Source organism: Robinsoniella peoriensis, assembly GCF_000797495.1.
Taxonomy (GTDB): Bacteria; Bacillota; Clostridia; order Lachnospirales; family Lachnospiraceae; genus Robinsoniella; species Robinsoniella peoriensis.
In genome coordinates, this window is record NZ_JTGN01000003.1 from 519,044 (window position 1) to 576,714 (window position 57,671).

At 41.5% G+C, this 57,671-nt stretch carries 42 protein-coding genes and 1 pseudogene (2 of these 43 running past the window's edge); 34 read left to right on the top strand and 9 right to left on the bottom strand.

What is annotated here, in order from left to right; translation table 11 throughout:
• The 17 genes from QR40_RS08540 to QR40_RS08610 form a co-directional block, all read left to right on the top strand.
• Positions 1–1,363: the 3' portion of a response regulator gene (locus tag QR40_RS08540; RefSeq protein WP_044294341.1), read on the top strand. 179 nt of this gene lie to the left of the window's left edge; the window shows 1,363 of its 1,542 coding nt (coding positions 180–1,542); its start codon lies beyond the left edge, outside the window; it ends in the stop codon at positions 1,361–1,363.
• Positions 1,364–1,605: 242 nt separating this feature from the next.
• Positions 1,606–2,991, top strand: coding sequence for an ABC transporter substrate-binding protein (locus QR40_RS08545; protein ID WP_052377610.1), 1,386 nt, complete (start codon positions 1,606–1,608; stop codon positions 2,989–2,991).
• Positions 2,992–3,078: 87 nt separating this feature from the next.
• Positions 3,079–3,969, top strand: a complete 891-nt coding sequence (locus QR40_RS08550; RefSeq protein ID WP_044294343.1) for a carbohydrate ABC transporter permease — start codon at positions 3,079–3,081, stop codon at positions 3,967–3,969.
• On the top strand, positions 3,969–4,802 hold the full coding sequence (locus tag QR40_RS08555) for a carbohydrate ABC transporter permease (protein WP_027292113.1): 834 nt from the start codon (positions 3,969–3,971) through the stop codon (positions 4,800–4,802). The genes QR40_RS08550 and QR40_RS08555 overlap by 1 nt, the downstream gene beginning before the upstream one ends.
• A 754-nt stretch (positions 4,803–5,556) precedes the next feature.
• Positions 5,557–8,439 carry a glycosyl hydrolase family 95 catalytic domain-containing protein gene (locus QR40_RS08560; protein WP_044294344.1) on the top strand — a complete coding sequence of 961 codons (2,883 nt, stop codon included), beginning with the start codon at positions 5,557–5,559 and terminating at the stop codon, positions 8,437–8,439.
• 251 nt (positions 8,440–8,690) lie between these two features.
• Positions 8,691–9,764: a LacI family DNA-binding transcriptional regulator gene (locus QR40_RS08565; RefSeq protein ID WP_027295586.1), complete on the top strand. Its 1,074-nt coding sequence runs from the start codon at positions 8,691–8,693 to the stop codon at positions 9,762–9,764.
• Between the two features lie 363 nt (positions 9,765–10,127).
• Positions 10,128–11,372, top strand: coding sequence for a cupin domain-containing protein (locus QR40_RS08570; RefSeq protein WP_044289605.1), 1,245 nt, complete (start codon positions 10,128–10,130; stop codon positions 11,370–11,372).
• Positions 11,373–11,395: 23 nt separating this feature from the next.
• Positions 11,396–12,898: a sugar ABC transporter ATP-binding protein gene (locus QR40_RS08575; RefSeq protein WP_027295587.1), complete on the top strand. Its 1,503-nt coding sequence runs from the start codon at positions 11,396–11,398 to the stop codon at positions 12,896–12,898.
• A 34-nt stretch (positions 12,899–12,932) separates the two neighbouring features.
• Positions 12,933–13,103 (top strand): DUF6783 domain-containing protein, encoded by a 171-nt coding sequence (locus tag QR40_RS33065; RefSeq protein ID WP_334291681.1) that lies wholly within the window; start codon positions 12,933–12,935, stop codon positions 13,101–13,103.
• Positions 13,100–14,044: an ABC transporter permease gene (locus QR40_RS08580; protein ID WP_027295588.1), complete on the top strand. Its 945-nt coding sequence runs from the start codon at positions 13,100–13,102 to the stop codon at positions 14,042–14,044. Before QR40_RS33065 ends, QR40_RS08580 begins: the two co-directional genes overlap by 4 nt.
• Before the next feature lie 43 nt (positions 14,045–14,087).
• Positions 14,088–15,179, top strand: a complete 1,092-nt coding sequence (locus QR40_RS08585; RefSeq protein ID WP_052377930.1) for a substrate-binding domain-containing protein — start codon at positions 14,088–14,090, stop codon at positions 15,177–15,179.
• 65 nt (positions 15,180–15,244) lie between these two features.
• Positions 15,245–15,673, top strand: coding sequence for an RbsD/FucU family protein (locus tag QR40_RS08590; RefSeq protein ID WP_027295589.1), 429 nt, complete (start codon positions 15,245–15,247; stop codon positions 15,671–15,673).
• 30 nt (positions 15,674–15,703) lie between these two features.
• Complete coding sequence (locus QR40_RS31285) at positions 15,704–15,826, top strand: aldose epimerase family protein (protein ID WP_152614183.1); 123 nt, start codon at positions 15,704–15,706, stop codon at positions 15,824–15,826.
• Positions 15,827–15,877: 51 nt separating this feature from the next.
• A complete protein-coding gene (locus QR40_RS08595; protein WP_044294346.1) occupies positions 15,878–17,113 on the top strand; it encodes a hypothetical protein in 1,236 nt (411 codons plus the stop codon).
• Between the two features lie 106 nt (positions 17,114–17,219).
• On the top strand, positions 17,220–18,734 hold the full coding sequence (locus tag QR40_RS08600) for an FGGY-family carbohydrate kinase (RefSeq protein WP_044294349.1): 1,515 nt from the start codon (positions 17,220–17,222) through the stop codon (positions 18,732–18,734).
• An 18-nt stretch (positions 18,735–18,752) separates the two neighbouring features.
• Positions 18,753–19,598 carry an L-ribulose-5-phosphate 3-epimerase gene (locus QR40_RS08605; protein WP_044294351.1) on the top strand — a complete coding sequence of 282 codons (846 nt, stop codon included), beginning with the start codon at positions 18,753–18,755 and terminating at the stop codon, positions 19,596–19,598.
• 210 nt (positions 19,599–19,808) lie between these two features.
• The gene (locus QR40_RS08610; protein ID WP_044294454.1) at positions 19,809–20,780 is read left to right on the top strand and encodes a Gfo/Idh/MocA family protein; all 972 of its coding nucleotides are present in this window, start codon (positions 19,809–19,811) and stop codon (positions 20,778–20,780) included.
• 132 nt (positions 20,781–20,912) lie between these two features.
• Here the strand turns inward: QR40_RS08610 and QR40_RS08615 are convergent, their stop codons facing one another.
• The 3 genes from QR40_RS08615 to QR40_RS08625 form a co-directional block, all read right to left on the bottom strand.
• Positions 20,913–22,613, bottom strand: a complete 1,701-nt coding sequence (locus QR40_RS08615; protein ID WP_044294352.1) for a putative ABC transporter permease subunit — start codon at positions 22,611–22,613, stop codon at positions 20,913–20,915.
• Entirely contained in the window at positions 22,606–23,334 is a 729-nt protein-coding gene (locus QR40_RS08620; protein WP_027295597.1) for an ABC transporter ATP-binding protein, read from the bottom strand. Before QR40_RS08620 ends, QR40_RS08615 begins: the two co-directional genes overlap by 8 nt.
• Before the next feature lie 105 nt (positions 23,335–23,439).
• Complete coding sequence (locus QR40_RS08625; protein ID WP_044294355.1) at positions 23,440–26,058, bottom strand: cation-translocating P-type ATPase; 2,619 nt, start codon at positions 26,056–26,058, stop codon at positions 23,440–23,442.
• 469 nt (positions 26,059–26,527) lie between these two features.
• Between QR40_RS08625 and QR40_RS08630 the strand changes: the two genes are divergently transcribed.
• On the top strand, positions 26,528–27,298 hold the full coding sequence (locus QR40_RS08630) for a TatD family hydrolase (RefSeq protein WP_027295599.1): 771 nt from the start codon (positions 26,528–26,530) through the stop codon (positions 27,296–27,298).
• 16 nt (positions 27,299–27,314) lie between these two features.
• Entirely contained in the window at positions 27,315–28,181 is an 867-nt protein-coding gene (gene rsmA / locus QR40_RS08635; RefSeq protein ID WP_044294357.1) for a 16S rRNA (adenine(1518)-N(6)/adenine(1519)-N(6))-dimethyltransferase RsmA, read from the top strand.
• 73 nt (positions 28,182–28,254) lie between these two features.
• Here rsmA and QR40_RS08640 read toward each other — a convergent pair whose 3' ends face one another.
• A complete protein-coding gene (locus QR40_RS08640) occupies positions 28,255–29,403 on the bottom strand; it encodes an ROK family transcriptional regulator (protein ID WP_044294359.1) in 1,149 nt (382 codons plus the stop codon).
• A gap of 251 nt (positions 29,404–29,654) precedes the next feature.
• On the opposite strand from QR40_RS08640, the gene QR40_RS08645 reads away from it, so the two are divergent.
• The 3 genes from QR40_RS08645 to QR40_RS29660 all read left to right on the top strand — a co-directional run bounded on the left by QR40_RS08645 (position 29,655) and on the right by QR40_RS29660 (position 33,606).
• Complete coding sequence (locus tag QR40_RS08645) at positions 29,655–30,584, top strand: alpha/beta fold hydrolase (protein ID WP_044294362.1); 930 nt, start codon at positions 29,655–29,657, stop codon at positions 30,582–30,584.
• A gap of 72 nt (positions 30,585–30,656) precedes the next feature.
• A complete protein-coding gene (locus tag QR40_RS08650; protein ID WP_027295603.1) occupies positions 30,657–31,364 on the top strand; it encodes a response regulator transcription factor in 708 nt (235 codons plus the stop codon).
• Positions 31,354–33,606, top strand: a complete 2,253-nt coding sequence (locus tag QR40_RS29660; RefSeq protein WP_052430754.1) for a sensor histidine kinase — start codon at positions 31,354–31,356, stop codon at positions 33,604–33,606. Before QR40_RS08650 ends, QR40_RS29660 begins: the two co-directional genes overlap by 11 nt.
• Before the next feature lie 63 nt (positions 33,607–33,669).
• Here QR40_RS29660 and QR40_RS08660 read toward each other — a convergent pair whose 3' ends face one another.
• The gene (locus QR40_RS08660; protein WP_044289608.1) at positions 33,670–34,401 is read right to left on the bottom strand and encodes a YesL family protein; all 732 of its coding nucleotides are present in this window, start codon (positions 34,399–34,401) and stop codon (positions 33,670–33,672) included.
• A gap of 539 nt (positions 34,402–34,940) precedes the next feature.
• On the opposite strand from QR40_RS08660, the gene ileS reads away from it, so the two are divergent.
• The 6 genes and pseudogenes from ileS to QR40_RS08690 form a co-directional block, all read left to right on the top strand.
• Positions 34,941–38,060 carry an isoleucine--tRNA ligase gene (gene ileS, locus QR40_RS08665; RefSeq protein WP_044294364.1) on the top strand — a complete coding sequence of 1,040 codons (3,120 nt, stop codon included), beginning with the start codon at positions 34,941–34,943 and terminating at the stop codon, positions 38,058–38,060.
• A 26-nt stretch (positions 38,061–38,086) separates the two neighbouring features.
• On the top strand, positions 38,087–40,543 hold the full coding sequence (locus QR40_RS08670) for a glycogen/starch/alpha-glucan phosphorylase (protein WP_027295605.1): 2,457 nt from the start codon (positions 38,087–38,089) through the stop codon (positions 40,541–40,543).
• Positions 40,544–40,808: 265 nt separating this feature from the next.
• Positions 40,809–42,188, top strand: a complete 1,380-nt coding sequence (locus QR40_RS29665) for a SpoIID/LytB domain-containing protein (RefSeq protein WP_052430755.1) — start codon at positions 40,809–40,811, stop codon at positions 42,186–42,188.
• Between the two features lie 86 nt (positions 42,189–42,274).
• Positions 42,275–43,138 carry a M23 family metallopeptidase gene (locus QR40_RS08680; RefSeq protein WP_052430756.1) on the top strand — a complete coding sequence of 288 codons (864 nt, stop codon included), beginning with the start codon at positions 42,275–42,277 and terminating at the stop codon, positions 43,136–43,138.
• A gap of 381 nt (positions 43,139–43,519) precedes the next feature.
• Positions 43,520–43,792 carry a GIY-YIG nuclease family protein gene (locus tag QR40_RS08685; RefSeq protein ID WP_044290266.1) on the top strand — a complete coding sequence of 91 codons (273 nt, stop codon included), beginning with the start codon at positions 43,520–43,522 and terminating at the stop codon, positions 43,790–43,792.
• Positions 43,793–44,056: 264 nt separating this feature from the next.
• A pseudogene (locus QR40_RS08690) lies at positions 44,057–45,499 on the top strand (IS1182 family transposase); the annotation flags it as partial.
• Between the two features lie 119 nt (positions 45,500–45,618).
• On the opposite strand, the gene QR40_RS31700 reads toward QR40_RS08690, so the two are convergent.
• Positions 45,619–45,759 (bottom strand): hypothetical protein, encoded by a 141-nt coding sequence (locus tag QR40_RS31700; protein WP_160295788.1) that lies wholly within the window; start codon positions 45,757–45,759, stop codon positions 45,619–45,621.
• 309 nt (positions 45,760–46,068) lie between these two features.
• A complete protein-coding gene (gene rpsT / locus QR40_RS08695; RefSeq protein WP_027296967.1) occupies positions 46,069–46,332 on the bottom strand; it encodes a 30S ribosomal protein S20 in 264 nt (87 codons plus the stop codon).
• Positions 46,333–46,562: 230 nt separating this feature from the next.
• On the opposite strand from rpsT, the gene gpr reads away from it, so the two are divergent.
• From gpr to lepA, 3 genes are all read left to right on the top strand, one after another.
• Positions 46,563–47,516: a GPR endopeptidase gene (gene gpr / locus QR40_RS08700; protein ID WP_027296968.1), complete on the top strand. Its 954-nt coding sequence runs from the start codon at positions 46,563–46,565 to the stop codon at positions 47,514–47,516.
• Positions 47,517–47,559: 43 nt separating this feature from the next.
• A complete protein-coding gene (locus QR40_RS08705) occupies positions 47,560–48,861 on the top strand; it encodes a stage II sporulation protein P (protein WP_044294372.1) in 1,302 nt (433 codons plus the stop codon).
• A gap of 178 nt (positions 48,862–49,039) precedes the next feature.
• The gene (lepA, locus tag QR40_RS08710; RefSeq protein WP_027296970.1) at positions 49,040–50,854 is read left to right on the top strand and encodes a translation elongation factor 4; all 1,815 of its coding nucleotides are present in this window, start codon (positions 49,040–49,042) and stop codon (positions 50,852–50,854) included.
• Between the two features lie 100 nt (positions 50,855–50,954).
• Here the strand turns inward: lepA and QR40_RS08715 are convergent, their stop codons facing one another.
• Entirely contained in the window at positions 50,955–51,134 is a 180-nt protein-coding gene (locus QR40_RS08715; RefSeq protein ID WP_044289791.1) for a type II toxin-antitoxin system antitoxin, read from the bottom strand.
• 34 nt (positions 51,135–51,168) lie between these two features.
• Positions 51,169–52,149 carry an SPFH domain-containing protein gene (locus QR40_RS08720; protein ID WP_027296971.1) on the bottom strand — a complete coding sequence of 327 codons (981 nt, stop codon included), beginning with the start codon at positions 52,147–52,149 and terminating at the stop codon, positions 51,169–51,171.
• 267 nt (positions 52,150–52,416) lie between these two features.
• Between QR40_RS08720 and QR40_RS08725 the strand changes: the two genes are divergently transcribed.
• The 3 genes from QR40_RS08725 to QR40_RS08735 all read left to right on the top strand — a co-directional run.
• Entirely contained in the window at positions 52,417–55,425 is a 3,009-nt protein-coding gene (locus QR40_RS08725; protein ID WP_044294375.1) for a CotH kinase family protein, read from the top strand.
• Positions 55,426–55,499: 74 nt separating this feature from the next.
• On the top strand, positions 55,500–56,657 hold the full coding sequence (gene hemW, locus QR40_RS08730) for a radical SAM family heme chaperone HemW (protein WP_044294376.1): 1,158 nt from the start codon (positions 55,500–55,502) through the stop codon (positions 56,655–56,657).
• Between the two features lie 172 nt (positions 56,658–56,829).
• Positions 56,830–57,671 carry the 5' portion of a CHAP domain-containing protein gene (locus tag QR40_RS08735; protein WP_160295789.1) on the top strand. Its footprint extends 469 nt past the window's final position, so only the first 842 of its 1,311 coding nucleotides appear in the window; it begins with the start codon at positions 56,830–56,832; its stop codon lies beyond the right edge, outside the window.

The following is a 57,671-nucleotide window of genomic DNA, read 5'->3' on the forward strand; positions in this document are numbered from 1 at the left end:
TAAGATGCCGATGATGACAGGGATCCAGTTGATAGAGGAAGTCCGCAAAGAAAATAAAAACATCAAAATTGTTCTGTTGAGTGGTTTCAACGATTTTTCTTACGCACAGCAGGCTATCCATCAGGGTGTAGAGGAATATTTGTTGAAACCGTTGGAGTCAGAACAGTTGGAGGAAGTACTTGTACGAATCAAAAAATCCCTGACCGCGAAGCGCAGATCCAGCGCACGAGAGATATTATCATCAACGATCAGTGGGGTTAATTATGAGAAATCGCTGCCTTTTGATCATGAAGACCGATACTTTGCTCTGTTTTTAATCAATATTGGTAATCTTCCATGGAATATGATTTCTTTGAATCATATGGAATATATTCGGCAGTTGTGGAAAAAAATAAACTGGGAGGAAATTCTTCCAAATCTAACGGAAGAAGATGTTCCATTCTGGATTATCGATGAAAAGCATATTAACCAGAAGTTTTTCGTAGCAGGATATGGGAAGCAGTTAGATGATGTACGTGTGCGAAGAGAAGGTGATGTTCTGCTGAGGGAGATCCGGAAAAGAATACAGGAAATACCGGTGTACATTTGTATGGATGAAGCGGTAGTAGAATATCAGGAAATTCAATCTGTTTCCCACAAATTGCGTACCCGGATGGAAAAAAATCTTGTAATTGGAAGATATGCTGTGCCGGTGAGTATTCCGGATGCAGTCAATGTAAATGAATTATCTGCAAGTGCGGTACAGGAAAAACTTCTTATTTCCCTGAAAAAGGGAAGTATTGCAGCAATCGAAAAAGATATAATGGAATATATAGCTGACATGGACAAAGCCGGAGTAAGTCAGCGCCAGGTGGAAAAAAACATTCTGCAAATTCTGCGCTTTTTAATTGAAAGAGGGCAATTCAGATCCGTGCCGGATACGGTTCATCTGGAATACCAGCTCCAGGAAAAGTTGTTTCCGGTACATAAAATGGAGGAAATGAAAGAGCAGATCTGGGATATGCTGGAGGGATATATCAGTTTTGAATTTGAAGAGGAAAAGAGTGATACACTGGTGCAGTGGGTGGAATCATATATAGATAAACATTATGCTGAAGACATTACGGTTGAGGATTTGTCCAGGATCTTTCATTTTAATGGAACATATCTTACACGTGTATTTAAAAAGCATAAAGGCGAGTCTCCGGTCAAATATATCATAGGTGTGAGGATGAATAAGGCAATAGAGCTTATGAAGACTCAAAAAGATATGGATTTAAAACAGATTGCAGAATTGGTGGGATATGTGGATTCTCATTATTTCAGCCGTATCTTCAAAAATAGAACCGGAAAAACACCATCTGAGTATAGAAGTGAATTGTAAGAATGTGCTGATAAAGAAAAGAGAAAGTGTGGAAATATTGAAACAGGCAGCGTATGGGAAAACCTTTTACGTTAGCCTGTTTTTAGATTAGAGATAATTTAGCTGTGCAGAAATGTCTACCTCTAGTGGTTTGCTTCGTCTATTTAAAAAAAACTAAAGATCGGATATGATACAAACATAGCAAACAGCAGTAAATACAAAGCTGTCAAGCAAAAATATTAAAATAGAAGGAGAAAGAAATTATGAAGAATAAGATGGTGACAAAATGCCTAAGCGTAATATTAGCAGTGGCAATGACTGGAAGTATGGCAGGTTGTGGTAAAACAGATAAATCTGCAGAAGAAACAAAAGCACTGACAGAAGCAGCGGGAGAAGAGAAATCAGACACAGCAGAGGTAACAACTGGAACAGAGAAATCAGAAGAATCATCTGGATCGGATATCACAAATGAGGATATCACAATTACGGTAGCGGCTTCTGCAAGCTGGATTCGTGATATCGACAGAGAACTGGCAGACAAGTTTACCCAGGAGACAGGAATTAAAGTTGACTTACAGGCGAATCCGGATGACCAGTATGAAAATGTATTGATGACGAGACTGGCTTCAGGTGAAGGTCCTGATATTTACATGGGTGAGACCGGATTGGCTCTGCAGAGATTCCAGACTGACAAATATGCGCTTGATTTATCAGGTGAAGAGTGGGCAGCAAGATATCCGGAATGGATGACGGATCAGGCGAGTTACAATGGAAAATTAGTTGGATTTACTACCTGGGGTCGTGATTTCCGGGCTATGATTTATAACAGTGCGATTTTTGAAAAAAATAATATCGCAGTCCCAACAGACTATAAGACCTTTACGGAAGCCTGTGATGCTTTATTAGCAGCAGGGATCACACCGGTATATTTCCCTGGTAAAGAGGAATGGTACTGTGCACAGGCTTTTGACGGAGCAACAAACATTGAGACCAAAGCACCGGGCACATTTGAAAAGCTGAATAACAATGAGACAACCTTTGGGGAGTCAGAAGAGGCAGTAAAATACCTGACAAATTTAAAAGACAGTGCAGAAAAAGGATATTTTGGTGAAAATTACTTATCCAATACATTTGATCAGGGAGCGACTGTAATGGCAAATGGTGAATGTGCAATGTGGTTCGGATGGGCTACATATGTTAATGATATCGAAGCAGCGGGCGGTCCTTCGGCAGATACATATCTTGCATTCCCATGCCCATATGCAGATGATTTCAGCACAGTGGCGATGACAGGTGCAGGTATGACACGCATGATCAATAAAGATGGAAAAAATATTGAAGCTTGTAAAAAATATTTCAACTTCTTAGCGGAAGAAGGTAATTTACAGACATATTATGATGGACGTACAGACTTACTGGAGTCCACTTTAGAAGGCGCAACAGCAAAGGCTCCAAAGGATTTTACGGCTGTTATGGAAATGGTTGGTGACAAAACGCAGGCATCACCGGCTCAGGCAGTATTATATGCAAGTGCGGACGGAAGCTTTGGTAAAAACATTCAGAGCATGTTCTTTGGACAGATGACACCTGAACAGGTATTAGATTCCCTGGATGCAGCAAGACAGAAAATGTTTAAAACGGTTGAGTGATCGTGAAACAAATTAACAATCACAGAGTCTTGGGTTTTCATGGAAAAGAGAAAATCCCAGGACTCTCTTTATAAGAAGGATAAATATATGAAGAGAAAAAAATCATTACAGCGATCAATGTATCCGCGCAGTATGGTACTTCCGGCATTCGTATTATACACGGTACTTTTTATGATCCCAACCATTGTGGGTATCTACTTTGGATTCACAAACTGGAATGTCTATAGTTCTGATATTAAGTTCTGCGGGCTGGATAACTTTAAGTTTATTTTTTTGGATCAACCATTTAAATATGTAAGGCCCATTATGAATACCATCGTATTTGCTCTGGCTACCTCTGTTTTTGAGGTTGCGTTGGGACTGGGACTGGCGATGCTTCTGAACGGAAAAGTGTTCGGAAGAAATGTACTTCGTTCCGTATATTTCATACCGCAGGCAGTATCTACCATTGTAATTGGTATTATGTTTACTACAATTCTAAGTCCCACAGGTCTTCTGAATAATTTCCTGGATGTGATTGGACTTGATATGCTGCAGAGAAAATGGCTGATTACACTGCAGACTGCTATGCCATCTGTAATAGGTGTCGAAGTATGGCGTTACTTTGGACTTAATATGGTAATCTTTCTGGCTGGTTTGCAGGGAATAGATAAGACTTATTACGAAGCGGCCCGCATCGATGGTGCAAACAAATGGCAATTGTTTAAAAATATTACAATACCATATATCATGCCTGCTGTTACAATCAATCTGGTATTAAATGTAGTACATGGTTTCCGTGCATTTGATATCGTATATTCGCTGACAAATGGCGGACCGGGAAATGCAACAGAGGTTATTGCAACTATGGTATACCGGGAATACTCAGCAGGAGATTACGGTCTGTCTTCTGCAATGAACGTATTGTTATTAATTATGACAACAGTCATTTCCTATATCGTAAATAAACAATCAAGTAAGAGGGAGGTATCAGCATAATGAAAGCGAAAAAAATAAGCATGAGTATTTTGCAGATTGTCTGCTGGGGATTTTCCATTGTTGTGCTGGTTCCATTCGTACTGATTATTTTGAACTCCCTGAAACCGGCAGCGGAAGCGGCATTTTTTTCATTGGAACTGCCTAAGGAATTGAAACTGGATAACTATGTCAATGCCTTTGTAAAAGGTAATATGCTGCGTGGCTATGTGAACAGTTCGATTATCGCCATTGCTTCTACAATTATAAGTAATGTAACTGCAGCAATGGCAGCATTTATTCTTGTAAGATCTGTAAATCGTCTAAATAAAGCACTCTACAGTTACTTTTTCTTTGGTGTTGTAGCAACAACCAATATGGTAAGTACTATGCTGGTAATGAGCCGTCTGCATATGACAAACAGTATATTGGGAGCTACCTTACTGACAGCGACCCAGGGAATATCCTTTTCCATGCTTCTGTTTACAGGATTTATCAAAGGAATTCCAAGAGAACTGGATGAGGCAGCCGCTATGGATGGTGCCACAGGATGGAAGATGTTCTTTCGCACAATTTTCCCGTTGCTGAAACCAGTTACCATGACGGGAATTATATTGAATTTCATGGGTGCATGGAATGGATTCGAATCACAATTATACCTCCTGACGGATAGTAAGAAATGGGGCGTAATGCTTTCCATGTACGGTGTGTATGGAGAATTTTCTTCACCATGGTCTACAGACTGGGGATTAATATGCGCTTATATCGTACTGACTATGGCACCGGTAATCATAATATATTTAATCGGACAGAGATATATTATTGAAGGTATGACTGCTGGAGCAGTGAAAGGATAAGTGCGCCCAGGAAAGGGCGGATAGTTTAGCGGGTGGAACACCCGCATGGCAAGGCGTAGCGAGCCACCATTAGCGAGTCTTGGGTTCTGACTGGTAACAGTCAGGGCTAAGCGTAGACAGTTAGGGAGCAGGGTTGTAAWGCTATAGAGCTCCGAAATTTTACAAAGTCCCGAAGGCCGACGCAGTTTATCCATGCGGAAGGCAACATCATGGCAGACGTTAAGGATTCAGGAGCGAGTCTGTTGTGGCTTCGGCGGAGTCTGAGAGCCAATCATGTTTCACTATGGCTATCCAGTCAACTGGGGAGAGCCTGTGGTCTCTTGCGGGCAGACTGCAAGTATTGCGTACAACTATAAAACGGAAATGCCGATTCTAAATCTTAAATTGCTAGGGCACTACAGGTACTATGGTTTGACCTATAACATCCAGTCACTGGTAAAATATCACTACAACACAACACAGTTGCTATATCGTTGGATGAACCGCAGAAGTCAGAAGAGAAGCTACAACTGGGAGGGATTCAAGCAGATGTTGGCGTATTACCCACTAGCTTATCCCAAGAAATACTTCAAACTCTATGCGTAGCATGAAACTGTAAAGGTTATTATGAAGAGCCGTATGCGGGAAAGCCGCACGTACGGTTCCGGAAAGGACTTCATATCGTGAGATATGATTTTACTAAACATTTTAATGTGGACACAAAAAATGGAAAAGGGTATAAGAATGAAATCAGATACGACAGAGGAGGCAAAAAATGGGGAACTGGTTGTATGGACGAAAAGGAGCAAAAGGATTTGATTCAGATACATATCCTGCAATTGGTGTGGGAAAAAACGGAAAAGATAAATGGAGGGACGCCCTGGCAGCAGGGAATGGAGAAATCGGGATCTTAGAAAGTTTTTCACCGGAAGAAGATGTGATTGTTTATCAAAATACCAAGCTGATTCTGGATACAAATGAAATATTCCATGTGCCGTATTATGCGGATATATTGGATGAGCAGAGAAAAAATGCAGTAATTCGAAAAGATACAGGATGCTGGGTCAGAAAAGCAGCAGATTATAATGAACAAACTTATGGTGTAAAGGGATATGTATCATCTAATTCCAGAACTTTTCATCCTGCAGCTCAGCTTCGTATAAGAAATTTAAAGTGCAGAGAAGTGGTAGAATTTAACCGTTATACGAATTTTGAAACAGGTGAAATAGGGGGACAGTGGAAGGACAGGAAAAAATGCGAGTGGAATATAAGGTCTTTTGCTTCCAGAAAAGATAATGTAATTATAACAGAGATCACAGCACCTGAAAGTGAGCAGCTGGATACAAAAATATGGATTGACAATCTGCTTGAGATGTCCGTAGAAACAGATGCATTTATAGACCGGGGTGTGCCTGAAATTCCACAAACCTGCGAATTTGTTGAGGAAGATTGGGGAAAAGCAACGGATAATGGGGATAACTGTAATGAAAAAATAAGCAAAGTGTGGATGGGGCAAGTCGGGAAATATGGGACGTTTTATACAAGTGGAAGTCCAAAAAAATATTCTGAATATGCTTATGGAGGCTGGTCTGTTACAATCTGTATCCTTACAAATGGAAAAGTTGAAATAGAAGACCATATAAGAGATATTCAGGTGCAGCCAGAATTTTGCCGCAATAGAAAAGAAAAAATGATACCCGGGTTCCAATCGCAGAGGCTTCATATTCAAAATGCTGATAAAATTATTCTCTTGGCAGAGATTGATAAAAAAGAACATCGCATTCATTGTTTAGATGACGCAAAAAAAATGCTATTTAAAGAAAGTTCCAACAGACTTAACGGGCTTGCCCAAAAGTATAAAGTGCAGGGTGAATTCCAGTATGAACAAGCACTGTCGGAACACAAAAAACTTCATCAGAAGGCATTTTCCAGAATGGATCTGGAACTTTGTTTTTCTGCTGAAGATAAGGCGGATAGAGAGCTGACAAATGAGGCGCTGATCTATAAACAGCAGCACTCCGAGAAGATAAATAAAGCATATCTGGAAAGGCTTTTTCAAAATGGAAGGTACCTGCTTCTTTGCAGCAGCGGCTATCATGTACCGCGTATGAATGGTATCTGGACGGGGAGCTGGCTGCCCCTGTTTCAAGGGAATTTCATTACTGATGCAAATGTAAATCTTCAGATAGCATCTATGAATATAGGAAATATGGAAGAAGTGGCAGCGGGATATATAAACTTTATTTTAAGGCAGCTCCCTGATTGGGAAAAGAATGCAGGAAATATTTATGGAATGACAGGTGCACTGAAAGCACCTTCTCACACAGATGGCAGCGGAAACGGAGAACTTTATCATTCTCTGCCCGGATATCCTCACGGATATTGGAATGCATCTACAGACTGGATGATATATCCGATTTTTGAATATTATGAATGCTTTGGAAGGGTTAAGGTTCCTGTGGGAAAAGACGTAGATCTGCCACGGCTGAAGCGGGTATTGGAATTGGAAGATGATGATATTGCCAGAATTGTGTGTGATGGGTTCGATCTTTTGAAAGACTTATTGGTACCAGTGATAGCAAAGATTATGAAATTCTGGGTGCAATACACAGATAATAGATTTTATAGGGGTGGGGACGGAACGATTCATTTGGCAGACGGGACGACTATAGAGGAGGAAGAAAATACCCCGTCCGGTTTTAGCAGAGTAAGTTATATTCTGAGTCCGGGCTATTCTCCGGAAAATGCGCCCGGAGGGATTGGATATAATGGCATGGAGTCTGTGGCAGCAAATGTGACAATGGATATTTCAGCAATAAAGAATTCGCTGTATATGGCGAAAAAAATATATGCAGACAGTCGGGATATGAAGTTAGAGATTCAGAAGGTACAGTGGGAAGTATTAGAAAGACGCCTGCCTGAATATTTATATACAGAAGATGGAGCGCTAAAAGAGTGGGCACTGGATAGTTTAAAAGAAAATTATAATCATCGTCACATCAGTCACGCGTATGCAGCGTGGCCTTGTCATGAGGCTGAGGAAAATAGAGTGCTGCGACTAGGAATTTTTCGTGCCATACAAAAGCGTACCCTGTTCAATCAAGGGGATGATGCCATGTCGCATGGGCATCTGCATAAAGCCCTGGCATCAGCACGTATTAAAGACAAAAAAGAAGTTGCACGTTCATTATACATACTAATAAGTGAAGGATATCAATATACATCATTGCTTACCTCTCATGATAAAAATCATGAATCTGCTTTCTGCACAGATAATGCAATCACTTTACCGGGCATTGTATTGGAGGCTCTGCTGTATTCCAATGATCATATTATTGAAGCTCTGCCAGCATTGCCGGATGGCTTGCACCGGGGTAATATCAGGGGAATCAAAACCAGAACAAGTGCAGGGATAAACAGACTTACCTGGATGCTCACGGATGAAAAAGAAGAATCAAAATATATTGAAATGGAAATAGCAGCGGCAGATGGAGGGGAACAAAAGGAAATCCATGTAAAGGTAGGTGTGACATGGAAATGGGCAACTGTTGATGGTGTAGAAGCGGAAGTAAGGCAGGATAGTGCTTATGAGAGTGAGAAATACGTTAATTTACAGTTACAGCCAAAAAACATTTATATTATAAAGTTCTTTTTATAATTTGTTTCAGATATATTTCAGTACGGCATTGAGGTTCGGTATCTCACAAGATCCTCCAAAAGATTATCCCCAAAATGCGGTCAGTAAAAAATAATTTAAGCTGTTTGAATCTTCGGAATATTATGCTATTATAATAATAATACCTCCCATATAGTGATAATCGTATGGTTTTACATATTGCATTTATGAGATGATAGAATAAATGCAGCGAGGATATTCATAAACCCATGTAAGGTGAGAAAGGAGGAGCCATGGCAGGCATAAAAGACGTGGCAAAGCGCGCCGGAGTTTCCATATCCACGGTTTCAAATGTATTAAATAATTCCAAATTTGTCAGCCCTGATTTGCAGAGAAAAGTAGAAATAGCTGCAAAAGAGCTTTCTTACAAACCGAATCCGGTAGCGAGAAGCATGAAGAAGAAAAAGTCAGGAACCATAGGAGTTATCACAGCTGATATGTGCGGGCTTTTTTATCCATATATTGTGAAAGGAATCTATTCTGTAGCAAATGAAAAAGGATACCAGATTATGATCTGTGATACCCAGGGAGTTTATGGGGAAGCGGCGGCTATCGAACGGGAGCTGGAAAAGTTTAAAAGTTTGATTACGAATCGGGTAGATGGAATTATATTTGCTTCTGTAGTGCCCCAGAGTGGACAGGACAATTATCTGAAGAAGTTAAAAAATCTGGCGGAGCATGATAAGAAAATTCCGCTGGTCAGCATAGAGCGTGACTTTTCAGAATTTGGGATAGATTCTGTGTATTTCGATGGTGTAACGGGTGCAAAAATGGCAGTGAAACATTTGATAGATGAAGGATGTAAAAGGATTGGGCATATTTCCGGACCTTTTTTTATGAGCATCGCAACAGACCGTGCCCTTGGATACCGGAAGGCAATGGCAGAAGCAGGACTAAGCGTGGATGATTCTATGGTTGCAGAAGGGGATTATTCTCACCAGAGCGGCTATGCTGCGATGAAGGAACTGCTTAAATCCATGCCTGGCATTGACGGTGTATTCAGCGGCAATGACCAGATGGCAGTAGGCGCATTAAAAGCACTGCGGGAGCACCATAAAAAAGTTCCGGAAGAGATTAAGATTATCGGCTATGATGATGTATTTATTTCAAGCGTAGTGGAACCGGCTCTTTCGACCATTCATATACGCAAAAAACATGCAGGGATTGAAACGGCAAAAATTTTATTTGACAGAATTGAAAATGAAGAAAATAAAGAAGTAATCAGGATGAAGATGGAATCGCGTCTGGTTGTTCGTAAATCTACGGTGAAAGATGCACCGGAAGATTGGATATTGTCGGACTGGTAAGAATAAAGAGTAAGGGTACCTTTTAACAGGAGGAAGCCCTTATTTTTTTGTGGTAAAAGTAATTTCAATTGACAGAAAAACGTTTTGCTGACATAGTCAAAACAAACGTAATATTTTATGGAATTAGCGTAAATGAATAAAATTGTCTTGCAAAAGAGTAAAGGGACAGGGGTATAAGTTGTGATATAGTGCTAAAAATACAGATAATATTTTGAATAAATTGTATAAAAAAATAATATTATTTAAAACACCATTGACAGAAAAACGTTTTTCTGATATTCTTGTGTCAAGTTAAACAGATGATTTTAGAAAGTAAATAAAAAATTATAAGAAATGTACAAATACTGGAGGAGGTTTATGCAAATGAATAAAAAGGAAGTAGTTGACCGGGCACTTGAGCAGGGAAAAGGAGTTTTACGGCTGGCGCCAACCTGGGTGCCGAGATCATTTTGCAGACCAGGTAAACGAATAAAACTACATCCGGACGATTATTTTATTCTGGGTCAGAGGGGCGGTATTGATGAACGATGGTTTGCTTCTACGACTTGGGCAGAAAATGGTCCCGGTACACCGGAGGATGAAGGACTGAGTTATATCGTTGCGGATGATGAAGGAAAGGAAAAAGTACTTCTGAGAGATGCCATAGAACTGGCAGGTCCGGCAATTATCGGTGAGACGCTATGGAATAAGTATCATGGCTGGGCAATGTTTTCCAAATTCTTTGATAATGCAGGACCGCTTCCCCATCATATCCATCACCGAGAAGAACATGCAAAACGGGTAGGGGCATCCGGCAAGCCGGAGATGTATTTCTTTCCCTCCCAGCTGAACAATCATGGCGGTGAATTTCCATTTACGTTCTTTGGATTTAATCCTGAGACTACAAAGGAAGCAGTGCTGGAAGCATTAAAGAAATTTACAAAAGGGGATAACAACATCCTGGGTTTATCCAGAGCTCATAAACTGGAACTGGATACGGGGTATGATGTACCGCCGGGAGTAATGCATGCACCCGGCAGCCTCTGCACTTACGAGCCTCAGTTTGCATCTGATGTTTACGCAATGTACCAGTCAGTACTATTAAATGGACAGATCGTGGGAGAAGATCTCCTATGGAAAAATACACCCCCGGAGGAAATGGGGAACTATGATTACCTTTTAGATGTAATTGACTGGGAAGCGAATATAGATCCCGACTTCCATGAAAAACGGTACATGAAGCCGGTTCCGGTGAGACCTTTGGAAGAAATGCTGGAAAAAGGTTACATAGAAGAATGGATCTGCTACAAATGCAAGACAGTTTCAGCAAAAAGGCTTACCGTATTACCGGGGCACACCGTTACGATCAGGGATCTGGCACCATATGGACTCATCTGCCTGGAGGGAAATGGAAAGTTTGGCGTATGGGAAATAGAGTCTCCGGCTTTAATCCATTATGGGGAATTAACCCACGATGAATATTTTGTAACAGAAAAAGCCGCAAAGGAAGGGGTCACAATCACAAATCCTTCCTCCACAGACCCAATTGTTATTCTGAAGCACTTCTCGGATAATCCGGAATTGAATATAAACCAGAGCCCGTTTGAAACTCCGGACACGCGCTGTTAAACATATAGGAAGGAGGAAGTATTTTGCAAAGTGAAAAATATATCCTGGAGGCAAAAGGTATCAGTAAATCATTTGCAGGCGTAAATGTACTGAATAACGTAGAGCTATGTATCGCACCCGGTGAACTCCATGCATTAATGGGTGAAAACGGAGCGGGAAAGTCAACGCTTATGAAAATTATCATGGGAATATATACCAGAGATAGCGGCGAGATCATCTTTCAGGGGCAGCGGGTTGATTTTAAAGATGCGCGTGATGCCCTGGATATGGGGATTTCCATGATTCATCAGGAACTGAGTCCGATACAGGAAATGACAGTTGCCGAAAACGTCTTTTTAGGAAGAGAAAATAAAAAAATAAAAGGACTTCCTTTTGTTGATGTTAAAGAGCTCAATAAAAAAACGGAAAAAATATTAGAGGAATATGGTTTACAGGAGCTGATAAAACCAAATATGAAAATGAAACATCTGAACATTGCCCAGGTTCAGATGATGGAAATCATAAAAGCAGTTTCCTATGATTCAAAAGTAATTATTATGGATGAGCCAACATCATCATTATCTGAGACAGAAACGGAAATATTGTTTAAGATAATTGATAATTTAAAAGCAAAAAATGTAGGGATTGTATATATATCACACAGAATGGATGAAGTGTTTCAGCTGGCAGACCGGGTGTCGGTTCTTCGTGACGGAAGCTTTATCGGCTGCGTGAGGATATCCGAGGCATCGCCGGAAGAACTCATCAACATGATGGTAGGACGGGAGCTGGAAGGTGGTTATCCGGTTAACGATTCGCCAAAAGGAGAAGTTGTCCTGGAATTGAAGAACTTTACCCGAAAAGGAGTATTTCAGGATATTAATATTGAGGTTCGCGCGGGGGAGATCCTGGGGCTGGCAGGTCTGGTAGGCGCCGGACGAAGCGAAGTAATGCGTGCCCTGGTAGGATACGACAGGCTGGACAGCGGCGAAATAATTATGGAGGGAAAGCCCATAACCATCAACCACCCAAAGGATGCAAACAGGTACCATATCATTATGGCATCTGAAGACAGAAAGGATCTGGGTTTGGTATTATGCCGCGATATTAAGGAGAACATAACCCTTCAAAATGCAGATAAATACAGCCGGTTAAGCTTTATCAACAAGGCAAAAGAGAGAAAAATATGCGATGAAATGGCACGGAAAATGACTACAAAAATGAACGGCATTAATGACCTGGTGAGCAGCCTGTCCGGAGGAAACCAGCAGAAGGTAGTTTTAGCAAAATGCCTTCTGGCCGGACCTAAAGTATTAATTATGGATGAGCCCACGAGAGGAATCGATGTAGGAGCGAAAGCTGCTATCTACCGTATGATGGTAGATCTTGCAAAAGGGGGCATGGCTATTATCATGATCTCATCTGAAATGCCGGAGCTGATTGGAATGAGTAACCGTATCATCGTAATGTCCAGAGGCAAGATTACGGGAGAACTTCAGGGAGATGAAACGAAATCACAGCAGACAATTTTAAAATTAGCATTATAGCCTATAGCATTTTCAAAGACTCTGTAGAGCTTCTTTGAAAATTCATTCCCGCCATCTGCACATCCCGCTTTGCGGCATATTTGCCCAGAATTCAGGTTACGTGGCCCGCTACGTGCCCTTCATCCGGGACAAATCTCCCGCAAAGTGTAACGCACAGCTGCCAGAAAGCAATTTTAGAACACGCTCTAGGAGGAGAACAAAATGAATAATAAGAAGAATTTGGGAAAGGTACTTCGGGAATTTGGACTGGTATTCGTAATCATATTCATAGTGGTACTTATGACAATTGTTAAACCGGTATTTTTATCCAGCGGAAATATTTTAAATATTCTTCGGCAGGTATCCATCAACGGTATTCTGGCAGTGGGAATGACTTTCATTATCCTGACAGGAGGAATTGACCTTTCGGTAGGATCGCTTGTTGCAGTTACCAGTGTCATCAGCGGTTCGCTGCTTATGAATGATGGAAATGTATTTCTGGCATGTGTGGCTGGTGTTTTGGCAGCAGTTGCATTCGGCATATTAAATGGCTACCTGGTAGCGTATATTGGTTTTCAGCCATTTATTGCAACCTTAGCCAGTACAACAATCGGTCGGGGATTTGCAATGGTCTATTCCAATGGAAAGCCATATACCATTACCAATGAATCCTTCCTGGCAATCGGGCAGGGAAATGTACTTGGAGTCCCAACACCGATTATCATTCTGGTGATCGTTTGTATCATTGGTCTGGTTGTTTTGAAATGTACCACCTTCGGAAGATATGTATTTGCAATCGGCGGCAATAAGAATGCCGCGAAACTCTCAGGTGTGAAGACGCGTAAAGTGGAAATGATGGTTTACATATTATCCGGTGTCTGCTGCGGTATCGTTGGTTTGATATTATCGGCCCGCATTAGTTCCGGTCAGCCAACGGCAGCAGAGGGATTTGAACTGGATGCCATTGCGGCAACGGCAATTGGCGGTACCAGTATGAGCGGCGGCATCGGCGGCCTGCGCGGAACAATATTCGGCTTTATCATTATTGGATTAATCAGTAACTCACTAAACCTTGTAAATGTCAACTCGTTTTGGCAGCAGATTGTAAAAGGCTTCATTATATTGCTGGCTGTATTAATGGACATGAAGACAAAGAGCAGGGAATAACAACTAAGATACCTATTTATTAAAAAATAAGGAGGATAAAGGTATGAAGAAGAAAATGATCAGTGGTTTACTCGCAGTGGCAATGGTGGCTTCAGTTCTCGCAGGATGCGGACAGGGCAGCAGCAAGACAACAGAGGCAGCAAAGACAACAGAGGCAGCAAAGACAACGGATGCGGCTGAGACAACAGAACCGGCAAATGCAGAGACATCAGCCGGGACAAAAGCTGCCGATGCAGGCACAGAAGCAGTAGAGAAAGCCACACAGGCGGCCGCAGCCGCTTCAGCAGATAACGGGGATTTCACCATTGGCGTAATTATGAAGGACAATTCAGACACATTTGTTAAGAGAATTGCAGATGCAATTGAGGCAAGGGGAAAAGAGCTGGGTGTAAAATTGCTGATGAATGATGCGGAAGGCGATGTTAACAAGCAGATAGAAATTACAGAGAATCTGATCACACAGCAGGTGGATGCAATTATTTTAAATGCTCAGGATATGGATGGAAGCAGCCCCTGTATTACAAAAGCCAATGAAGCAAACATTCCCATTGTAAACTGTAACTGTGATACGGTAAATAAGGATTACCAGTCCTTTGTAGGATGTGAAGACAAAGAATCCGGTTTGATTGAAGCGAACTATGTATTAGAAAACCTGCCGGAAGGATCCAAAATCTGTGTTATCCAGGGACCGATGGGACAGGCAGGCCAGGTAGGACGCTGGGCAGGTTATGAAGAAGCCGGTTTATTTGATAAATATGAACTGCTGGCTGAGCAGACTGCAAACTGGAAGAGAGAAGAGGCTCTGGCACTGGCAGAAGACTGGATTACTACCTATGGAGACGAATTAAAAGGAATTATCTGCGAAAATGATGATATGGCTCTTGGTGCATTATCTGCATGTAAAGCAGCAGGCAGAACAGATATTATGATCACAGGTGTTGACGCCATTTCTGATGCCCTGACGGCAGTGAAAAATGGTGAAATGGCATGTACGGTTTTCCAGGATGCGGAAGGTCAGGGAGCCACAGCTGTTGATACAGCTCTGGCACTGGCAAAAGGAGAAAAGGTGGAATATGATATCAGAATTCCATTCCAGTTAGTTACCAAAGATAATGTAGACGAATTTATGAATTAATAAAAAGCGGCAGCCTCCGTCAGCATTTACCCTGCCGGAGGCGCCGGTAGAAATGAGGGTGCAGTATGCTTAAGAATATACCAAAGATTATTTCCCCGGAGTTAATGAAAGTAATGATGGAAATGGGACATAGTGATGTACTGATTATAGCCGATGCTAATTATCCGGCAGCGGCACATGCAAAACGGCTGATACGGCTGGAAGGAGTGGAGGTTCCGGAACTGTTGGAAGCAATTTTACCATTTTTTCCACTGGATAATTTTATCAAACATCCGGTCAGGCTCATGCGCAATCTGCCAACTGAGCCCACACCTGAAATATGGGATGTCTATAAACGTATATTAAAAAAACATGATACTGACCGGGCATTTCAAGAATTTGATTTTGCAGACCGCCTTCCCTTTTATGAGGAATCCGAGAAGGCATATCTGGTTGTACAGACCGGAACAACAGCACGTTACGCAAATATTGTATTGCAGAAAGGGGTGTGCTAGAGCGTGTTCTCCCACAAACTGGATCATTTTGTGCAATGGAAAATGATGGGTCCCGGAGATTACGTCATGGGACTGGAGCCTGCAAATGCAACCATTGATGGCATTGCAGATGCAATAGAAAATGGTTCGGCCGTGAGGCATTTGAAAATATAAAAAACGGAAAATTACAGAAAAAGTAGATAGAAGCCAGAAAGGAAGAAAAATATGGCAAACCAATCATTAATAGAAAAAGTATTTGAAGAAGGAGGCGGGATTTTCCGCCTAAATCCTACCTTTGTACCAAGAAGATTTGGAAAGGCAGGACACCGATTAAAATTACACCCTGATGATTATTATGCACTGGGAATTGAGAGAGGGTCTATTAAGGAAAGATGGTTTTCCTCCACAATTCCAGCTAATAACGGACCGCTGGCAGCACCGGACGAGGGAATGAGTTATGTAGCCGTATCTTATGAAACAGATGAAAAATTTACATTAAAGGAAGCTATTGATACAATGGGTGAGAAAATTGTGGGAAAAGAACTCATGAAAAAGTATGGGGGATGGCCCATGTATTCAAAATTCTTTGATTTCGAAAATCCTTTGTTCCATCATGTCCACCTTACCTTTGAGGATGCGGCGAGAGTCGGTAAGCTTGGCAAGCCGGAGTGCTACTATTTCCCCAGGCAGTTAAATAATTACCAGGGAGAATGTGGTGCCACTTACTTTGGTTTTGATCCGGATACAGATCCGGAAGAGGTAAAGAGAAGACTGCGTAATTATAATGAAGATGATACCAGAATTACTGAATTATCCAGGGCTTACCGGGTTCAGCTTGGGACGGGCTGGTATACTCCGGCCGGTGTCATTCATGCTCCGGCATCATATCTTACTTATGAACCACAGTGGAATTCCGATGTAAATTCCGTACAGGAAAATGTAGTTTCCGGAGAAATATATCCTAGAGATATGCTGGTTGAGGAATGTCCGGATGACAAGAAGGATGACATAGATTATATTTTTGGCTTGCTGGACTGGGAAAAGAATACGGATCCCCATTACAAACAGACCTATTTCAGGCCGCCTGTTACAGCGAGTGAGACAGAACAGTACATTGAAAAATGGGTGACTTACGCAAATGATTATGTTGCGGCAAAAGAATTAACCATTTATCCAGGGCAGACAGTAACGATAAAAGATGGAGCGGCTTATGGATGTATCTTTATCCAGGGACATGGGAAAATGGGTGTTTACGATGCAGAAGCGGTGACCCTGCTGCGTTTTGGTCAGCAAAGTTCAGATGAGTTCTTCGTTTCTGAAGGTACTGCAAAAGAGGGTGTTGTAATCACGAATGAGAGTAAGGTAGAGCCATTGGTATTACTAAAACATTTTGGTCCAAACCATCCGGATGTGCCAAAAGAAGTACCGGCATCCTGCGTTAGCAGCCAAATGTGCAAATAGTTATTGCCATTTGATCCGCTGCCTGGAAAATCAAGTAATTACGTCCCCGAATGCAGGAATCAAGCTTGTATTCGGGGATTTTTATATGGAAAGGAGAAGATAGCAGATGAAATATTTGATGGGGATTGACAATGGAAGTACTTTTTCAAAAGCAGCAATCTTTGACCAGGAGGGAAGACAGATCTCTGTAGCCAGCGTCCCTTCCGTGACCATTACACCAAAGCCCGGTTATACGGAAAGAGATATGGAAGAACTTTGGGAAATCAATGCAGCAGCAATTCGTGCGGCAATTTCTGACAGCAAAATAAATCCCGATGATATAGCCGGTATATCTTTTTCCGGACATGGAAAAGGGTTGTATATGGTGGGGTATGATGACAAGCCATCCTATAACGGTATCCTGTCTACCGATGCCAGGGCATGGGAGTATGTAGAAAAATGGAATCGCGACGGCACCAGAGAAAAGGTATTCGAGAAATCTTATCAGGAGATACTGGCATGTCAGCCGGTGAGTATTCTGGCATGGTTGAAGGATCACCATTCTGATGTGATTGCAAATACAAAGTTTATTTTCGCAGTAAAAGATTATATCAGATATCGTCTGACCGGAGAAGCATTTGCAGAGTTATCCGATTTTACGGGAGCCAATCTGGTAAATTTAAACACCGGACAGTATGACAGAGAGCATCTGAAACTCTTTGGATTAGAGGAAATATATGAAAAGCTGCCTCCTCTTCGGGGGTCTGCGGATATCTGCGGTTACATAACGGACCAGGCTAGTAAAAAAACCACTCTGCCACAGGGGATTCCGGTTGCGGCGGGTATGTTTGATGTAGATGCCTGCGGGATCGCTTCCGGTTTGTCAGATGAAGAGCAGATGTGCATGATAGCAGGAACCTGGAGTATCAATGAATTCATTGGAAAAGCTCCGGTAACCAACAAAACAGTTGCTCTGAACTCCATGTTCTGCATACCGGGTTATTTTCTGATAGAAGAAAGCAGCCCGACATCTGCCGGAAACATGGAATGGTTCATCCGAAATCTTCTGAACTTTGAAAAAGAGTCGGCAAAAGAAGACGGGAAGTCCATCTATGATATTACTAATAAATGGGTGGAAGAAATAAAGCCGGAGGAGTCCAACGTGATCTTTCTGCCATTTTTAAACGGCTCCAATGAAGATGCACTGGCAAAGGGAACCTTTGTGGGCCTTACCGGATACCACAACAAGAAACATATGCTGCGGGCAGTGTACGAAGGAATTGTATTTTCACATCTGACCCATGTTAAAAAATTACTGCAAAACCGTTCCGTGCCATCCAGCATCCGGCTTTCCGGGGGTGCAGCTAATTCTGATGTATGGGTGCAGATTTTTGCCGATGCACTGCAGATCCCGGTTGATGTTATTGAAGACAAAGAACTGGGGGCACAGGGAGCGGCAATGGCAGCTGGAATAGCAGCAGGAATCTACACTGATTATCAGGATGCCATCCGACGAACGGTCACTATCACTAAAACGGTGATGCCCCGTTTGGAATACAAAGAGATATATGAAGAAAAGTATACGGCTTATCGTGCGGTAATCAATGGGCTGAGCGGGACCTGGAAACATTTTAAGAATTGAAAAAAGAAAGGATAAAAAATGAAAGCATATACCCTTGGTTTATACGAAAAAGCAATGCCGCCTGAACTTACCTGGGAAGAAAAGCTTCAGGTTGCAAAATCTGCCGGTTTTGATTTTGTGGAAATCAGCATAGATGAAACGGAAGAAAAGCTGGCAAGGCTTGACTGGTCAAAAAAAGAAAGGCTGGAACTGATCGATACCATGTTTGCAGCGGGCATTCCCATAAGAAGTATGTGCCTGAGTGGGCACCGCAAATATCCCCTTGGAAGCAATAATCCGGAAATTGCAGGCAGAGGAATGGAAATAATGGAGAAAGCAATTTGCCTTGCGGATGACCTGGGAATTCGGATTATCCAATTGGCAGGCTATGACGTATACTATGAACAATCCACCCCGGAAACAGTCCGGCGGTTTGAAAAAAACCTGAAAAAAGCGGTAATGATGGCGGCAAGTCTGGGTATTACATTAGGATTTGAAACCATGGAAACGGAGTTTATGAACACCGTGGAAAAGGCAATGAACTATGTCAAAAATATAAATTCTACCTATCTGACGGTATATCCGGACAGCGGTAATATTAAAAATGCATCGGTCAGCTATGACACCAATGTTCAAAAAGATTTACGAACAGGTGCCGGGCATATTACATCTGTTCACTTAAAAGAGACAGTGCCCGGAAAGTTTCGGGAGATTCCTTTTGGAACAGGGCATGTAAATTTCGAAGAAATGATTGCTGCCGCCTGGGAAATCGGTGTGCGTAAATTTGTAACGGAATTCTGGTATACAGGGAGCGGGAAGTGGAAAGACGATCTGAAGGATGCCCGTAACAGAATGGGCAAAATATTAGATAAGATGGAGGCATGAGAGTTCTGACTGCACCCCAGGTAACCCAGGATAAACATTTCATGCGTAAACATTTCATGCATAAACATTTCATGCATAAACATGGAACAAATGCCTACTATGGGCAAAAATAACAGGAAAGGGAATAAAATGGAGAAAAGAATACAGGAAAATCATACTGCTGATTCAGGAAATTCCGCAAGCAGGCTAGCGGCAGGCAAGGGTTCAAGAATGAGGATGGCAATTCTGGGAGCAGGCCAGATTGCACATAAAATGGCTGCGACTATAACAAAAATGGAAATGGTAGAGGCATACGCAATCGCAGCAAGAGATGCCAAACGGGCACAGTCTTTTGCAGAACAATACGGCTTTACGAAAGCATATGGCTCTTATGAAGAAATGCTTTCTGATAAAGAAGTTGATCTGGTATATATAGCAACCCCGCATTCTCATCATTATGAGCATATCAGACTGTGCCTGGCACATCAGAAACATGTTCTATGCGAAAAATCATTTACGGTAAATGCCAGGCAGGCGAGGGAAGTACTGCAAATGGCAGAAGAAAAAGGACTCCTTCTGACAGAAGCAATCTGGACAAGATATATGCCGTCCCGGAAAATGGTAAATGATATTATAGACAGCGGAGTCATAGGTAAGGCAGTATCACTGACAGGCAATCTGGGCTACGCTCTGGAAAGTGTAACCAGGATGGTAGAACCGTCCCTGGCTGGCGGGGCATTGCTGGATGTGGGAGTCTATATGGTAAACTTCGCAATGATGGTCTTCGGAAATAAAATCAGCAAAGTAACTTCCAGTGCAGTGATGTCTGAAAAAGGAGTAGATTATTCGGACAGCATCACCATGATATTTGAGGGCGGGGAAATAGCTGTGATGCACAGCAGTATGCTTGGCGCACTGAATCGCAGGGCAAGCATCTTTGGTGATAAAGGCTACATAGAGATCACAAATGTAAATAACATAGAGCACATCAGAGTCTTCGACGAAAATTACAGAGAATTAGCAGATTACACGCCTCCGGAACAGATCACCGGATATGAATATGAGGTAGAAGCCTGCCGCAGGGCGATACAGGAAGGGAGAACCCAGTGCAGTGAGATGCCTCATGAAGAAACTATCCGGGTGCTGGAGATTATGGATGATATGCGGAGGTCCTGGGGGTATCAGATTCCTGGGGAGAATTAATAAGGTTTAAAGTTATAGTTTTGCGGTGTCACGGTGTACTATTGTAGTGCACCGTGATAAGAAACCACGCTGTTTTACACCATGGCCCAGCATCTCGGAAACTAAAAGCAATCTCACATCTGCAATACCTACTTAATCTAATTCATCAATTCTCTTAGCACCATAAGAATAAACCCCATTTCTAATTACAAATAGCAAAATCCCCAGAACAATACAAAAGAACAACGCGATTAATATAGAAGGAAGTCCCAGAATAATATAAAGGGCAAATGCTCCGCCTGCCATTGCGAATCCCACGATCCACACTGCAAACAGCAGAATCGTTGCAGTGAAATTCTGTTTCACGGCAGCCTGTTCGCTTTCCCAGATGAGTTTCGGGTTTGTAAGGTCAGCCCACAGTGCGGCATAGTTAATCATAAGCAGTGTAAGCACCGTAATGACCGGACATAAAATAATCACAAGGAAATTTGCATTCAGCAAAACCAAGCCCAGAACCGTACAGATGATTGTGTAAGGCAGTGTCGCTGCAAGGCAGATCAAAAAACCATTCAAAATCTTAGCCCGAAGCTGATCCCGGATAGACATAGGAATATATTTCATAAAGATGTATCCCTGTCCTTCTCTGGAAATGCAGGTACTGGTTACCATACAGGAACCGCCGATAAAAATCGGGAGTACAAAGGAAAGAAGCAATAAAACTGCGGTAACGGTATTCCCGGCTGTGGAAGCCAGCTGAGTCAGTATTGGTAACAGGCTTACCTTGGAGCCAGCTAAGGAAATAATGATCGGTATGCCTATTAAAAGAGGGAAAATTAACGGTGTCATCAGGCAGTTCATGAAATATACCGGTGTGCGGAAGAGCAGTTTGAACTCTTTAATGGCATAGGCTTTTACCGGACTTTTACTGCGGCTATAGGATTCTTTCTCCGTCTGCGACATTTTTTTGCGCTTTGATGTTACTTCCTGCATCCCCATAACTCCGCCAAAGTAAATTCTGTCAGCAATAAATAAAAAGATAACCAGAAATACTCCCGCCAGTAAAATAAATAATAGCATGGATACAATACTGGAATGAACTAAAGCATCCCCTGCAAATGTTAAATTAGGAAATATTATATTCAATTTGTCAAGCAGATTTTTGTTAGCAATCACCAGATTTGCCATTTGAGCTGCATCCGGCGTACGGTTTACCATCATGCTGGCACCGCAGATAATAAAAATCATTAAAAAGGAGCATACGGTGCTGATCATCTCTTTGTTCTTAATATTTTTAAATACCCGCATCATCAAAATTGCAATCAGTGACGCATAAATCAATGGAATAACCGGAAGCACCAGAACAACCAGGATCATAAAGAGCCAGAATAGAACGCCCCCCTGTGCTTCAAAACCATACCCAATAAATGGAGGCAGGATAAACAGGGCGATGATCAGGTATTCATAAATTAAAACTGCGGTAAATTTTGCACCAATAATCTGCCAGGGCTTCAATGGCAGGGGCAGCAGCGTTTCCAGGTCAGAAGACAGGAAGAACACGGATACCACATAAGGCAGTGCAAATACCAATACAGTAAAGGAAGCTGCATAGCAGAGCAGTTGAACCGGAGTTTCCGGCATATTTAATTGTGCAAAAGTATGATAAAAGGTTCGTCCAAAAGCGAATAAAGAACCGGCAAGGGGCAGTAAGCAAACTGCAAGTACTACCAATAGCAGGAGCTGACTGTTGCCTCCTGCAGACCGTTTCTTCTTTTGGCTACTGCCATTTTTGGTGACAGGCGTCATTCCCAGGCCGCTTTTTAAAAGAATCTTTGTAAGTATAAAAAATTTATGCATTCCTTGTTATCTCCAGGAAGATATTTTCCAGTGAATCTTCGCCAGGATGGATTGTTTTTAACTCGTCAAGCGTTCCCAGGAATAACAGCTTGCCTTTGTTAATGATCGCCACCTGATCACATAGTTTTTCAGCTACTTCCAGTACGTGTGTGGAAAAAAGGACTGATTTTCCGGTAGATGCATGTTCCCGCATCATTTCTTTCAGTACGTATGCGGAATTTGGATCCAAACCGGTAAGGGGTTCATCCAGAATCCATATTGAAGGATTGTGGATCAAGGCGCCCATTACCATAATCTTTTGCCGCATTCCGTGGGAGTATCCCATAATCCGGCTGTTCAGCGCCTCTTCCATGTCAAAGCGTTTGGCAAAGCTATCTATGAGGGACGATCTCGTCTGCGAGGGTACCTCGTAGATATCTGCCATAAAGTTCAAATACTCAATTCCTTTCAGTCTGAGAAAATTGTCAGGGGAATCAGAAACAAATCCAAACTGTTTTTTTGCCTCTGTAGGATTACGGGATATATCCAGTCCGTTCAGAGTGATGCTGCCGTCATCAGGCCTGGTGATACCGGTAATCATTTTCAAAGTTGTAGTCTTACCGGCACCATTTGGTCCGATAAATCCGGTAATTTTGCCATCTTCAATGTTCCAGTTCAAGGAATCGACAGCTTTCTTCCCACTGTTACCGTAAGTCTTGGAAACATTTGTCAGATTAATCATAGCTTTCTCCTTCTTGTTCTTTGAAATTTTAGAGTTTATCTATAAAGTTTTCTATATTTTACTCCTATAAAGTCAAATAAACAAGTAAAATTTTGGAAAAGCAGATTACCTGCTCCGTTTTCTCACATGTGTTCGTACGTATTTCATAAGCTGCACTACAGGAAGGTTAATCAGAGCCAGATCGTACACCGTCAGTATCTGGGAAAGTTCCAGAGGAGCGACTTTAAAAACGCTGTGCAGTTCCGGTATGAAAAGTACGGCATTAATCAGGGCAACACCGATAACAAATGCTGCGATTAAGTAAATGTTATTAAAGAATTTTTTAGTTAAAAGCACCGGTCTTTCAGATTTACAGTTAAATCCATGAACCAGTCGGGCCAGGCAGAGGGTGGCAAATGCCATTGTGCTTCCTACTTCAGCTCCGGAGGCGTGATATCCCAGAACAAAGGCAATCATGGTGGTAACTCCGATAGAAAGTCCTTCCACGCCGATTCCCAACAGAAAACCTCTTGTTAATATGGATTCATTCCGTGGGCGGGGACGCTGCTTCATAACTTCTGTACTGTGAGGTTCCAGACCTAGTGCAATAGCCGGAAGGCTGTCGGTCAGAAGATTGATGAAGAGTAGGTGCACGGGTGCAAAGGGAACCGGCAGGCATCGCAGAGATGCATACAGTACTGCCAGAATTGCCCCAAAGTTACCCGATAACAGGAACTTAATCGAGTTTTTAATATGTGAGTAGACATTTCTGCCGTTTTCAATGGCTTTTACAATTGTGGCGAAATTATCATCGGTCAGAACCATAGATGCAGCATCTTTGGCAACCTCGCTTCCGGTGATGCCCATTGCAACCCCGATATCAGCCTGTTTCAGGGCGGGCGCGTCATTGACACCATCACCGGTCATGGCGACAATATGATCTTTATTCTGCCATGCTTTTACGATACGGATTTTATGTTCAGGAGAAACCCGTGCATATACCCTGACCTTCTCTACATATTTTTCAAGCTCTTCATCAGAGAGATTCTCGATATCAGAGCCCTCGCATGCCTGAGACATATCGGTTAAGATGCCAATTCTTCTGGCTATGGCGGAAGCCGTAATTTTATGGTCTCCGGTTATCATAACAGGGGTAATTCCAGCTTCAATACACCGGGCAACTGCTTCGGTCGATTCTTTACGCGGAGGGTCCATCATAGCCACAAGACCTAGGAAGGTAAGATTATTTTCGTCAGCCATTTTAAGGGGCATAGGGCGTTCTACCGTTTTATAGGCAAATGCCAGTACCCGCAGTCCGTTTTTGGAGTAATATTCATTCATCTGTTTCAGCTTTGCCGTATCCCGCACGGTAATATTACGGATCTGTCCGTCTTTTTCAATATAAGAAAGGCGTTTTACCAGTACGTCCACGGCACCTTTGGTAATCATAACCATATGGCGGTCTATAGAATGAAGAGTGGACATCAGTTTTCGGTTACTGTCAAAAGGAAGTTCACTGACTCTGGGGCTGCGCTTTCGTATGGATGCAGTAGGGAAAGAAAAAGATTCTCCCGCATGTATCAACGCAGTTTCCGTAGGATCTCCAATTTCTTTCCCATCGGTACCGGACGCATCATTACACAAAACACTGTAAGTCATAAGTTTATTCTGAGCAGAATTATTCAGATCCAGGCTGGATATTGCAATATCCTTGCCGTTTGTATAATAATGTTCTACCGTCATTTTATTTTGTGTCAGAGTACCTGTTTTATCGGAACATATGACAGAAACGCTTCCAAGTCCTTCCACTGCCTGGAGTTTTCGGATGATTGCATTTTCCGCAGCCATTTTCTGGGTGCCGTAGGACAGGACGATTGTGACGATAGAACTAAGTGCTTCGGGTATTGCGGCTACTGCCAGGGCAATCGCAAAGAGAAAAGAATCTCCGATATCGGCACCATGCCAGATATCCAGACAAAAAACCAGGGTGCAGATAGCCATAATCAGAGCAGACAGTTTTTGTCCGAAATTATCCAGGTTCACCTGGAGGGGTGTCTTTTTTTCGGAAGTAGATTTTAGGAGGCTTGCAATCTTGCCAACCTGGGTATCCATTCCGATAGCTGTTACAAGAAAACTGCCTCTGCCGTATGTGACAAAGCTTCCTGAAAATACCATATTAGTCTGATCCCCGATAGCAAGTTCGCCAGCCAGAGGATGGTCGGTTTTTTCTACGCTGACACTCTCGCCGGTAAGGGCACTTTCATTAATCTTGAGACTGGCATTTTCCATAATGCGCCCGTCAGCAGGAATGCTGTCTCCCGCTTCTAAAAGAACCAGATCACCGATAGTAACCTCTTTGGAAGGAATTTCTACGATGGTGCCGTCTCTTTTTACCTTAGCGAGAGGGGCAGATAAGGTTTTCAGGCTTGCAAGGGAGTGCTCGGCTTTAATTGTCTGGGCTGTTCCCAGGATGGCATTGACTGTAATAACGACTAAAATTACCACCGTGCTTTCAATATCCCCCATAACACCTGAGATTACGGCAGAAACAATCAGGATAACCACCAGGAAATCCATAAACTGTTCCAGGAATATCTGCAGCAGATTTTTCTTTTTACCTTCAATTAATATATTCTTACCGTATTTTTCCTGATTTGCCTTTGCCTTTCGGGTAGTCAGAAACGGGTCAGAGCCGTTTATCTGTTGTCTGACTTCTTCTTTTGAAAGATTGTAATACATTTGCATGAATGCGCCTCCTTGAGATGATTTCCGATAGAGCGGATAACGGATATGCGAAATAACGACATATGACCCCATGCAGTATCGGGGATCAGACTGCGATACTGCTTTGCCTTTATCATTATAGATATGTAGTCTATGGGGACAAATATGTATGGAGAATGAGAAATCTAATTTGGGTTTTGCTGATAAAGATGCTTTGATATCTCAATCTATAAAGCGCAGTAATCAACAAAACCCCAAGTTTCTCCCCGCAACATCCTCTTTTACTTGCAACCAACCCCAGATACTGCTAAAATAACAGAATAAAATAACAGCATATAGCAATAGCTTAAAATAAAGAATACAAATAAGCAGCAGTTTCGCAGTGCAATCTGCGTTATGCATGGAGGAAAAGCTTGAAAGAAAAGCGCTTTCAAACTACTTATTAAGTCATTATCGCAGGCAGGCCTGGCGATATGCAGGAGGGAAAAGTATGATATTTGACAGCCATGCCCATTATGATGATGAGGCGTTTGACGAAGACAGAGAGAGCCTGCTTGGCAGTATGCAGGAGAATGGAATTGGATATATTGTAAATGTAGGTGCAAGCTTACGGGGCGTAGAGGACACGGTAAAGCTCACAAAGAGCTATCCCTTTATATATGGAGCAGTTGGAATTCATCCGGATGAGGCAGGAGACTTGAATGAAGAGCGTTTGCTTTGGCTGGAGAAACTGTGTGAAGAGGAGAAGATCGTTGCGGTAGGAGAGATTGGTCTGGACTATTATTGGGACAAGGAGTCCCACGAAGTCCAGAAGGAATGGTTTGCAAGGCAGCTTGCCCTTTCCAAAAAAGCAGGTCTGCCGGTGATTATCCACAGCAGGGATGCGGCAAAGGATACCATAGATGTTATGAAGGCAGAACACGCAGGCAGCACAGGCGGTGTAATCCACTGTTTCTCCAATTCCAGGGAAATGGCACGGGATTATGTCAACATGGGATATTATATTGGAATCGGTGGTGTTGTCACCTTTAAAAATGCCAGAGTAATGAAAGAGGTTGCAGAATATGTGCCTCTGGAACAGATTCTGATTGAGACAGACTGCCCTTATCTGGCACCGGCTCCTAATCGCGGAAAACGGAACTCGTCTCTGTTCCTGCCCTATATAATAGAAGAAATCGCACGTATCAAAGGGATATCAAAAGAATTAGTAGAAGAGAAGACCTGTGAAAATGCATTGAAAATGTACCAGATAAAATCATGAGAAGAAGAGGTAACGAATGGAAAAATTATCAAATCCCCAGAAAACTATAGAGGTCATTCAAAAGTATGAATTTGCCTTTCAAAAAAAGTTTGGTCAGAACTTTTTAATCGATGGTCACGTACTGGATAAAATTATTCGTTCTGCCAATATTACAAAGGATGATTTTGTGCTGGAAATCGGACCGGGCATCGGAACAATGACCCAGTATCTGGCTGAAGCTGCAAGAGAGGTGGCGGCAGTAGAGATTGATAAGGCGCTGATTCCGATCTTAGAGGATACCATGTCTTCCTATGATAACATAACAGTCATAAATGAAGACGTTCTGAAACTGGATATCAAGCAGCTTGTGATGGAGCGAAACGGCGGCAGACCGGTTAAAGTAGTGGCGAATCTTCCGTACTATATTACTACGCCAATCATTATGGGATTATTTGAAAGCCATGTTCCCATCGACAGTATTACCGTCATGGTACAGAAAGAAGTGGCACAGAGAATGCAGTCAGGGCCGGGGAGCAAGGACTACGGTGCACTTTCACTTGCGGTACAGTATTACGCCGAGCCGTATATTGTTGCAAATGTGCCACCCAATTGCTTTATGCCCCGTCCAAAAGTAGGAAGTGCAGTAATACGGCTGACAACATACAAAGAAGCTCCCATCGATGTAAAGGATGAGCGTCTGATGTTCCGGATCATCCGTGCGTCATTTAACCAGAGAAGAAAAACGCTGGTAAATGGGTTGAATAACTCACCTGAGATTCCGATTTCCAAGGAGATCATTGCAGAAGCGATTGAGGAACTTGGGGTTTCGCCCACTATCCGGGGGGAGGCGCTTACGCTGAGTGAGTTTGCAAGGCTCAGTAACATCATTTCGGCAAAAGAATAAACTGCATCAAATGAATTTAATATAAAAACCGGGAATAAAGAAAACGTAAAGTCTTCTTTATTCCCGGTTTTTATTATGGCTTCAATATCATTTTATCAATCCCCAGGAAGTTCTTAATTACTACGCAGGCGCCGCCCAGCAAAATAGCGGTGTCCTGCAGTCCGGATGGGAGGATGGTACAGTATTTATCCATACGGTTGCAGAGAGATTCCTGGATCTGCTTTGTAATATCCGGTATATACATAGTGAAAGCGCTGTTAATTACGATCAGATTAGGATTAAACGTATTCAGAATATTATTAATGCCGATTGCCATATATTTGACAAATTTCTGAATGACCTCCAGGGCATCACTGTCTTGCGCCTGATAAGAACGGATCAATGCGTCAATGGAAACTTCCGTACTGTCTTTACGCCTTGCGTAATCCTTCAGGATTGCCCGTTCTGAAGCATATTGCTCAAAACATCCATGATTGCCGCAGGGGCAGGCGCGCCCGTCAGGAACGATGATTGTGTGTCCGAACTCTCCTGCATAACCGTTATACCCGGTATAAAGCTGATCATCAATCAGAATTCCCATTCCAATACCGGAATGTATACTCAGGTTAATAATATTGGGATAATCAAAATAAAAAGTGCGTTCTCCCAAAACGGATAGATTAGCTTCATTATCCATATAGACAGGTACATGGAAGTGTTCCGATAAGGAATCAGAAAGGTTCTCTTCTTTTATGGAATAGTATGGGGTGAACATCACATGATTGTTATGCACTACTCCGTGAATACCAATACTGATACCAACGACCCCGTGAACAGTAGGAGTTAGACCCTCTATAGTTTTCTCGATAATAGAGATCAATATAGGAAGAATTTCCAGGTCATGGGATGAATTTTTATATTGTTTGACAAAACAATGGGTTCCTTTCAGGTCAGAGGTGAGTACCGTTATGTAATCTACGCTAACATCCAGTGAAATTACATGGCCGCCGGATTGGTTGAGATCCAGAAGGATTGGCTTACGGCCCTTGTCTGTCTTGGCACTGCCAATTTCAATAACCAGGTGCTCATCCATCAAAACCTGGACAATCGCTGAAATAGTGGCTTTTGTAAGCCCAAGTGCCTTGGCGAGGTCCGCCCTTGAAATGGGACCGTTGTTAACAATCGATTCCAAAACAAGATGGCTGTTAATATCACGGATTAATTCCTTGCTTCCTGTTATCATAATATCCTCCATTATAGTTTAATGACTATATTAAGTATATCATAGAAAAAGTAATTAGGACAGACTAAAAAATGATCTTTCGTAATTCTTAAAAATTTTTTTGTTTATTCTATGCTATAATATATTATATTATGGGCTTATTGTATGGAAATGGAAGAATGTGTTTTCTTTATAGGAAAAACTGTTTTATTAAGCTATTTAGAGACTGGAATGATATATATTGTATTAATTAAACAGGTGAGGTGGATAGAATGTCAGTAAAAAAGGATTTTTATTATTTATCGGATGATCAGGAAACAAAAATTCATGCAGTAAAATGGAAGCCGGACGGAGAGGTCAGGGCGGTTCTCCAGATTGCTCATGGAATGGTTGAATTCATTGAGAGGTACGACGAATTTGCAGGTTATATGGCAGACCATGGATTCCTGGTGGTTGGAAATGACCATCTGGGGCATGGAGACTCCATTAAGTCCAAAGAGTATTACGGTTATTTTGCAAAAGAGAATGGGAACCGGACGCTCATACGGGATATGCATAAACTAAGGTGTATCACGGAAGAAGAATATGCAGGCCTACCTTATTTTATTCTGGGGCACAGCATGGGATCTTTTTTGACCAGACAGTATATCTGCTGTCATGGAAAAGGGCTGGCCGGGACCATTATTATGGGCACCGGGTATAAGCCGAGATTTGCAGTGAAGGCAGGAATCGTACTGACTGCAATACTGGCGAAAAGACATGGCTGGATGTACCGCAGCAGGCTCGTAGATGCAATGGCATTTGGCGGTTATAACAGGAATTATAAACCGGCAAGGACAGACAGGGACTGGCTTTGCCGGGATGAGAAGGTCGTGGATGCTTATATTGCTGAAGAAAAATGCCAGTTTTTATTTACGCTGAATGCTTACCATAATCTTTTTCATGGACTATATAAATTAACTTTTGAAGAATATTTAGAACGAATGCCCCGGGAGATGCCTGTCCTGTTTGTATCGGGGGAGGATGATCCGGTAGGCGACCAGGGCAGAGGCGTAAAAAAAGTTGTCGAGACATTCCGAAAAACAGGAATGAAGGATATTTCCTGCAAACTTTATCCGGATGACCGTCATGAAATTTTGAATGAACTGGATAGAAAACAGGTTTACCGGGATATTCTGCAATGGTTAAACCGGCTGATTTAAAATAGTGGATCGTATATTTTGGTACAGGCATTTTTCAAACACGTTCTGCACCAGAAGGAATAGGGAGTTAACATGTTTAATATACTAGTTTGCGATGATGACAAGGAGATTATGGATGCTGTTGAAATATATTTGAATCAGGAAGGATATGAAGTCTATAAAGCGCTGGATGGCGAATATGCCTTGCAGACACTAAAAGTGGTAGAAATCCATCTTGTCATTGCAGATATAATGATGCCAAAGCTGGACGGAATAGCGTTGACAAAGGAAATCAGAAAAAACAGCGGGGTTCCGATTATTATCCTTTCAGCAAGATCAGAAGATACGGATAAAATCATGGGGCTTGATATAGGTGCGGATGACTATCTGACAAAACCTTTTAATCCCCTGGAGCTTGTGGCAAGGGTCAAATCCCAGCTCAGGCGATATACGAAACTGGGGAATTATGTAAAAGGAGATATAACCGTTCTCTATCGTACGGGCGGCCTTGTAATTAATGATGAAGAAAAAGAAGTTACAGTAGATGGAGTGATTGTAAAACTTACGCCTATTGAATATAATGTTTTGCTTTTGCTGGTGAAAAATAAGGGCAAGGTTTTTTCCATAGACCAGATCTATGAAAGCATCTGGAACGAGGTGGCAATCGGTGCCGACAATACGGTGGCTGTACATATCAGACATATCAGAGAAAAAATTGAGATCAATCCCAAAAGCCCCCGGTATCTAAAAGTAGTATGGGGGATTGGCTATAAAGTTGAGAGCATAGCAGATGAAGAATAACGGGCAGGAAACAAAATGTAAAGAGGATGAGTTTCGGGCAGCGAGAAAGATTGTAACACTGACCGTGGAATACATGTCACTGATTATTATCATTTGCTCTTTTATGATCAGTCTCAGCATGATGACTTCTCTGGAAGATTTTCAAAATGCATTTGGAAAGCCGTATCCGGAAACGGCTAAATACGAGACACAGGTGGAAGAGAAGATCGGTCAGCTGCATGAATTTCTGGAGGGCTGCAATAAATTTGAAACGGATGGGATTTACGATCCGGATAGAATCGTTGATATAGAAAATTACGCATTACATAAGAATATTACAGGTCAAAGTGAAGGAGGATTATCTTACCGTCTTCACGATCTTTTGCAATGGGCTCAGCAGGGGGCAGAGTTGGACAATGAGGAAGCCTATTCCCCCATAGGATATAAAGATATTGAGGAATATGCCCGGAAGACGGGAAAAGACAGAGATAAACTATATCTGTATGTGAAGAGCACAATAGCAGGAATCTGGGACGATGTATGGCACTATAATACTTTGAAAGTGGAATTTAACGGTAAGAATACCAATTTAAAATACATTGTTCTGGATAAAAATAACAAGCAGGTCTATGGGAATACAGGATTGTCAGAGGAACAGATTTTAGATCTGGGTACCTATGTAGTGCTAGATTATAAAAAACTGGAGTACGATGCCAATCTTAAATTTAAGAAAAATATATACAGTAATCTGGGTAGAGGAATTTCGCCTAATTGTATTGACAGCCGTATCGTGATTGGAATCGATACATCATTCCTGGTGCAGGATGAATTTTATGATATGAAAGAACGATATGAGAACTGGATGCCATGGAGCCGTGCGGCTGCAGTTGTATGCGGTGTTTTTATATTTATCTGGCTGTCATCGATCGGATATTACACCAATATCGCAGGATTGGAAAAAGGGGAATTCGCACTGATGAAACTGGACGCATTTCCAATAGAGGTGCTGACGCTGATAAGCGGAATGGTATTCGCACTGGGTGGTCATCTGGCATATCTGAGCTATCAGCATCTAGGGATTTTTCCAGGTATTGCCGGAGTGCTATTTTCCCTTGCAGGATTTGCAAATGGAATGTTTATTGTGTGGTATGGCAGCATGGTGCGCCGGGTAAAGGGAGGTGTATTTTTAAAATACAGCACCATTTACAACCTGTGGCGGGAGTTATCTCATATGATATATAAGAGAAAAATTTCGATTAGAATTCTTGTCTGGTATATAGGATTTTTAATCGTCAATATTCTGGGAATACTTTCCATCACTTATCTGGGAGTATGGGGAATGCCCCTTACAATAATACTGGAATTAATTATCGGAATTAATTTAGTAAAGATGTCAGTGCAGCAGGATAAGATATCAACAGGAATAGATCAGATTTTAAAAGGAGATTTTGATTATAAAATAGACGGGTCAAAATTTTTGCCGGCAAATAAAAGGCTGGCAGATTCCGTAAATAAAATGAGTAACAGTCTGGAGTCAATCATAGAGAAAAATACCAAAAGTGAAAGACAGAAGACAGATTTGATTACAAATGTATCACATGATATCAAGACACCGCTGACATCGATCATTAATTATGTGGATTTGTTAAAAAGACTGGAATTATCAGATCAAAAGGCACAGAACTACTTAGAGATACTGGACCAGAAGTCACAGCGGCTTAAATATTTAACGGAAGACCTGCTGGAAGCATCTAAAATAAGTTCGGGAAACATCCTTCTAGAGTATATAAATATTAATTTCAAAGAACTTATCCTGCAGACAGCAGGAGAATTTGATGACCAGTTCAAAGCTAGAAGACTGGAACTGGTAACGAGTGTTCCGGATCATCCCATTATAATCCGTGCAGACAATACACGTATCTGGCGTGTTATCGAAAACCTGTATAATAATGTTGTAAAGTATGCCATGCCTGGTACCAGGGTTTATGCCACAATACGCACCGAAAATGAAAAGATGATTTTTTCTATTAAAAATATATCGGAATATTCTCTCAATATGGAAGCCGAAGAGCTGACCGAGCGTTTTATACAGGGGGATAAATCCAGAAGCACAGAAGGAAGCGGTCTTGGATTATCAATTGCAAGATCCCTTACAGAAATGCAGGGTGGAGAATTTCGCATCAGCGTAGATGGCGACCTGTTCAAAGCAGTATTAATATTTCCAATAGTACAGCATGAAGTATGCAGCACCTTATCAGTGTAACAACAGCCAGTCCGGTTATTAAATGGACTGGCTGTTGTAAACATACTGTATATAAGTATGTAATTATTCTGATTTTTCATTGGAAGAATTCGTTGTAGGAGAAAGGTTCTTAAAAGCAGATGGTTCCATAATCTCGGGAATATCACTGGAAGAATTATCCTCCTCCGTTTCTTCAGGAATATAGCGGTCAAATATTTTAACAAAGAAATAAGAATTAATAAAAGCGATAAGTGCAAATCCGATCAGTATCCATACAATTAAACCATAGGCAAATACAATAGGGATCATCAGAGTAGCTCCGGCCGGAACAACAGCAACAATCAATATTAAAAATGTATATGGCAGATGTCTGATGGACATAAACAGCGAATTCTTAAAAGTATTTTTAATAGAATTCACAAATTTGGATAAAATCGGGAAAATGTAAGATAATACAAATGCATATACAACAGCAACCACCATAAGACCATAACGCATGACAGTAGTCAGTGTAGATTTCATCTGTCCTGTTATCCGGAAATCCATCAGCAGGATAATTCCGGCTACCAGCATAATCAGCCAGATAATCGTACTCTGCTTAAAATTTTCCTTAAAAGATTTGAAGAAACCTTTTATAATATAAGATTCTTCGTTACGCGCCATTTTCAGCGTCACATAATACATAGCCGTACAGGAAGCACCGATAGTAACAATCGGGATACAGCATATAAGAAATACAACGTTCAACATCATCAAGTCTGCTACCCTGGACATAAAAGTAAAGAACTTATTGTCCATACTAAAAAATCTACCCATTCTAAACTACCTCTTTTAACGATTTATTTGTTTACATCAAATTATATAGGATTATAGGGAAAAATGCAAATAAATAAAGCATAAACTTAGGGAATTTCACAGATCTTTTAAAAAATTTTTCTCCTTGACTTTTCATTCCGTGCTACATATAATGAAAATTAGCAATATATATAGAAAAGACGATGACGAAGACAGTACATTTATTTTGTCAGTGTGTCTGGGAAATACGGACATATATCTGATAATCAACGAAATTTACAGCGAGCCGGTGGTGGTGGAAGTCCGGTAAGAGTAGGATAGATGGAATATCACTTCAGAGTTTCAGGCTGAATAATAGTAGGTGCTGACGGTTTTCCACCGTTAACAGGAACGCGTATGATAGTATGTTGTAACAGGTGGTTAACGAAGTGTATGACTCTCGTCCTTTTACAGGGATGGGAGTTTTTTTGTGCACATTCATTCCACAAACTGGAACGCACAGCTGGAATAAAGCAATTCAAACACGCTCTAACGCATAAAATTTAAGGAGGAATATAATCATGTACGACAAAGTTTCTACGAATCTTAATTTTGTTGACCGGGAGAAGAAGACAGAGAAGTTCTGGGAAGACAACCAAATTTTTGAAAAAAGTATTGATAACCGTGAGGGATGTGAGACCTACACATTCTATGACGGGCCGCCTACCGCAAATGGCAAACCTCACATCGGCCACGTTTTAACCCGTGTAATCAAAGATATGATCCCAAGATACCAGACGATGAAAGGGAAGATGGTTCCGCGTAAAGCAGGCTGGGATACCCACGGTCTTCCGGTTGAGCTGGAAGTGGAAAAAATGCTGGGTCTGGACGGCAAAGAGCAGATTGAAGAATATGGTCTGGAACCATTTATTAAATATTGTAAAGACAGCGTCTGGAAATATAAGGGCATGTGGGAAGACTTCTCTGCAACCGTAGGATTCTGGGCAGATATGGAGCACCCTTACGTAACTTATGACAATAACTTTATTGAATCCGAGTGGTGGGCGCTAAAGCAGATCTGGGACAAAGGACTGTTATATAAAGGATATAAAATCGTACCTTACTGCCCAAGATGCGGAACACCTCTCTCCAGTCATGAAGTTGCCCAGGGATATAAGGATGTAAAGGAACGTTCAGCCATTGCCAAATTTAAAGTAAAAGGCGAAGAAGCATATATTCTGGCATGGACAACCACTCCGTGGACCCTGCCTTCAAACGTGGCACTTTGTGTAAATCCGAAGGAGACTTATGTCAAAGTATCCATGAAAGAAGATGGAACGGTTTATTATCTGGCACAGGCACTTTGTGATAAAGTACTGGGCGAAGACAACTACGAGGTACAGGAGACTTATGTAGGAACAGATTTGGAATATAAAGAATATGAGCCACTATTCCCATTTACCACACCGGCGAAAAAAGCTTACTTTGTAACCTGTGCTGACTATGTTACTTTAACAGATGGAACCGGAGTTGTTCATATCGCTCCTGCATTTGGTGAAGATGACTCCCAGGTAGGAAGAAGATATGATCTGCCATTCCTTCAGCTGGTAGACAGCAAGGGTGAGATGACAGAAGAGACTCCATGGGCAGGAACTTTCTGTAAAAAAGCAGATCCCCTTGTATTAGAAGATTTAAAGTCCAGAGGTCTTTTATTCTCTGCACCGCAGTTTGAGCACAGCTATCCTCACTGCTGGAGATGTGACACACCGCTTATCTACTATGCACGCGAGTCCTGGTTCATCAAAATGACCGATGTAAAAGAGGATCTGATCAGAAATAACAACACCATCAACTGGATACCGGAAAGTATCGGAAAAGGTCGCTTTGGAGACTGGCTGGAGAACGTACAGGACTGGGGAATCAGCCGTAACCGTTACTGGGGAACGCCGCTGAATGTCTGGGAATGTGAATGCGGACATATGCACTCCATCGGAAGCATTGCCGAATTAAAAGAAATGTCGGATAACTGCCCGGAGAATATCGAACTTCACCGCCCATTCATTGATGCAGTGACTATCAAGTGTCCTCATTGTGGAAAAGAAATGCACCGTGTGCCTGAAGTAATTGACTGCTGGTTTGATTCCGGGGCAATGCCTTTTGCGCAGCATCATTATCCGTTTGAAAACCAGGAATTATTCAAACAGCAATTCCCGGCAAACTTTATTTCAGAGGCAGTGGACCAGACCCGTGGATGGTTTTATTCCCTCCTGGCTATTTCCACGCTGATCTTTAATGAAGCGCCGTACAAGAATGTTATCGTACTGGGACATGTCCAGGATGAAAACGGACAGAAGATGAGCAAGTCAAAAGGGAATGCCGTAGACCCGTTCGATGCACTTTCCACTTTCGGAGCTGATGCGATCCGCTGGTATTTCTATGTGAACAGCGCTCCCTGGCTGCCAAACCGTTTCCATGGAAAAGCAGTGACGGAAGGACAGCGTAAATTTATGGGTACTCTTTGGAATACCTATGCATTTTTTGTGCTTTATGCAAATATAGATGAATTTGACGCTGCAAAATATAGTTTAGAATATGATAAGCTTCCGGTAATGGATAAATGGCTGCTGTCGAAAATGAATACCCTGATTCAGACCGTAGATGAGAATCTTGGAAATTACAAAATCCCGGAAGCAGCAAGAGCATTACAGGAATTTGTAGATGACATGAGTAACTGGTATGTACGCAGAAGCCGTGAGCGTTTCTGGGCGAAGGGCATGGAACAGGATAAAATCAATGCATATATGACGCTGTATACGGCGCTTGTAAATGTATGCAAGGCTGCAGCACCTATGATTCCGTTTATGACAGAGGATATCTATCAGAACCTTGTTCGTAATATCGACAAGACAGCACCGGAAAGCATTCACCTGTGCGACTTCCCGGCAGCGGATGCAGCACAGATCGACAAGGACCTGGAAGCAAATATGGATGAAGTTCTTAAAATTGTTGTTATGGGGCGCGCATGCAGAAATACAGCGAATATCAAGAACAGACAGCCGATTGGGAATATGTTTGTAAAAGCCCGTTTTGAATTACCTGAGTTCTTTGTGGATATAATCAGAGAGGAATTAAATACCAAAAAAGTAACCTTTACCGATGACGTAAGAAACTTTACATCTTATAGCTTTAAGCCTCAGCTAAAGACGGTGGGACCAAAATATGGAAAACTCCTGGGAGGAATCCGTCAGGCACTTCCCCAGTTAGATGGAAATGCTGCCATGGATGAATTGAACGGAAACGGTTCCATTAAGCTTGACATAAACGGAACAGAGGTTGTATTATTAGAAGAGGATCTGCTGATTGAGACAGCGCAGACGGAAGGATATGTGTCAGAGCAGGATAACGAAATCACCGTTGTACTGGATACAAATCTCACTCCGGAGCTGATTGAAGAAGGATTCGTCAGAGAGCTGATCAGTAAGGTACAGACCATGAGAAAAGAAGCGGGCTTTGAAGTGACAGACAGAGTCGTGGTTTATGCAAAAGACAATCAGAAGATTGAAAAAATATTAGAAGAGCACAGAGAAGAGATTAAGTCAGAAGTTCTGGCAAATGATATTGTGACAGGCTCTGCAAACGGCTATGTAAAGGAATGGAACATCAACGGGGAGACAGTAACCATGGGCGTGGAGAAGGTGTAATATACCAGAAAACAGGAGGATGGTTCATGAGTAAAAAATTTGACAAGGAAGCATTTATTAACGATGTAAAGGCAAACGTAAAGACCTTATATCGTAAGACGATTGATGAAGCGACGAAACAGCAGGTATTTCAGGCGGTATCCTATACGATTAAAGATACAATCATAGACAACTGGCTTGCAACCCAGAAGCAGTACGAAACAGACGACCCAAAGACAGTTTATTATATGTCTATGGAGTTTCTGATGGGGCGTGCCCTGGGCAATAATCTGATTAACCTCACAGAGTATAACGATGTAAAAGATGCGCTAGAGGAAATCGGATTTGATCTGAACGTAATCGAGGATGAAGAGCCGGATGCAGCGCTTGGAAACGGAGGGCTTGGACGTCTTGCAGCATGTTTCCTGGATTCACTTGCTACTCTTGGATATTCTTCCTATGGCTGCGGTATCCGTTACCGTTACGGGATGTTTAAACAGAAAATAGAAAACGGTTTTCAGATTGAAGTACCGGATAACTGGTTAAAGGACGGCAATCCATTTGAACTGCGCCGTCCCGAATACGCCAAAGAAGTAAAATTCGGAGGTTATGTACGTGTGGTATATGATGAAACCACAAAGAGAAACCGCTTTATCCAGGAAGGCTGCCAGTCAGTGCGTGCGATTCCTTTTGATATTCCGATTGTGGGATATGACAACCGCATCGTGAATACACTGCGTGTCTGGGATGCGGAAGCAATTAACGACTTCCAGCTGGATTCCTTTGACAAGGGAGATTATCAGAAAGCAGTAGAGCAGGAAAACCTGGCACGTAATATTGTAGAAGTTCTTTATCCAAATGATAATCATTATGCCGGCAAAGAGCTTCGTTTAAAACAACAGTACTTCTTTATTTCAGCCAGCGTACAGGCAGCAATTGAAAAGTATAAGAAAAAACATTCCGATATGAGGAAATTCCACGAAAAAGTGACTTTCCAGTTAAATGATACACATCCAACAGTGGCAGTAGCAGAATTAATGCGTATCCTGGTGGACGAAGAAAACCTGGAATGGGATGAAGCATGGGAAGTAACCACGAAGACCTGTGCATACACGAACCATACAATTATGGCAGAAGCACTGGAAAAATGGCCGATAGAGCTTTTCTCCAGACTGCTCCCGCGCATTTACCAGATTATAGAAGAAATTAACCGCAGATTCCTTATTGAAGTTGGCAGAAAATATCCGGGAGACCAGAATAAAGTCAACAAGATGGCAATCATACATGACGGACAGGTGAAGATGGCACATCTTGCCATTGTAGCCGGATACTCTGTCAATGGTGTTGCCCAGCTTCATACGGAGATTCTGAAAAAGCAGGAATTAAGAGACTTCTATGAAATGATGCCGCAGAAATTCAATAATAAGACCAATGGTATTACCCAGAGGAGATTTCTGCTTCATGCGAATCCGCTTCTGGCAAAATGGGTAACCGCCCATATTGGTGATGAATGGATTACAGATCTGCCGCAGATTTCAAAATTAAAGATCTATGCAGAGGATAAAAAAGCGCAGCAGGAATTTATGAATATCAAGTATCAGAATAAGGTACGTCTTGCCAGATATATTTTAGAGCACAACGGTGTGGAAATTGATCCCCGTTCCATCTTTGATGTACAGGTAAAGAGACTTCATGAATACAAACGCCAGCTGATGAACATTCTGCATGTAATGTATTTATACAACACCATTAAAGACCATCCGGAAATGGATTTCTATCCAAGAACATTTATCTTCGGGGCAAAAGCAGCAGCCGGATACCGCCGTGCGAAGCTCACCATTAAGCTGATTAATGCAGTGGCAGACGTTGTTAATAACGACAGATCCATCAAAGGAAAGCTGAAAGTAGTATTTATTGAAGACTACCGTGTTTCCAATGCGGAATGGATATTTGCTGCATCTGATGTATCAGAGCAGATTTCAACAGCAAGTAAAGAAGCATCCGGTACCGGAAATATGAAATTTATGTTAAACGGAGCACCGACCCTGGGAACCATGGACGGAGCAAATGTAGAGATTGTAGAAGAAGTTGGAGAAGAGAATGCCTTTATCTTCGGGCTTACAGCCGACGAAGTTATTAACTTCGAAAATAACGGCGGTTACCATCCAATGGATTACTTTAACAACGATCAGGATATCCGCCGGGTACTGATGCAGTTAATTAATGGAGAATATGCAAAGGATGACCCGGAACGTTTCCGTGAAATCTATGATTCCCTGTTAAATACCAACAGCAGTGACAGAGCAGATACTTACTTTATCCTTGCAGACTTCAAGTCATATGCAGAGGCTCAGAGAAGAGTAGAAGAAGCATACCGTGATGAAACCCGGTGGGCGAAAATGGCTATTCTGAATGTAGCAAGCAGCGGTAAATTCACATCAGACAGAACCATCCAGCAGTATGTGGACGAAATCTGGCATTTAGATAAAGTAGTGATTGAATAGAGAATTTAAATTAAATAGCAGATTAAAATTACAAAGGTTGTTTTAATGTAAAAAAACCTGGTATCTTTAAATGATTGTGGGAAAACGGAAGCCATCCGGTTCATCTGCAATAAGATAAATATACCGGGTTTTTTGCTGCCCTTTATCCTATAAGTTGCGTATATCATTCCTATAAGAGTTGTATCAGATAAATAATAAAAAATTATCCCTGAATTATGCATAATATAGAAATACGGTAATATACATAAGACAAGGAAGGTGCGCCATGAAGGAAAAAATAAAAAATATTCTAGCATTAATTTTACTGGTACTCTTATTGCCTTATGTTATTACGGTTCTTATGTCCGGCAAGATAAGACAAACCTATTTGGACAGAGGAGATGATCATTCCTTTATTTCGGTAGAAGTAGACGGGAAAGTACGTGAAGTTAATTTTGAAGACTATGTAATGGGCGTTACAGCCTTACAGATTCCATCCGCTTATCAGACAGAGGCGATCAAAGCCCAGATGGTGGTAGCGAGAACGAATCTATGTAAGATGCTGGAGGACCATCCAACGGAACTATTGAAAGACAAGTATCTAACCGTTGATCAGATGGAGGAACTGGGAATCAGGGATAAATTCGGCAGGGCAAGCAGAGAAACAAGCGGACAGGTTCTCACCTATGACGGGAATCTGATTCTGGCATCCTATCATGCGATCAGTGCCGGAAGGACAAGAAATGGAAATGATGTTCTGGGAAGCCAGAGTTACCCATATCTGGTTTCGGTACAGAGCGCTCAGGATGTGGAGGCAGAACGTTATCTCCACGCTGAAGTATACGATCCGGAAGAAATATTACGAATATGCAGGGAGCAGTATCCTGATATGAAAGCATATTATCCGGAAGGAACTGAGGTTTCTACAGATCATACTGCCGGTACGGGAGCCAAAGAAAGCAGAATACAGGATAATTATCAGCAGGAAACAGCATTAAATGTGAAAGCAGAAGGTAGAGAGAACGTCACCACTACATGGAATGCAGACCAGGGACCGGATACCATATCCACAGACCTTTCGGGTGTAGAAACAGAAATTTTAACCGAGGCAGCAGAACCGGAATCTCCAAAGGGAACGCAGACGCAAAACGGGACAGATCCGGGAAATGGAAAAGAAACCCGGAAGCAGAGCGGGGCAGAGTCCGAAACTCCAAAAGCAAGTCAGACAGAAGCTGTAACAGAACCCCAGACAGAACCCCAGACAGAACCACAGACAGAACCCTCAGAGACAGATAATCATGAGAGTGGAACGGAGGAGTTAAATAAAACAAATCTTTGGGACAATATGGAGATTGAAAGTAATGATGAGGCTGGCTATATAACAAAAATCCGGATTGGTGACACAGAAATACCTGGTGAAGAATTCCGCAGATTTCTGAATTTAAATTCCAGCTGTTTTACAATGGAGCAGGTAGAAAAAGGAATTCGGATTACCACCAAAGGATTGGGACACGGTGTGGGAATGAGCCAGTACGGAGCAGAGAGAATGGCAGAATCAGGAAAACCATATGATGAGATTTTGCAATATTATTTTAAAAATGTAACGATAGAAATAAATGAAAAACAAAACAGTTCAGAGACAGAAACAAATGCCATAAATTCATAAATCGATTTTTCAAACATTGTATATTCTTTCATAAACTGGCAATGCTATTGTTGAACATAATTGATCAATAGTACGAGGTGAAGAATATGCAGAAAAAAGATGTTGTAAAGTTTTTTAAGAAAAAAGGAACCATTGTGGCATTGAGTCTGTGTCTGGTGGGAGGAGTAGCAGCAGCTTCCTATTATACTATGGAATTGTCACAAAATGCAAAAGAAGAAGAGCAGAATCTGGTAGACCTGAATGAAGAACCAAAAGATCCGGAACCATCGGACCCAATCACAACAGATAAAACATCACAATCAGAGAACAACACAAAAGAAAACGGAAATAAGAATGCCACATCCGGCGACACTAAAAATCAGACAGAATCAGACGCTTCTAAACCTACATTAGCAAATGATATGGACGTAGACCCGGCATATCTGGCAGATAACGAAGCAAAAACAAGTGCTGATGCAAAAACAGCAAAAGAGTCAGAAGACAGCGTAGATGCAAATTCAACAAATATCCAGGCGAAAATAGAACCAACCGTTGATTTTGGAGATAACAGCACATTGACATGGCCGGTAGCAGGAACTGTATTAATCGACTACAGTATGGACTCTACCGTATACTTCAAAACATTAAATGTTTACAAATATAATCCGGCACTTATTATCGGGAGTGAAGTAAACGGACAAGTTCTGGCAGCAGCAAAAGGCATTGTAGAATCCATCGACGTAAATGACGAAACAGGAACAACTATCACCATGAATATTGGAAACAACTACGAATTGGTATATGGACAGTTAAAAGAAGTTCCGGTAGCAGTAGGCGATGTTGTAGAAACAGGATCCATCATAGGTTATGTAAGCGAACCTACAAAATATTATTGCGAAGAAGGAAGCAACCTTTTCTTTGAGATGAAAAAAGATGGTACACCTGTAGATCCATTCCTGTACCTGGAGTAAAGTCAATTGTAATCATAAACAAGAAGATAAATAAAGGTCTTAAATTTTCATTCTTTCCGGCAGGAGAAGTGACGTTCACGTCATGATTAATCGGAAGAAGAAGATTTAAGGCCTTTTCCCAACCATTCAAAAACCTTGCACACTTTCCGAAGAAGAGAGTATACTATATTAGTACAGCGGATAAGAACTCCACTGTACCGAATAAAGTTACACCTGCGGATACGCAATCGAATCTTTCTTACTTGGCGTTACAATTTCCAAATGCAAACTGTCGTATTTGATATGGGTGAAGTACTTTTTCGTCGATTGCTTTTTATAATAAGCGCATGTATGAGGTTCTTGTATGTGCGCTTTACATAGACAATAAAGGATGAAGGTAAAATGAATTATACGTATATATTAAAGTGCAGTGATGACACCTACTATACCGGTTGGACAAACAATCTGGAGAAACGGATTGATGATCATAACAGTGGAAAAGGTGCCAAGTACACGAAAGGAAGGCGGCCGGTAGTTCTTGCTTATTGTGAGATATTTGCAACGAGACAGGAGGCAATGAAAAGAGAATATGAGATTAAAAAACTCCCGAAAAAGGACAAGCTGAAACTCATGGAAGGATTTTCATACCGGGAGCAATTGGAGAATCTGCTGTAAACGCAAAAAACGGCTGCCGCGGAAGATACTAGTACTACAGCGAACAATTTCATCTTAAATTTGGGTTTAGCTGATTAAAGACGCTTTGTAGATGTAGGTAGTGTACGGAAAGAGAAGGGGACGGACCAATGTCCTGGTCCGCCCCCTTCTCTTTCCGAGATAGCATTCGTTGATACAAAGCTGGTATTCTCGAGGCCACTGAAAAAGTAGATATTACCGTCTATTTTTGATATAATGTATGTATCAAATAAAGGCGGTGTTTTTATGGTAGATCAACAACAAAAATTAGTATTAAGTTCCTACATGAAAATATATGAATTGGTGGTTCCCAGGAATAATCTTCTCCGACAGATAAAAGAACTCGTAAACTTCGGATTTATTTATGAAGAGTTAATTGATAAATATTGTCTTGATAACGGACGTAATGCAGTTCCACCTATCCGCATGTTTAAATATCTGCTGTTAAAAGCAATTTATGATCTATCGGATGTTGATGTCGTAGAGCGTTCCAGGTATGATATGTCTTTTAAATACTTTCTGGATATGGTGCCGGAGGAGGAGGTTATTAATCCCAGCTCATTGACGAAATTTCGTAAATTGCGATTAAAAGATATGGCACTTTTAGATATGCTGATTGCGAAAACAGTCCAGATTGCATTAGAGCAGGAAATCATAAAATCAAAAACCATTATTGTTGATGCCACACATACAAAATCAAGATACAATCAAATGACTCCGCGGCAGGCACTACAGGAAAGGTCAAAAAAACTACGGCGTACCGTTTATGAAGTGGAAGAAACAATGAAAAACCAGTTTCCTGCTAAAAATACAGAAGATTCTTTGGAAAAAGAACTGGCGTATTGCAATCAGCTTATTTCCACTATAAAAGAGAATAAAACGATATGCAGCTATCCCAAAGTGCAGGAAAAATTGAAATTATTAGAAGAAGCTGTCCGTGATGACCTTGAACAAATGGATACCTCAAAAGATGGGGATGCAAAAATTGGACATAAGACAGCAGACACCTCCTTCTTTGGATATAAAACACATATCGCCATGACGGAAGAAAGAATTATTACAGCTGCCACAATAACCAGCGGAGAGAAAACGGATGGAAAGGAATTGGCAGCCCTGGTACAGAAAAGCAGGGAAGCAGGAATGGAGATTAAAACAGTTATTGGTGACAAGGCATATGCAAGCAAAAAAAATATAGATGCTGCAAGAGAAGAAGATTATGAACTGGTCGCTAGATTATGCAGTAATGTTACACAAGGAAATCGTAAAAAGGAAGATAAATTTGAATTTAACAAAGATGCTTTAATGTATCAATGTAAAGCAGGGCATATGGCAATCCATAAATATCTGAATAAACAAAAAGCTGAGGGCAGGAATGCGCGGATAACCTATACTTTTGATATAAAAAAATGTAAAAAATGCCTTTATAGAGAAGGATGCTACAAAGAGGGAGCGAAAAAAAAGACATATACAGAGACGGTCATCAGTGATACCCATAGCGAACAGGCACAATTTCAGGAAACGGAATATTTTAAAGAAAAAGTAAAAGAGCGTTATAAGATAGAAGCAAAAAACAGCGAGTTAAAACATAGACATGGTTATGACGTTGCGTCATCATCAGGTCTTATTGGCATGGAAATGCAGGGGGCGATGGCAATATTTGCAGTGAACCTCAAACGAATCATGAAAGTGATGGGGGAAAATAAAGGAATCCCTAGTTCAGAAAAAGGAATCATCCATAGAAAATGTACAAAAATCCACCAGAAAAATTTGAGTCTGGTGGATTTTGTGTTTTATTAATAAGGAAGGATTTAAAAACATATGTTTTTCAGTGCCCTCGAGAAAACCAGCTTTGTATCAACGAATGCTATCTCGGAAAGGTTAGAAAATACCAGTTCTGCGGCCAGCTGACGGAGCCCATGCCAGTTTTCCACACCCATCTTTCCGTACACTACCTCCATCTACAAAGCGTCATTAATCAGCAAAACCCAAATATAATAAACCCGCAGGTAGTCCCTATGTCAAGTATTAACTCATAACATTGCATGTAATAGTGAACTATAAGCCACTTATAAACTGTTCGCTGTAGTGTTTGAACGTGTTTGAAAATCAAGAACATAATCATTTTCAGACATGATCATGCCACACAGCGTATAAATTATGACATATGCGGTGATACTTGGCTGTAAAGTGAAAAGAAAAAAGAATAAAAAAAGAACCTTCGGTTGACGGTGCCGAAGGTTCTTATAACATGTATAAAATTATGCGATACTGTTAACTGCTTTTGCTAAACGAGAAACTTTTCTAGCAGAAGTATTCTTATGATAAACACCCTTTGAAGTAGCTTTATCAATGATAGCAGTAGCTGATAATAAAGCAGCTTTAGCAGCTTCTTTATCCTGTGCTACAACAGCAGCATCTACTTTTTTAATAGCTGTTTTAACGCCAGACTTGATTGCTTTGTTGCGCTCAGCCTTTGTCCTGTTTACTAAAATTCTTTTTTTTGCAGATTTAATGTTAGCCAATCCGTACACCTCCAAAATATTTTAATTTGAAATGATTATTTTCTATTGTTACATTAAAGCCGGACACGGACGATCTAATGTAAACATACTCATATATTCTAGTCTAAGATATCTTACTTGTCAATACATAATTCGCAAAATTATGTAAAAAATAGTAAAAACAAGAGACGGTGTGTCTGTCGATGGATTTTTTTCTATTATAACAGCGCACCCTATAGAAGGAGGAACATATGCTGGGTAAATTTAATATCCGAACAGACCTTGCGTTAGAGGCAAAAGAGAGTTTTGAAGAGGATGACGTCAAAATCAGAGGTGTCAGGATTGAGGAGGAGGAAGACGAGAAACTGGAGATCAAAACGACTACAGTGGTAATTGAGACAGAAAATGGTGCAAAATCCATGGGTAAACCGGTAGGTACGTATATTACGCTGGAAGCGCCTAATATGTCAGTGCCGGATGAGGATTATCATCGGGAGATCAGCAAAGAACTTGCCAAACATTTAAAAGAGCTGATGGGAGAAGAGGAAAAGTCTGTCCTGATCGTAGGCCTTGGAAACCGGGAAGTAACACCCGATGCAATAGGCCCTAATGTTGTAAACAATGTGAAAATTACCCGCCATGTAATAAAAGAATATGGTAAAGCTTCTATGGATATGGAGAAAGCAAATCAGGTCAGCGGTCTTGTTCCGGGCGTTATGGCGCAGACCGGTATGGAGACATTAGAAATTATCCGGGGTGTTGTGGATGAAACCAAACCGGATCTTGCCATTGTAGTTGATGCCCTGGCTGCCAGGAGCACCAAAAGGCTCAGCCGAACAATTCAGTTAACGAATACGGGAATTAATCCGGGTTCCGGAGTAGGGAACCATCGCAGCGGTATTAACGAAGAATCTCTTGGCATTCCCGTAATTGCAATTGGAGTCCCAACAGTTGTGGATGCGGCCACAATTGTAAATGACACCATGGAAAACCTGGTTGCGACCATGGATGCCACTCCCCAGATGCAGGATTTGGGAGGCGTACTGGGAACAATGAATCAGATGGAGAAGCATCAGATGATCAGTGAGCTGATTTCACCCCACCTCAATACCATGTTTGTAACACCAAAGGATATTGACGAAACAGTGAAACGAATCGGATATACCATATCAGAAGCATTAAATATTGCATTGCAGTTGGCATAAAAATTAGTTTTACCTCATATATTTAAGAATATGGGGTGAGAATATGAAGCATGCGGAGAAATGGATACGAATCATATTGTGGCTGCTGTTTTTTGTTTTGGGGGGTTACATTATATATAGAGGAATCGGGATTGCATCGGAAAACGGATGGTTTGAGAAGTCATCCGTAGTTTCCAATATCTACAAAGGAATTGAGGAAATGTCAGTGGGCACTTTTATGCCAGGACTTTCCTACTCGGCAAATCAGACAAGCAATGGGGAGCATTGGTTGTCTGATTTGTTTAGTGAAAGTTTTCCTTTGTATGAATATGTTAACATGCAGGAAGGATACGAGCAGAATATTGAAAGTAAAAGCGAATACGAAATGATTCTGGCTGCGGAAGCTGCGGCAGAGGACAATATGGTGCCAAGGCCCAAAGAAGAAATACCGGAGGATACCAATGAAACAGATGCCAGCATGGAATCTGAGGTGGCAAGTGCACAGGGAGAGACGCAAAGCGAGACAGGAGAATCCAACCAGGATGGATCCGACAGCGTTGCAGCAGATGCAGGCGTAATAAAGCGTGCACCCGTCGCAGAGATTCCTATGGATAAACTTCTGGATTATGACTATGTTCTAAACAATTTCTATGCGATTGATATGACGACGACGATTGACAGGGAGCATTTGGATGTAAATAATCTGATCAATGAAAAAATGACTCTGGAACAGGATAATTCCAAGCCACAGATTTTAATCTACCATACCCATTCCCAGGAAGCTTTCGCAGACAGTATACCGGGGGATGTGAGTACCACAATTGTTGGAATCGGAGAGTATCTGTCCAATATCCTGCGGAATAAATATGGATATAATGTTATCCATAATACAGGGGTTTATGATTTGATAGATGGAGAACTGGACCGGAATAAAGCATATGATCTGGCTTTTGAAGAAGTATCTCAGGTATTGGCGGATAACCCGTCGATCGAAGTGGTAATTGATTTACATAGAGATGGAGTGGACGGTAAGAAAATGGTAACCGAGATTGACGGAAAGCAAACCGCCCAGATCATGTTTATCAACGGACTTAGCAGAACAACCCAGAATGGAGATATCACCTATCTGCCCAATCCGTATATTCCGGATAATCTGGCATTTGCATTTCAGATGAAATTAAAGGCCATGGAGTATTATCCTGATTTTACAAGAAGTAATTATCTGATGGCATACCGGTTTAACATGCATCTGCGTCCCAAGACCCTGCTTGTGGAATCCGGTACCCAGTTAAGCACAGTAGAGGAAGAGCGCAATGCCATGCTGCCGCTTGCAGATATTTTACATCAGGTGCTCAGTGGGGAGTAGACAAGAGGGGAATAAATGTGATACACTGTCTTGGAAAGTCAAATACTCCGCCGCAAGCTGCGGAGTATTTGACCCTCGCGGCAGTCGCCGGATGGACATGCGAGCATGTCCGCCAGGCTCGTTGCCCGCAGAAATAAAGTCGACGGATAGCGATTCGACCCACTGAGGAGGAACAGACGTGGCAGGGATAGATCAGAGCAAAATAAGGAATTTTTGTATTATCGCTCATATTGACCATGGTAAATCAACATTGGCAGACCGTATTATAGAGAAAACGGGTCTGTTAACCAGCCGTGAAATGCAGGCTCAGGTATTGGATAATATGGATTTAGAAAGAGAACGGGGCATTACCATTAAAGCACAGGCTGTAAGAACCGTCTATAAGGCGAAAGACGGGGAAGAGTATGTTTTCAACCTGATTGATACGCCGGGGCATGTGGATTTTAACTATGAGGTTTCCAGGAGCCTGGCTGCCTGTGACGGGGCAATCTTAGTTGTAGATGCCGCACAGGGAATAGAGGCACAGACACTTGCCAATGTATATCTGGCAATGGATCACGACCTGGATGTCATGCCGGTTATCAATAAAATCGACCTTCCAAGTGCCGATCCGGAACGTGTAATCAATGAGATAGAGGATGTAATTGGGATTGAAGCCCAGGATGCACCCCGGATATCAGCCAAGACAGGGCTGAATGTGGAGGAGGTCTTAGAGCAGATCGTAAATAAAATACCAGCGCCTAAGGGTGATCCTGAAGCATCATTGCAGGCATTGATATTTGATTCTATCTACGATTCTTACAAAGGAGTTATCGTATTTTGCAGAATCAAGGAAGGCTCGGTAAAACGTGGTACCCAGATGCTTATGATGGCTACAAAGGCAACTGCGGAAGTAGTAGAGGTCGGATATTTCGGTGCGGGGCAATTCATACCATGTGAAGAATTAAGTGCCGGAATGGTTGGCTATATTACAGCCAGCTTGAAAAATGTAAAAGACACCCGTGTGGGAGATACCATCACCAACGCGCAGAATCCCTGTGCAGCACCGCTTCCGGGTTATAAAAAAGTAAATCCTATGGTATATTGCGGTATGTATCCTGCGGATGGAGCAAAATATCCCGATTTGCGGGATGCATTAGAGAAATTACAGTTAAATGACGCTTCCCTGCAGTTTGAAGCGGAGACATCCATTGCTCTCGGTTTTGGTTTCCGCTGTGGATTTTTGGGACTATTACACCTGGAAATCATTCAGGAACGTTTAGAACGGGAATACAACCTGGATCTGGTAACAACGGCGCCGGGTGTTATCTATAAGGTATATAAAACGAATGGCGATGTGATTGAACTCACCAACCCGTCAAACCTTCCTGATCCTTCCGAAATCGAATATATGGAAGAACCGGTAGTAAGCGCCGAGATCATGGTAACAACGGAATTCATCGGTTCCATTATGGAACTCTGCCAGGAACGCAGAGGTGTATACTTAGGGATGGAATATATGGAAGAGACCAGGGCATTATTAAAATATGAACTGCCATTAAATGAAATCATCTACGACTTTTTCGATGCGCTGAAGTCCCGTTCCAGAGGCTATGCTTCATTTGACTATGAAATGAAAGGCTATGAACGTTCGGAACTGGTGAAACTGGACATCCTGGTTAACCGGGAAGATGTAGATGCTCTGTCTTTTATCGTACATGCGGCAACCGCTTATGAAAGAGGGCGTAAAATGTGTGAAAAGCTGAAAGAAGAGATTCCAAGGCAGTTATTTGAAATCCCGATTCAGGCAGCAATCGGAAGTAAGATCATTGCCCGGGAGACTGTAAAAGCTATGCGTAAAGACGTTCTTGCAAAATGTTACGGCGGTGATATCAGCCGTAAGAGAAAACTTCTTGAGAAACAGAAGGAAGGTAAGAAGCGTATGAGGCAGATTGGTAATGTTGAGATTCCGCAGAAAGCTTTTATGAGCGTACTGAAGCTGGATGATAAGTAAAATTTTTGTTCAGTCATATACAGAACTTCTCAGGTTAGTTCGCTGAGTATTAAAATTTTTAAAATGAATGTTATATTTGAAATAAAACAAGGATTCCGGCTCAGGAATCCTTGTTTTTGTGATGTTTTACACATTCTGTCAATAAATACTCGATTTGCCCATTAATGGAGCGGAAGTCATCTTCCGCCCATTGGGCCAGGTCATTCCAGAGGCTGGCAGACAGCCTTAAGGGAACCTGTTTTTTACTTTTATCTTTTGGTTTATTCTCCAACGCTGCCATCCTCCCTTTTTTTATAGAAATAATGGTATTTGTGTTAATAAAGTGAGCCGCTGTTTACAATGGGCTGGGCATCTTTGTTACCGCAGAGTACAACCAGAAGATTGCTTACCATAGCAGCTTTTCTTTCTTCGTCTAATTCCACGATCTCGTTTTCGCTTAATTTCTGTAAAGCCATTTCCACCATGCTGACAGCACCTTCTACGATTTTCTGACGGGCATCGATAATAGCGGCTGCCTGCTGCCTCTGAAGCATTGCAGATGCGATCTCAGGAGCGTAGGAGAGATGGGTAATACGAACTTCAATAATGCTGATTCCCGCATCCTCTACTTTTTCCTGCAGCTCGCCTTTCATAATATCAGCGACTTCCTGGCTGCTGCCGCGAAGTGATCTTTCATCCCCGCCTTCACTGGTATCATAAGGATATCTTCTGGCTGCATTTCGTGTGATCGCGTCACACTGGATAGAAAGGTATTTTTTGTAGTTTTCTACATTTAATACAGCTTTTGTGGCATTTTCTACTTTCCAGATTACTACAGTTCCGATTTCGATCGGATTACCAAGTTCGTCATTCACCTTTTGCTTTTCATTGTTTAAAGTCAATGTCTTAAGAGATATTTTTTTGCTTCCTTCGCCTCCAATGTTAACGGCTGCACCGTTTCCGGCTGAGGCGCTTACATACTTTTTGACAGTTGGGTTAATTGCGGAGCAAAATGGGTTCACCCAGAAAAATCCATCGTTTTTTAAGGTTCCGTAGTAGTTACCAAAAAGGGCAAGAACCAGAGCTTCATTCGGATTGATGACTTTCAAACCTCCGAATCCAATACATGCAGCAATGAAAATGATAATTGACAATACAGCTAAAATTCCTTGTAAAGCACCTTCAAATACTGACATGCCTGCAATGAATAGGGCAACACTTCCTAAAAGACCGATAATGCACAGAAATAACATCCCCATGCCGTTTGCCGCTTTTAAGTTTTTCTCTTCTGTTATCTTCTGTTTGTTGATCTCCATAATCCCATCCTCCTTCAGATGATTAAAATGATATTAAATTGATATCACTATGATAACTCTAAATAGTTTGAAAGTCAAGACATTTTAAATGAATTTTAGAAATATTGGTTTATATTTTATGCATTGTTATACTTCCCTGATATAGAGCCGGATTCCGTTGTAAAATATAGGGAAAAATGTTATACTCCAAGCAGAAATTGAGTGTTGGATATGCAGGGGAAAAGGGGTAAGCAATGAGAAAAAAATAATGTGAGAGGAGAAAAAGAGATGGGAGAGAGAAGGTATTTAGAAAGAGGGAATTTAGAAAGAAGACGTTTAGAAGGAACGTATTTATTAAGGAAGTATTTATTGGGGAAGTTTGCTGCCGCCGTTTATGTTTACATATTTATGGCAGCGGGGGTTTGTCTGCTGGGGATGATGGTCCCTGTATTGACAGCTAAGGCTGAGAATGCTGCAGTTTATGCAGAATTTACAACAGAATATGCGAAGCCGGGTATGGCGCTGGAAGTGGAGCTGCATGGGGATTCTTTAGCCGGGGACTACCAATATAAGTGGTCCGTGAATGGTAATGCAATCGATAATGACACAAACTCCTACATTCCATCGGAAGAAGATCTGGAATCTTTTATTGAAGTGACGGTCTATACGGAGGGTGGAAAAAATAGTTATTCCTGCAGTTTATATTGCAGCCAGCTTCCGGTTATGTATGTAACTACAGAGGCGGAGATCCAAAACAAAGAGGATTACGTTGCGGGAACCCTGACCACAAAGCGGAATGAAGAATATATGAATCAGGATGCAACTGTTTATAATGGTAATATCGAAATAAGATACCGCGGCAACAGTACGATGGGATATGATAAAAAACCATATAAAATCAAGCTGGATAAAAAGACAGATATGTTTGGATTTGGTAAGAACAAACACTGGGTTCTTCTTGCTAATCACCTGGATGGTGCCCTGATGCGCAATAAACTGGCATATGAATTGTCCGGATTCCTGGGTATGCCCTATATGCAGTCGACGGATGTGGTATTGATCATGAATGGCAGATATGACGGAATCTACCAGTTTTGTGAGCAGATCCGTGTGGATTATAAATCGGATGGAAACCGTGTGGATATTTATGATTGGGAGAAGGCTTCCGAGGACTTTGCCGGTATTATAGCAGAAGACAAGACGTCGGATTTTGATAAAAATCTTGTTGCGGATTTAGAAAATACAATGCTTAAGGATATGACATGGGCTACTACTCATCAAGTTTATTTTAATGGACAAAATTACAATCTGGATAATTACAAAAAAATTAAGATACCAAAACTGTCAGGTGGTTTCTTGATAGAATTAGATTCTTATAACGATGAAATATCGTCTTTCAATACATCATTGGGGCATCTGTTAAAGTTCAAAAGTCCAGAATATGTTAATTCTAATAGAGAGTTAATGCAGTATGCCAGTGATTATTTAAATGCTTTTGAAAGGGCGATACAGTCCTATGATTTTTCGAGTAGCTGGAACCAGAATCAAGTAAGCTACCCGCAGTTATTTGATATGGATTCCCTTGTGAAATTCTGGATGGTAAATGAATTATTTATGAACGAGGATGCAATGAAGAAAAGCACGTATATGTATAAAGACATTAATGGTCTTTTCAGCATGGGACCAATCTGGGATATGGACTGGTCATCAGCATCAGATATCAGTGCAACAAATTTTCCATTAGAGTGGCAAACCCTTCATTTTAATGATGATAAGCAGAAATATCAATGGTATAAATATATGATACAGGATCCTTACTTTGCCATAAAAGCAAGAGAACTGTATCAGGAAATACGCGGGACTTATCTCCGGGATCTGATCAGTACGAATGGCATCATAAATACAAACAGAAGTTATTTAGGCCCTGCAGCCCAGGCAAATACAGAGAGATGGAATGGAAGTGGAGGGTTTCCGCATGGGGGATTTGATTATCAAGTTAATGAACTGAAAAATTTCCTGACAACAAGAATTTTCTGGCTGGATAATCAGTTCGCTACCGTAGAATCTCTGATGGATTCCTGGAATACAAACAGACTGGACGACGGCATAACAGGAGAATTAGACGTATCCCAAAATAACATAAATACAGCGACAGTTACAGTGCCAAAGGAGATCACGGAAATAGCACTGACCGTAAATGGAATTTATGCAGGTGTCGGGAAGGTAAAAGACGGCAAGGTTACGGTCAGCTTTGATGATACCTTTGTGAAGATTGGCGGCAATGCAGAGAATATTGCTGTTTATTGTGGAAAAGATAGGAATAACCAGACATACTATCAATATCAGTCCTTTACGAAGGAATCCCAACCCGTGATTCCCAGCTATCAGATCTCGGTAACGGCATCAGAAGGCGGCAGGGCTTATATCGAATCAGAAGAAGGGGAACTTTCTGGAATTGAAGTTCAGGAGGGAAGTACAGTTGCGGTAATGGCAGCTGCAGATGAAGGCTATGAGTTTCGAGGATGGTATGAAGATAAAGTAAGTGACGAAAATAAAGTATCTTCAGAGGCAGCTTATAATTTTACGGTATCAGCAAACCGGAAATTATTGGCTGAATTCCAAAAGACGCAAGTACAGCCTGAACCCGATCCGGAACCGAAACCGGAGCCCAAACCAGAGCCCAAACCAGAGCCGAAACCGGAACCGAAACCAGAACCGAAACCAGAACCAAAGCCGGAACCAGCGCCAAAGCCGGAGCCGGCAGTGGCAAAACCGGTTCAGCTAAAAGGAGCATCTATTAAGGCATCCAGCCTGAAGCTGACATGGAAAAAGGCAGCTAATGCTGTTTCCTATAAAGTTTACCGTGCAGTGAAGAAAAATGGGAAATATGAACTGCAGGCTGAAACGAAGAAGACCAGCTACAAAGATACAAAAGTAGTTCCGAAAAAAACATACTATTATAAGATTCAGGCGGTTAATAAAAACTCCGGCAAATATTCAGCGGTTACAAAGCTGAAAACAAAAGCGCTTACTGTCCCCAATATAAAGCTGAAATCCGTGAAAAAGAAACAGGTCAAAATATCCTGGGATAAGATTTCCGGAGCGAAAAAATATGTGGTTTACCGTTCAGATAAAGAGAAAGGAAAATATAAAAAGGTTGCAGTAACTGCAAAAACAAGTTATAAAGATACTAAGAAAATAAAATCTAAGAAAGTATATTATTATAAAGTCCGCGCTTACCATACCAGGACAAGCGATGGAAGCATATCAAAAATAAATTCAATTAAAGTAAAATAAAGAACAGCCAAATAAGGAACAGCAGTGCTGCCGGTTCACCCGTCAACATTGCTGTTCCGGAGAGGATGAATAAAATGGAACAGACGAAAAATTTAGGCATCTACATTCATATACCATTTTGTATTCGTAAATGCGCATATTGTGATTTCCTGTCTTTTACTTCTGAAGAGGAGGCAAGAAAAAAATATGCAGAATCCCTGATATCTGAAATCCAACAGTTTGAAGACGTGAAAAGATGGCACGTTACTTCTATATTTATTGGAGGAGGTACGCCGTCCGTGCTAAAGGAAGAGGAGACCGGCAGGATTCTGGAGGCAATTCAGAATAAATTCAATATGGACGAGGATGCAGAGATTACGACAGAAGCAAATCCTGGAACGCTTACGAAAGATAAGCTTTACACTTACCGGAGACAGGGCATTAACCGTCTCAGTCTGGGGCTTCAGTCTGTTCACGACAAGGAGTTAAAGCTTCTTGGAAGAATTCACACATATGATGATTTTCTAAAAGGCTTTCACCTGGCAAGAGAAGCAGGATTTTCTAATATTAATGTGGATTTAATGTCAGCTCTCCCAGGGCAGACAGCAGATTCCTGGAAAGAAAGCCTGTTAAAGATATTGCGGCTGAAGGTAGAGCATATCTCCGCTTACAGCCTGATCATAGAAGAGGGAACACCGTTCTATGAGAAGTATGCCGATGATGCAAAACTTCGGGATATGGGTGAAGACTGTCACATACTTCCTTCGGAAGAAGAGGAACGCGGGATGTACTATGAGACACGGCGCCTGACTGGGGAATATGGACTGGAACAGTATGAAATTTCTAATTATGCAAAACCGGGATACGAATGCAGGCATAATCAGGCTTACTGGCTGAGGCAGGATTATCTGGGATTTGGCTTAGGTGCCTCATCGCTCATAGACAATGTGCGTTTTCGCAATACAGTAGATTTAGCACAGTACAACCAGGGAATTTTTAAGAAAGAAGAAAGGGAGGTGCTGTCTTTACAGGAACAAATGGAAGAAACTATGTTCCTGGGGCTGCGTATGAAAGGGGGAATTTCAACAGTAGAATTCGAGACGGCTTTCCATACTCCATTTTCTGCTGTCTATGGAAAGACAGTGCTTGGCTTGAAAAATGAAGGGCTGGTGCAGACTGAGGATGAAAGAGTCTTCTTAACAGAAAAAGGATTTGATTTAAGCAATTATACACTGGCGCAGTTTTTGCTATAGCTATAAAAAGTGTAATAAATCCGGTTTTTTAACTGCAAAATATAACCAAATTTCTGAAGGAAATTAATTAAATTTTAAAGAAATGTTAAATAGTGGTTGAAAAGTCGTAATATATTGTGTATAATTAGCTCGTAACTTTGAAATGGAGTATGAAGAAAACAAGGGAATTTATATGAACAAAAAGGTTAAAGTTTTAATTTTGATGTGTTGTCTAGTAGTTGGCATGATTATACCAATGAAGCCGGAAGCAGCGGCAGCCTCCAGACTAAAGATTAGCGGACATAGTTATCCGGTATCTCATAAGTTAGGAACCAGCTTTTCACTAAAGGGAAGGATCTCATCAAATTATAAGATCAAAAGGATAACCGCAGGAATATACAATTCTTCTGGTAAGAAATCGTATTATAAGAGTAATATTTATCCGAATACGAAGAAATACAATCTGGCATATTCACCGGCTGATTATGCTTTACAGTTTGACAGATTAAAAAAAGGTAAGTATTTATACAAGGTTACGGCGAAAGATGCGTCTGGGAAATCAAGAACTTTGGTGAAAAGAACATTCAATGTTGTCACTAAAACTTCCAACCTAAAGATTACAAGTCCGGTACCAAGTTCCGATTTTGCAATAAATGCAGGTGGGCTCTATACGGTAGGCGGAACGGTAAAATCCAATTATAAGATTACGAATGTAACGGCGAAGGTTACTGATGCAGGCGGGGCAACCAAGTTCTCCAGATCAGTGAAGCCAAATACCAAGACTTTTAAAATAGGTTTTGAAATTGACAGTGCGATGTCATTTAATACACTACCGGCAGGTACCTATAAGTATATTGTAACTGCAAAGGATAAATCAGGGAAAGCCAAAACATTGGTAAAAAGAACCCTGACCGTAAAAAGCAATACACCTTCCAATCCGGATAACGGTTCAAACGGAGGTTCTTCAGGAGGCAGTAATTCAGGAGGAAATTCCAGTGGATCGACAGCTAATTTTGTTCAGCGAACAGTTCCGCC

Bases quoted from the DNA above. Each gene is read 5' to 3' on its own strand.
- QR40_RS08545 (WP_052377610.1), top strand. From the start codon at position 1,606: ATGAAGAATAAGATGGTGACAAAATGCCTAAGCGTAATATTAGCAGTG.
- QR40_RS08550 (WP_044294343.1), top strand. From the start codon at position 3,079: ATGAAGAGAAAAAAATCATTACAGCGATCAATGTATCCGCGCAGTATG.
- QR40_RS08555 (WP_027292113.1), top strand. From the start codon at position 3,969: ATGAAAGCGAAAAAAATAAGCATGAGTATTTTGCAGATTGTCTGCTGG.
- QR40_RS08560 (WP_044294344.1), top strand. From the start codon at position 5,557: ATGGGGAACTGGTTGTATGGACGAAAAGGAGCAAAAGGATTTGATTCA.
- QR40_RS08565 (WP_027295586.1), top strand. From the start codon at position 8,691: ATGGCAGGCATAAAAGACGTGGCAAAGCGCGCCGGAGTTTCCATATCC.
- QR40_RS08570 (WP_044289605.1), top strand. From the start codon at position 10,128: ATGAATAAAAAGGAAGTAGTTGACCGGGCACTTGAGCAGGGAAAAGGA.
- QR40_RS08580 (WP_027295588.1), top strand. From the start codon at position 13,100: ATGAATAATAAGAAGAATTTGGGAAAGGTACTTCGGGAATTTGGACTG.
- QR40_RS08585 (WP_052377930.1), top strand. From the start codon at position 14,088: ATGAAGAAGAAAATGATCAGTGGTTTACTCGCAGTGGCAATGGTGGCT.
- QR40_RS08590 (WP_027295589.1), top strand. From the start codon at position 15,245: ATGCTTAAGAATATACCAAAGATTATTTCCCCGGAGTTAATGAAAGTA.
- QR40_RS08595 (WP_044294346.1), top strand. From the start codon at position 15,878: ATGGCAAACCAATCATTAATAGAAAAAGTATTTGAAGAAGGAGGCGGG.
- QR40_RS08600 (WP_044294349.1), top strand. From the start codon at position 17,220: ATGAAATATTTGATGGGGATTGACAATGGAAGTACTTTTTCAAAAGCA.
- QR40_RS08605 (WP_044294351.1), top strand. From the start codon at position 18,753: ATGAAAGCATATACCCTTGGTTTATACGAAAAAGCAATGCCGCCTGAA.
- QR40_RS08610 (WP_044294454.1), top strand. From the start codon at position 19,809: ATGAGGATGGCAATTCTGGGAGCAGGCCAGATTGCACATAAAATGGCT.
- QR40_RS08615 (WP_044294352.1), bottom strand. From the start codon at position 22,613: ATGCATAAATTTTTTATACTTACAAAGATTCTTTTAAAAAGCGGCCTG.
- QR40_RS08620 (WP_027295597.1), bottom strand. From the start codon at position 23,334: ATGATTAATCTGACAAATGTTTCCAAGACTTACGGTAACAGTGGGAAG.
- QR40_RS08625 (WP_044294355.1), bottom strand. From the start codon at position 26,058: ATGCAAATGTATTACAATCTTTCAAAAGAAGAAGTCAGACAACAGATA.
- QR40_RS08630 (WP_027295599.1), top strand. From the start codon at position 26,528: ATGATATTTGACAGCCATGCCCATTATGATGATGAGGCGTTTGACGAA.
- rsmA (WP_044294357.1), top strand. From the start codon at position 27,315: ATGGAAAAATTATCAAATCCCCAGAAAACTATAGAGGTCATTCAAAAG.
- QR40_RS08640 (WP_044294359.1), bottom strand. From the start codon at position 29,403: ATGATAACAGGAAGCAAGGAATTAATCCGTGATATTAACAGCCATCTT.
- QR40_RS08645 (WP_044294362.1), top strand. From the start codon at position 29,655: ATGTCAGTAAAAAAGGATTTTTATTATTTATCGGATGATCAGGAAACA.
- QR40_RS08650 (WP_027295603.1), top strand. From the start codon at position 30,657: ATGTTTAATATACTAGTTTGCGATGATGACAAGGAGATTATGGATGCT.
- QR40_RS29660 (WP_052430754.1), top strand. From the start codon at position 31,354: ATGAAGAATAACGGGCAGGAAACAAAATGTAAAGAGGATGAGTTTCGG.
- QR40_RS08660 (WP_044289608.1), bottom strand. From the start codon at position 34,401: ATGGGTAGATTTTTTAGTATGGACAATAAGTTCTTTACTTTTATGTCC.
- ileS (WP_044294364.1), top strand. From the start codon at position 34,941: ATGTACGACAAAGTTTCTACGAATCTTAATTTTGTTGACCGGGAGAAG.
- QR40_RS08670 (WP_027295605.1), top strand. From the start codon at position 38,087: ATGAGTAAAAAATTTGACAAGGAAGCATTTATTAACGATGTAAAGGCA.
- QR40_RS29665 (WP_052430755.1), top strand. From the start codon at position 40,809: ATGAAGGAAAAAATAAAAAATATTCTAGCATTAATTTTACTGGTACTC.
- QR40_RS08680 (WP_052430756.1), top strand. From the start codon at position 42,275: ATGCAGAAAAAAGATGTTGTAAAGTTTTTTAAGAAAAAAGGAACCATT.
- QR40_RS08685 (WP_044290266.1), top strand. From the start codon at position 43,520: ATGAATTATACGTATATATTAAAGTGCAGTGATGACACCTACTATACC.
- gpr (WP_027296968.1), top strand. From the start codon at position 46,563: ATGCTGGGTAAATTTAATATCCGAACAGACCTTGCGTTAGAGGCAAAA.
- QR40_RS08705 (WP_044294372.1), top strand. From the start codon at position 47,560: ATGAAGCATGCGGAGAAATGGATACGAATCATATTGTGGCTGCTGTTT.
- QR40_RS08715 (WP_044289791.1), bottom strand. From the start codon at position 51,134: ATGGCAGCGTTGGAGAATAAACCAAAAGATAAAAGTAAAAAACAGGTT.
- QR40_RS08720 (WP_027296971.1), bottom strand. From the start codon at position 52,149: ATGGAGATCAACAAACAGAAGATAACAGAAGAGAAAAACTTAAAAGCG.
- QR40_RS08725 (WP_044294375.1), top strand. From the start codon at position 52,417: ATGGGAGAGAGAAGGTATTTAGAAAGAGGGAATTTAGAAAGAAGACGT.
- hemW (WP_044294376.1), top strand. From the start codon at position 55,500: ATGGAACAGACGAAAAATTTAGGCATCTACATTCATATACCATTTTGT.